Source organism: Halomonas sp. AOP7-B1-5 (assembly GCF_052353045.1).
GTDB classification, from domain to species: domain Bacteria; phylum Pseudomonadota; class Gammaproteobacteria; order Pseudomonadales; family Halomonadaceae; genus Vreelandella; species Vreelandella colorata.
In genome coordinates, this window is sequence record NZ_JBQTDC010000004.1 from 113,714 (window position 1) to 171,384 (window position 57,671).

50 protein-coding genes, 2 pseudogenes and 1 riboswitch (1 of these 53 cut by a window edge) are annotated in these 57,671 nt (G+C 55.9%); of the genes and pseudogenes, 20 read left to right on the forward strand and 32 right to left on the reverse strand.

Annotated features, from left to right (window positions below):
* Positions 1-274, forward strand: partial view of a 3-oxo-tetronate 4-phosphate decarboxylase gene (otnC, locus tag ACT3XD_RS03780; protein ID WP_192536658.1) — the final stretch only. 374 nt of this gene lie to the left of the window's left edge; only the last 274 of its 648 coding nucleotides appear in the window; the start codon falls outside the window, past its left edge; it ends in the stop codon at positions 272-274.
* Between the two features lie 125 nt (positions 275-399).
* Here the strand turns inward: otnC and ACT3XD_RS03785 are convergent, their stop codons facing one another.
* The 9 genes and pseudogenes from ACT3XD_RS03785 to ltnD form a co-directional block, all read right to left on the reverse strand.
* Entirely contained in the window at positions 400-1,293 is an 894-nt protein-coding gene (locus ACT3XD_RS03785) for an NAD(P)-dependent oxidoreductase (RefSeq protein WP_192536659.1), read from the reverse strand.
* Between the two features lie 37 nt (positions 1,294-1,330).
* Positions 1,331-2,791 carry an aldehyde dehydrogenase family protein gene (locus ACT3XD_RS03790; protein ID WP_192536660.1) on the reverse strand — a complete coding sequence of 487 codons (1,461 nt, stop codon included), beginning with the start codon at positions 2,789-2,791 and terminating at the stop codon, positions 1,331-1,333.
* A gap of 10 nt (positions 2,792-2,801) precedes the next feature.
* Positions 2,802-4,084: pseudogene (locus ACT3XD_RS03795) on the reverse strand (TRAP transporter large permease).
* Positions 4,081-4,677 carry a TRAP transporter small permease gene (locus tag ACT3XD_RS03800; RefSeq protein WP_225735998.1) on the reverse strand — a complete coding sequence of 199 codons (597 nt, stop codon included), beginning with the start codon at positions 4,675-4,677 and terminating at the stop codon, positions 4,081-4,083. Before ACT3XD_RS03800 ends, ACT3XD_RS03795 begins: the two are co-directional and overlap by 4 nt.
* Positions 4,678-4,737: 60 nt before the next feature.
* A complete protein-coding gene (locus ACT3XD_RS03805) occupies positions 4,738-5,739 on the reverse strand; it encodes a TRAP transporter substrate-binding protein (protein WP_192536661.1) in 1,002 nt (333 codons plus the stop codon).
* Positions 5,740-5,825: 86 nt separating this feature from the next.
* On the reverse strand, positions 5,826-6,788 hold the full coding sequence (denD, locus tag ACT3XD_RS03810; protein WP_192536662.1) for a D-erythronate dehydrogenase: 963 nt from the start codon (positions 6,786-6,788) through the stop codon (positions 5,826-5,828).
* A gap of 63 nt (positions 6,789-6,851) precedes the next feature.
* Positions 6,852-7,646 (reverse strand): 2-oxo-tetronate isomerase, encoded by a 795-nt coding sequence (gene otnI, locus ACT3XD_RS03815; RefSeq protein ID WP_192536663.1) that lies wholly within the window; start codon positions 7,644-7,646, stop codon positions 6,852-6,854.
* 112 nt (positions 7,647-7,758) lie between these two features.
* A pseudogene (locus ACT3XD_RS03820) lies at positions 7,759-7,873 on the reverse strand (four-carbon acid sugar kinase family protein); the annotation flags it as partial.
* A gap of 30 nt (positions 7,874-7,903) precedes the next feature.
* Positions 7,904-8,836 (reverse strand): L-threonate dehydrogenase, encoded by a 933-nt coding sequence (gene ltnD / locus ACT3XD_RS03825; RefSeq protein ID WP_192536664.1) that lies wholly within the window; start codon positions 8,834-8,836, stop codon positions 7,904-7,906.
* A gap of 181 nt (positions 8,837-9,017) precedes the next feature.
* Here ltnD and ACT3XD_RS03830 point away from each other — a divergent pair, with 181 nt between their 5' ends.
* From ACT3XD_RS03830 to ACT3XD_RS03845, 4 genes are all read left to right on the forward strand, one after another.
* On the forward strand, positions 9,018-10,052 hold the full coding sequence (locus tag ACT3XD_RS03830) for a LacI family DNA-binding transcriptional regulator (protein ID WP_192536665.1): 1,035 nt from the start codon (positions 9,018-9,020) through the stop codon (positions 10,050-10,052).
* 183 nt (positions 10,053-10,235) lie between these two features.
* Positions 10,236-11,591, forward strand: coding sequence for a magnesium transporter (gene mgtE, locus ACT3XD_RS03835; RefSeq protein WP_192536666.1), 1,356 nt, complete (start codon positions 10,236-10,238; stop codon positions 11,589-11,591).
* Between the two features lie 150 nt (positions 11,592-11,741).
* Entirely contained in the window at positions 11,742-12,485 is a 744-nt protein-coding gene (locus ACT3XD_RS03840; RefSeq protein ID WP_192536667.1) for a sulfite exporter TauE/SafE family protein, read from the forward strand.
* Between the two features lie 200 nt (positions 12,486-12,685).
* Entirely contained in the window at positions 12,686-13,780 is a 1,095-nt protein-coding gene (locus ACT3XD_RS03845; protein WP_192536668.1) for an HDOD domain-containing protein, read from the forward strand.
* Between the two features lie 54 nt (positions 13,781-13,834).
* Here the strand turns inward: ACT3XD_RS03845 and ACT3XD_RS03850 are convergent, their stop codons facing one another.
* The 4 genes from ACT3XD_RS03850 to ACT3XD_RS03865 form a co-directional block, all read right to left on the reverse strand.
* A complete protein-coding gene (locus tag ACT3XD_RS03850; RefSeq protein ID WP_192536669.1) occupies positions 13,835-15,139 on the reverse strand; it encodes a TRAP transporter large permease in 1,305 nt (434 codons plus the stop codon).
* A gap of 45 nt (positions 15,140-15,184) precedes the next feature.
* Positions 15,185-15,748 (reverse strand): TRAP transporter small permease, encoded by a 564-nt coding sequence (locus ACT3XD_RS03855; protein WP_192536670.1) that lies wholly within the window; start codon positions 15,746-15,748, stop codon positions 15,185-15,187.
* A gap of 71 nt (positions 15,749-15,819) precedes the next feature.
* Positions 15,820-16,809, reverse strand: coding sequence for a TRAP transporter substrate-binding protein (locus tag ACT3XD_RS03860; RefSeq protein WP_192536671.1), 990 nt, complete (start codon positions 16,807-16,809; stop codon positions 15,820-15,822).
* A gap of 17 nt (positions 16,810-16,826) precedes the next feature.
* The gene (locus ACT3XD_RS03865; protein WP_192536672.1) at positions 16,827-17,816 is read right to left on the reverse strand and encodes a LysR family transcriptional regulator; all 990 of its coding nucleotides are present in this window, start codon (positions 17,814-17,816) and stop codon (positions 16,827-16,829) included.
* A gap of 452 nt (positions 17,817-18,268) precedes the next feature.
* Between ACT3XD_RS03865 and ACT3XD_RS03870 the strand changes: the two genes are divergently transcribed.
* Genes ACT3XD_RS03870 through ACT3XD_RS03880 form a run of 3 tightly spaced genes read left to right on the forward strand, consistent with a single transcriptional unit; the run spans position 18,269 to position 20,648 of the window.
* Positions 18,269-19,021, forward strand: coding sequence for a 5-oxoprolinase subunit PxpA (locus tag ACT3XD_RS03870; protein ID WP_192536673.1), 753 nt, complete (start codon positions 18,269-18,271; stop codon positions 19,019-19,021).
* On the forward strand, positions 19,018-19,722 hold the full coding sequence (locus tag ACT3XD_RS03875) for a 5-oxoprolinase subunit B family protein (RefSeq protein ID WP_192536674.1): 705 nt from the start codon (positions 19,018-19,020) through the stop codon (positions 19,720-19,722). Before ACT3XD_RS03870 ends, ACT3XD_RS03875 begins: the two co-directional genes overlap by 4 nt.
* Entirely contained in the window at positions 19,719-20,648 is a 930-nt protein-coding gene (locus tag ACT3XD_RS03880) for a 5-oxoprolinase subunit C family protein (protein WP_192536675.1), read from the forward strand. Before ACT3XD_RS03875 ends, ACT3XD_RS03880 begins: the two co-directional genes overlap by 4 nt.
* A gap of 79 nt (positions 20,649-20,727) precedes the next feature.
* Here the strand turns inward: ACT3XD_RS03880 and ACT3XD_RS03885 are convergent, their stop codons facing one another.
* A complete protein-coding gene (locus tag ACT3XD_RS03885; RefSeq protein WP_192536676.1) occupies positions 20,728-22,239 on the reverse strand; it encodes a sodium:solute symporter family protein in 1,512 nt (503 codons plus the stop codon).
* Entirely contained in the window at positions 22,232-22,399 is a 168-nt protein-coding gene (locus ACT3XD_RS03890) for a hypothetical protein (protein WP_225735999.1), read from the reverse strand. The genes ACT3XD_RS03885 and ACT3XD_RS03890 overlap by 8 nt, the downstream gene beginning before the upstream one ends.
* Before the next feature lie 262 nt (positions 22,400-22,661).
* Between ACT3XD_RS03890 and ACT3XD_RS03895 the strand changes: the two genes are divergently transcribed.
* Positions 22,662-24,644 carry a methyl-accepting chemotaxis protein gene (locus ACT3XD_RS03895; protein ID WP_192536678.1) on the forward strand — a complete coding sequence of 661 codons (1,983 nt, stop codon included), beginning with the start codon at positions 22,662-22,664 and terminating at the stop codon, positions 24,642-24,644.
* 102 nt (positions 24,645-24,746) lie between these two features.
* On the opposite strand, the gene katG is transcribed toward ACT3XD_RS03895, so the two are convergent.
* The 4 genes from katG to ACT3XD_RS03915 form a co-directional block, all read right to left on the reverse strand.
* A complete protein-coding gene (gene katG, locus ACT3XD_RS03900) occupies positions 24,747-26,912 on the reverse strand; it encodes a catalase/peroxidase HPI (RefSeq protein WP_192536679.1) in 2,166 nt (721 codons plus the stop codon).
* A gap of 298 nt (positions 26,913-27,210) precedes the next feature.
* Positions 27,211-28,653: an NAD(P)(+) transhydrogenase (Re/Si-specific) subunit beta gene (locus ACT3XD_RS03905; RefSeq protein ID WP_192536680.1), complete on the reverse strand. Its 1,443-nt coding sequence runs from the start codon at positions 28,651-28,653 to the stop codon at positions 27,211-27,213.
* A gap of 16 nt (positions 28,654-28,669) precedes the next feature.
* Entirely contained in the window at positions 28,670-30,241 is a 1,572-nt protein-coding gene (locus tag ACT3XD_RS03910; protein WP_192536681.1) for a Re/Si-specific NAD(P)(+) transhydrogenase subunit alpha, read from the reverse strand.
* Between the two features lie 210 nt (positions 30,242-30,451).
* Complete coding sequence (locus ACT3XD_RS03915) at positions 30,452-30,724, reverse strand: DUF2798 domain-containing protein (RefSeq protein ID WP_192536682.1); 273 nt, start codon at positions 30,722-30,724, stop codon at positions 30,452-30,454.
* Between the two features lie 130 nt (positions 30,725-30,854).
* On the opposite strand from ACT3XD_RS03915, the gene ACT3XD_RS03920 reads away from it, so the two are divergent.
* Entirely contained in the window at positions 30,855-31,808 is a 954-nt protein-coding gene (locus ACT3XD_RS03920; RefSeq protein WP_192536683.1) for a LysR family transcriptional regulator, read from the forward strand.
* A gap of 32 nt (positions 31,809-31,840) precedes the next feature.
* On the opposite strand, the gene ACT3XD_RS03925 is transcribed toward ACT3XD_RS03920, so the two are convergent.
* Positions 31,841-32,491, reverse strand: coding sequence for a TetR/AcrR family transcriptional regulator (locus ACT3XD_RS03925; RefSeq protein WP_192536684.1), 651 nt, complete (start codon positions 32,489-32,491; stop codon positions 31,841-31,843).
* Positions 32,492-32,598: 107 nt separating this feature from the next.
* On the opposite strand from ACT3XD_RS03925, the gene fabF reads away from it, so the two are divergent.
* Together fabF and mapR are read left to right on the forward strand one after the other, a co-directional pair.
* The gene (gene fabF, locus ACT3XD_RS03930; protein WP_192536685.1) at positions 32,599-33,864 is read left to right on the forward strand and encodes a beta-ketoacyl-ACP synthase II; all 1,266 of its coding nucleotides are present in this window, start codon (positions 32,599-32,601) and stop codon (positions 33,862-33,864) included.
* A gap of 66 nt (positions 33,865-33,930) precedes the next feature.
* Complete coding sequence (gene mapR, locus ACT3XD_RS03935) at positions 33,931-35,340, forward strand: GntR family transcriptional regulator MpaR (protein ID WP_192536686.1); 1,410 nt, start codon at positions 33,931-33,933, stop codon at positions 35,338-35,340.
* Between the two features lie 3 nt (positions 35,341-35,343).
* Here the strand turns inward: mapR and ACT3XD_RS03940 are convergent, their stop codons facing one another.
* Positions 35,344-35,970, reverse strand: a complete 627-nt coding sequence (locus ACT3XD_RS03940; RefSeq protein WP_192536687.1) for a hypothetical protein — start codon at positions 35,968-35,970, stop codon at positions 35,344-35,346.
* Between the two features lie 333 nt (positions 35,971-36,303).
* On the opposite strand from ACT3XD_RS03940, the gene ACT3XD_RS03945 reads away from it, so the two are divergent.
* Complete coding sequence (locus ACT3XD_RS03945; RefSeq protein WP_192536688.1) at positions 36,304-37,617, forward strand: NRAMP family divalent metal transporter; 1,314 nt, start codon at positions 36,304-36,306, stop codon at positions 37,615-37,617.
* A 151-nt stretch (positions 37,618-37,768) separates the two neighbouring features.
* On the opposite strand, the gene hpxO is transcribed toward ACT3XD_RS03945, so the two are convergent.
* Entirely contained in the window at positions 37,769-38,971 is a 1,203-nt protein-coding gene (hpxO, locus tag ACT3XD_RS03950; protein WP_192536689.1) for an FAD-dependent urate hydroxylase HpxO, read from the reverse strand.
* Between the two features lie 176 nt (positions 38,972-39,147).
* Positions 39,148-40,077, reverse strand: a complete 930-nt coding sequence (locus ACT3XD_RS03955; RefSeq protein WP_192536690.1) for a LysR family transcriptional regulator — start codon at positions 40,075-40,077, stop codon at positions 39,148-39,150.
* Positions 40,078-40,234: 157 nt separating this feature from the next.
* Here ACT3XD_RS03955 and speB point away from each other — a divergent pair, with 157 nt between their 5' ends.
* Positions 40,235-41,137 (forward strand): agmatinase, encoded by a 903-nt coding sequence (gene speB, locus ACT3XD_RS03960; RefSeq protein ID WP_192536718.1) that lies wholly within the window; start codon positions 40,235-40,237, stop codon positions 41,135-41,137.
* Between the two features lie 14 nt (positions 41,138-41,151).
* Here the strand turns inward: speB and ACT3XD_RS03965 are convergent, their stop codons facing one another.
* Positions 41,152-41,991, reverse strand: coding sequence for a cytochrome c oxidase assembly protein (locus ACT3XD_RS03965; RefSeq protein WP_192536691.1), 840 nt, complete (start codon positions 41,989-41,991; stop codon positions 41,152-41,154).
* A 2-nt stretch (positions 41,992-41,993) separates the two neighbouring features.
* On the reverse strand, positions 41,994-42,458 hold the full coding sequence (locus ACT3XD_RS03970) for a DUF2243 domain-containing protein (RefSeq protein WP_192536692.1): 465 nt from the start codon (positions 42,456-42,458) through the stop codon (positions 41,994-41,996).
* A 112-nt stretch (positions 42,459-42,570) separates the two neighbouring features.
* A riboswitch (cobalamin riboswitch) is annotated at positions 42,571-42,762 on the forward strand.
* Positions 42,763-42,824: 62 nt separating this feature from the next.
* On the opposite strand from ACT3XD_RS03970, the gene ACT3XD_RS03975 reads away from it, so the two are divergent.
* Positions 42,825-43,838, forward strand: a complete 1,014-nt coding sequence (locus ACT3XD_RS03975; protein ID WP_192536693.1) for an ABC transporter substrate-binding protein — start codon at positions 42,825-42,827, stop codon at positions 43,836-43,838.
* 66 nt (positions 43,839-43,904) lie between these two features.
* Positions 43,905-44,336: a pseudoazurin gene (locus ACT3XD_RS03980; RefSeq protein ID WP_192536694.1), complete on the forward strand. Its 432-nt coding sequence runs from the start codon at positions 43,905-43,907 to the stop codon at positions 44,334-44,336.
* 49 nt (positions 44,337-44,385) lie between these two features.
* On the opposite strand, the gene ACT3XD_RS03985 is transcribed toward ACT3XD_RS03980, so the two are convergent.
* Together ACT3XD_RS03985 and ACT3XD_RS03990 are read right to left on the reverse strand one after the other, a co-directional pair.
* Positions 44,386-45,174: an alpha/beta fold hydrolase gene (locus ACT3XD_RS03985; protein WP_225736000.1), complete on the reverse strand. Its 789-nt coding sequence runs from the start codon at positions 45,172-45,174 to the stop codon at positions 44,386-44,388.
* A 26-nt stretch (positions 45,175-45,200) separates the two neighbouring features.
* Entirely contained in the window at positions 45,201-46,955 is a 1,755-nt protein-coding gene (locus tag ACT3XD_RS03990; RefSeq protein ID WP_192536696.1) for a sensor domain-containing protein, read from the reverse strand.
* Positions 46,956-47,258: 303 nt separating this feature from the next.
* Between ACT3XD_RS03990 and ACT3XD_RS03995 the strand changes: the two genes are divergently transcribed.
* Positions 47,259-48,413 (forward strand): M20 metallopeptidase family protein, encoded by a 1,155-nt coding sequence (locus ACT3XD_RS03995; protein ID WP_192536697.1) that lies wholly within the window; start codon positions 47,259-47,261, stop codon positions 48,411-48,413.
* A 44-nt stretch (positions 48,414-48,457) separates the two neighbouring features.
* Positions 48,458-49,963 (forward strand): AbgT family transporter, encoded by a 1,506-nt coding sequence (locus tag ACT3XD_RS04000; protein WP_192536698.1) that lies wholly within the window; start codon positions 48,458-48,460, stop codon positions 49,961-49,963.
* Here ACT3XD_RS04000 and ACT3XD_RS04005 read toward each other — a convergent pair whose 3' ends face one another.
* Positions 49,964-50,860 carry a LysR family transcriptional regulator gene (locus ACT3XD_RS04005; protein WP_192536699.1) on the reverse strand — a complete coding sequence of 299 codons (897 nt, stop codon included), beginning with the start codon at positions 50,858-50,860 and terminating at the stop codon, positions 49,964-49,966. It abuts the gene before it with no gap.
* Between the two features lie 230 nt (positions 50,861-51,090).
* Here ACT3XD_RS04005 and ACT3XD_RS04010 point away from each other — a divergent pair, with 230 nt between their 5' ends.
* The gene (locus ACT3XD_RS04010; protein WP_192536700.1) at positions 51,091-51,567 is read left to right on the forward strand and encodes an NYN domain-containing protein; all 477 of its coding nucleotides are present in this window, start codon (positions 51,091-51,093) and stop codon (positions 51,565-51,567) included.
* A 27-nt stretch (positions 51,568-51,594) separates the two neighbouring features.
* On the opposite strand, the gene ACT3XD_RS04015 is transcribed toward ACT3XD_RS04010, so the two are convergent.
* Together ACT3XD_RS04015 and ACT3XD_RS04020 are read right to left on the reverse strand one after the other, a co-directional pair.
* Positions 51,595-53,040 (reverse strand): ATP-binding protein, encoded by a 1,446-nt coding sequence (locus ACT3XD_RS04015; RefSeq protein ID WP_192536701.1) that lies wholly within the window; start codon positions 53,038-53,040, stop codon positions 51,595-51,597.
* A 5-nt stretch (positions 53,041-53,045) separates the two neighbouring features.
* Complete coding sequence (locus ACT3XD_RS04020) at positions 53,046-53,816, reverse strand: response regulator (protein WP_192536702.1); 771 nt, start codon at positions 53,814-53,816, stop codon at positions 53,046-53,048.
* Between the two features lie 150 nt (positions 53,817-53,966).
* Here ACT3XD_RS04020 and ACT3XD_RS04025 point away from each other — a divergent pair, with 150 nt between their 5' ends.
* Complete coding sequence (locus ACT3XD_RS04025) at positions 53,967-56,237, forward strand: TonB-dependent siderophore receptor (RefSeq protein ID WP_192536703.1); 2,271 nt, start codon at positions 53,967-53,969, stop codon at positions 56,235-56,237.
* A gap of 304 nt (positions 56,238-56,541) precedes the next feature.
* Here the strand turns inward: ACT3XD_RS04025 and ACT3XD_RS04030 are convergent, their stop codons facing one another.
* Together ACT3XD_RS04030 and ACT3XD_RS04035 are read right to left on the reverse strand one after the other, a co-directional pair.
* Positions 56,542-57,009, reverse strand: a complete 468-nt coding sequence (locus ACT3XD_RS04030) for a nuclear transport factor 2 family protein (RefSeq protein ID WP_192536704.1) — start codon at positions 57,007-57,009, stop codon at positions 56,542-56,544.
* Positions 57,010-57,037: 28 nt separating this feature from the next.
* Positions 57,038-57,649, reverse strand: coding sequence for an NAD(P)-dependent oxidoreductase (locus ACT3XD_RS04035; protein WP_192536705.1), 612 nt, complete (start codon positions 57,647-57,649; stop codon positions 57,038-57,040).
* Between the last annotated feature and the right edge of the window lie 22 nt (positions 57,650-57,671).

A 57,671-nucleotide genomic window follows, 5' to 3' on the forward strand; every position in this document is an offset into this window, starting at 1 on the left:
GATGCGCGTGGGCAAGCTTCCCCTGGTGCCTTACCACATCCCGGGCGACCAGCAGTTGGGCGAAGCGGTACGCGGCCTGGCAGGCAAGCACAGCGCCGTTCTGCTTGCCAACCACGGCCCGGTCGTCGCTGGTAAAAATCTCGAAGCAGCGGTGTATGCCACCGAAGAGCTTGAGGAAACAGCGAAGCTGTTTCTGCTGTTGCGCGGTGAAAACCCACATGCGCTGACGCCTGAACAGGTTGCTGAATTGGAAGCCCGGTTTCCAAGGGATTAAGCTATTCAGTAAGAGCATTTAAAACATAAGGGCAAAGCTCATTGAGCTTTGCCCTTATCGATTACCACTGACGATAGCTGATACCCATTCAGCCACGCTATGCGCCTGGCGAATTTGTACCGCCATCAGGATTCGTTGCGCGTCTCAAGCAGGCGAATCAACTCCGGCACCGCCATGGTCTGATCCTCCACACCGGCATACAGTGCCGCCACCGCGCCAGCCACGCCTCTTGTCGTATTAAGTTCATCGGTCATGGTGTGGTAGTAGCCCAGGTCTTTATGCGCGTTCGCCACGCTAAACCGAAACCCCGAAGCATCGCCTGATTCAATAAAGGGGCGTAACCGTTCCAGCACCACGCCGCCCCCGCCGCCCTTGGTCAAGACCTCCAGAAAAGCGTGGTCATCGATACCCGCCCGCCGGGAAGCCGCAGTCGCCTCGGCCAATACGGCTGAAAAGCCCAACGACACGTAGTTATGCAGCAGCTTAAGGGTATGCCCTGAGCCTACATCTCCTGCGTGGGTGATGACCTCAGCGAAGCTTGCGAGTAGCGGGTGCAACGCTTCAAATAGCGTCTCATGGGCACCAACGATAAGGTTTAAGCGCCCCTCCTCGGCTTCTTTGGGAGTACGCGTCATCGCCGCGTCGACCAGATGGCCACCCGCTTTATCTACCCTGGCGGCGACGTTAGCTGTGGAGCTTGGCAACGAGGTAGAGCAATCCACCACAATGGCGCCCTGAGCGAGTCCCTCCAGCACGCCATTTGGCTCAAACAGCACGGCCTCCACCTGGGGCGACCCCGTTACGCACAGCAATACCACGTCGGCTTTTTCGGCCACTTCCCGGGCGCTTGAGCACGGCACGGCGCCCGCTGACAGCAGGTCGTCCACGGGCTGGTTGCCAGGGTGGTCCAGAAAGGCCAGGGAATACCCCGCGTTAAGAATGTTCTTGGCAATGCCGTGGCCCATTAAACCCACACCTACCATGCCGATGCGGTGCTCTGTACGAACGGATTGATTCATAAATAAGCTCCTAACCTGATTTAATTATGATTTTTTTCTAGCCATGGCGAATGGCGACCGTTTTTATACGGGTATAGCTGCGCAGCCCCTCGAAGCCTTTTTCCCGCCCGAATCCTGAGCGCCCGACACCGCCGAAAGGCAGTTCAATACCGCCGCCCGCACCGTAGTTATTGATAAAAACCTGGCCACTGCGAATGCCTCTTGCCAAGCGTAATTGGCGGCCACCGTCGCGCGTCCAGACGCCGGCACACAGCCCGAAATCGGTTGCATTGGCCAGGCGCAGCGCTTGTGCTTCATCGTCGAATATCTGGACAGCCAGCACGGGGCCAAACAGCTCTTCGCGCAGCACATCATGATCATCGGGAATATCGGTAAGTAGATGCGGAACCACAAAATGCCCGGCCGGGGAGGTGTTTTTAGCGAGCTGCCCTCTTGCCGCAACGTGAATACCGTCTGCTTCAGCCGCGGCTAGCCGTTGATCGAGCTGTGATTTTTGGCGGGCATTGATCAACGGGCCGCAGTCAGCGTCTTCCTCGCCCGATGCACACTGCAGTGTCGAGAAGCGCTCTATCAGACGATCCGTAAACGCTTGCGATATGTCGCGCTGTATCAACAGACGACTTCCCGCCGAGCAGGTTTGCCCGGCATTCTGGATAATCCCACGCACCACCGCTTCGAAAGCCGCATCAAGGTCAGCATCTGCAAAAACAATCTGCGGCGACTTGCCGCCCAGCTCTAACGTGACGGGCACGTGGTGCTTTGCCGCCGCCTGGGTTACCTGGGTGCCGGTCTCAGGCGAGCCGGTGAACGAGAGATGATCAATACCCGAGTGTGCGGCCAGGGCGGCACCAGCTTCACGCCCAAGCCCCGGTACCACATTGAGCACTCCGGCTGGCAAGCCGCTATCTATTGCCAGTTTTGCCAGGCTCAAGACGCTCAAACAGGCATCTTCGGCAGGCTTGAGAACCACGGTATTGCCAACAGCCAAGGCGGCGGCCACGCAGCGGCCAAATATCTGTGACGGGTAATTCCAGGGAATAATCTGGGCGCAAACACCATACGGCTCACGCAGCGTCATGACGGTGTAGCCCTCTTCATAAGGCAGGGTCTCGCCATGTAATTTATCGGCGCCACCAGCGTAAAAGCGAAAGTAGTGGGCGCAGGCTTTAATATCCGCGCGCGCCTGGGTTAAGGGTTTTCCCGTGTCCAGGCACTCTAACGCCGATAGATGCTCATGGTTGGCCTCAATGGCATCAGCAAAGCTAAATAGCCAGGTACTGCGCTGGCGGGCACTCCAGTGAGCCCACTCCCCCAGTTCACCAGAAAAGGCGCGCCGCGCCGCGGTGACGGCATCATCAATGTGCTCGGGCGTGCAGCGGGCAATGTGCGCAACGACGTCGCCACGGGCGGGCGCCTCTACCGGTAGTGTCGCGCCGGTATCAATCCAGGTATTGCCTATCAGCGCCGTCTGGGGTGGAAATTCGGGAAAATCAATCATCAACAAACTCCTAGCCATACAATAGGTTAACCAGGCCCATGGAGATCCAGGGCATATAGGTAATTGCCATCAGACACGTCAGCACCACCAGCACAAAGCGCACCAGCCAGGGCAGCATCTGATCAATGGAAATCTTCGCCACTGCACAGGCGGCAAACAGGTTTACGCCCAGCGGCGGAGTAATCATTCCCAGGGCCAGATTGACCACCATGATTAGCCCGAAATGCACTGGGTGAACGCCAAACTGCATGGCAATCGGGGTTAGGATCGGGGCCAGTACCAGGATGGCTGCACCGGTCTCAATAAACATTCCCACCACAAGCAACAGGGCGTTAACGGCCAGCAAAAAAGCCCAGGGGCTTTCGAACATGGCGGTGACCCCAGCGGCGACTTGGGCGGGAAGACCGGAGCGGCTGATCAGAAAGCTAAACAGAGCGGCCGCTGAGATAATCAGCATTACCGCGGCGGTAGACACAACACTTTGACGCAGCACGGGCATCAGGTCGGCAAGCTTAAGCTCACGGTAACAAGCGCCGACGACCAAGGCATAAAACACCGCCACTGCCGAGGCCTCAGTAGGGGTAAAAATCCCGCCATAGATGCCGCCGATGACCACCACCGGCATCAGCATCGCCGCCCAGGCACGCTGGAAGGCCGTCGTGAAGCGGGTACGGTCATACGGTCATTGCGATCTTGAAGACCAAAACCGCGCAGCTTGCAGAAAATATACACAAACACCAGCAGCGCACCGCCGACCAACAACCCTGGACCAATGCCTGCAATGAACAGCTGACCAATCGAGGTATTGGTACTTACCCCAAATAGAATCAAGGGAATAGAGGGCGGAATCAGCACCCCCAGCTCTGCCGATGAAGCCTGGATGGAGGCGGCCAAGGGTTTGGGGTAACCGTGCTTGACCATTGCTGGAATAAGGATCGCACCGATAGCAAAGGTCGTCGCCACACTGGAGCCTGACACTGCCGCAAACATCATGCAGGTCAGCACGCAGGTCATCGCCAACCCGCCCTGAACACCGCCCACGATTGACTTGGCCAGATCAACCAGTCGGCTAGAGATACCACCGGCTGCCATCAGGTTGCCCGCCAAGATGAAAAAAGGAATCGCCATCAGCGGGAAGTTATCCAGCCCTACAAACAGCTGTTGGGGCACCATCATCAAAGGAAAACGCGAGAAAAACTCGATACCAATTATCGATGCCAGCAGAATAGAGATCGCGATCGGCACGCCGGTGGCGAACAAAATCAATAGCGACAGACCAATGGCAAGGTTCATAAGCGAGACTCTTTATGCGTAGTAACGGAAATCGCAGATGAACTCCCGTCGGGCTGGGCAGCGGACGTGGCGATCTCCTCTGGCTCCGCTGCCTCGTCGTGCATCGGCCCCAGAGGCTCAAGACCACAGCTTTGGGCCAGCAGCCGCGCAATAACGGCCAGCATCGCGAAGGCGCTGCCTACGGGAATAGCTGCATATGCCCAGGACATCGAGACCTCGAGTGCGGACAGCGTCTGATTGCTAACCCGCTGGGTCATCTGGATGCCGTAGAACACCAATACAAAGAGCACCAGAAGACAGCACAGGCCGATAAACCATTCAAGCGCCAGCAGGGTGGGCTTGGGCACAAGCTTGTAGATAACCTCTACGGCCATCATAAAGCCGCCGCGGAACGTGGCGGCTGCGGCCATAAACACGCACCAGATCATCGTCGCCCGTGACAGCGTCTCCGACCACGTCGAGGGCGCATTGAAGATAAATCGTGTAAGCACTTGATAGAACCCCAACGACACTGAAACGATCAACATCAAAATAGCGATCGCCAGCGCCAGCCGAGTCAACACATGCTCGACACGCAGAAACCAGGACACCATAAATCACCTCATCCCGTCAGGTTATGGGAAAGTGGCGCCCAAAGGCGCCACGGGATGGGCTCAGCAGCTACTGTTACGAATGCGCTCTAACATCTCATCGCCATACTGCTCAATAAAATCAGCATGCACGGCTTCTACCGCTTCTTGGAACGGTGCTGGATCAATATTATCCGTGACCGTCATACCCTGCTCTTGTAGGAAAGCCACGCCCTCCTCTTCCAAACGTGACACCTCAGCGCGGGTAGCTTCAGTAGCGGCTTGAGCGGCCTCATTAAACCATTCACGCTCCTCCTCGCTCAGCCCATCAATTAGCACCGGTGAGCCGAGCACAATGGCAGGTGAATAAACGTGCCCGGTCAGCGATAGCTGATCCTGCACCTCATAGAGGTTCGCAGCCACAATCACCGTAATGGGGTTTTCTTGGCCATCCACCGTGCCTTGTTGCAAGGCAGTAAACAGCTCCGGCATCGCCATAGGCGTTGGGCTTGCCCCTAACCCTTCAAAGGCCTGCTGGTGAATACGGTTTTCCATAGTACGAATTTTCAGGCCACGTACATCTTCAGGCGTGTCGATAGCTTTTTGGCTATTGGTAATGTGGCGAAAGCCATTTTCCGACCAGGACAGGCCGACCAGGTCATGGTCACCCATCTTATCGAGCAGTTCCTGGCCAATCTCGCCATCAAGTACGCAGCGGGCTTGTTCGTAACTGGTGAACAAAAACGGTAGGTCGAGAACATACGTCTCTGGGACAAAGTTACCCAATGGCCCGGAGGAAGTAATCACTATATCGACGGTGCCTATTTGCAGCCCCTCGATCATGGCCCGCTCCCCACCGAGCGAGCCGCTAGGGTGATCCGTTACGGTAAAAGCCCCATCAGAGAGATCTTCGAGGGTTTCTTTAAATGCCCGCGAACCGGCGCCATAGTGAGAGTCACTGGAGATAGCGTAGCCCACACTTACCTCTGTGGCGGCCTGAGCCTGAAATGCCAGGCCCGCCAGGGCAAGCGTAGTAGCGGTGCCGATGGCGGTCGCAAGCGTACGCCGAGCGAAACGAATGGTCATGGTAATACTCCTAATTGTATTTATTGGTAAGAACGATGGGGAGTAGTAGCCCCTTATTGCTCGCCCGCTAGGCAGGCGAAGATCCATTAACGATGCTCTGCTACATAGGCATCGATAATCTGTTTGAAGTCCCGGTCCCCGACAAAACCCAGTTGGTTCGCTTTAGCCGTTTCAAAGCGCGCGGGCCAGCTTGCCACCAAGGGTTCGATGCGTGGGTCTGGTTCATGCCGTACACGCGCCACCGCTTCATCGCCCGCCACCTCGCGCAATGCCTCAAGCATTTCGGAAACATCGGTCGTGATACCCGGCAAAATAAAAGCGCGAAACTTACCCAACGCTTCTTCCTGCACTTCGGCGCCATGTATCAACGCGTCGATCACCTTATCCGGCGACATCACGAAAAGCGCCTGATCCAACGGTACGGGGCAAATGGCTTCCTCACCGTTTAAGGGCTCGCGCAGAATACTGGACGCAAAGCTCGACGCCGCGGCGTTAGGTCGCCCAGGGCGAATCACAATAGTCGGCAAACGCAGCACCCTGCCGTCAATCAGACCGCGTCGGCTGTAGTCATTGATGAGAAGCTCACACATCGCTTTTTGCGTGCCATAGGATGTTTGCGGCTGTGAAGCCGTCATGTCATCCAGCACATCGGGTAGATCCCCGCCGTAAGCTGCCACGGAGCTTGCCATGACCAGGCGCGTCTTATTCAACTGCCGGGCACGGCAACCTTCCAGCAGGACGCGAGTGGCATCAAAATTGACCGCCATCCCCAAATCCAGATCGGCCTCCGCTGCGGAGCTTACGACCGCAGCCAGGTGGAAGATGACATCGGGCTTTCGATCAAGCGCACTACCCAGCGCATCTGGAGCAGTAATATCTACAGCATCGTTACGGATTGTTATATCAGGCGCGTCGGGTACGGCAGCCTGGGTTTGATCGACCAGGGTCAAGTGGGTGATCGGCTGACCGCACAGCTCTTTACGGTTGATCAGACGATGTAAAAGGCGCTGTCCCAGAAAACCGGCGGCGCCCGTGATTAAGATATGCATGATTCAGGTGTCCTCGCTTTAATTGTTGGTTGTTAGCGTTTAAGACCATGTTTGGCTACTCACTCATGTGCGAAGCCCGTAATGTCGCCCCCAGCCCAAACCTTGGCGCGTATCGCCAGCCGGCCTGTATTCGCAGCCAACCCAACCGCTATAGCCCAGCGCTTCAAGCCTGGTAAATAACGCCGGATAGTTGACCTCGCCAACATCGGGCTCGTGCCGTTCCGGCGCTCCCGCCACCTGAATATGGCCGATAGCGCTAAACTGGTGCTCAAGGTGGCGGATGAGATCCCCTTCCATAATCTGGCAATGATAGAGATCAAACTGCAGCTTCAGATTACTCGCCCCCAGCGCTTTCAATACCGCCATGGCTTGCGCCTGTCTTGATAAGAAGTAATGGGGCATATCGCGGGTATTGATAGGCTCGATCAATATGTCCTTGCCCAGTTTGGCGGCCTCAGTAGTGGCGTAGCGCAGGTTACGCAGATAGGTAGCCTGATGATCGGCCTGGGTCGTCGCATCGCTACCTTCAGGCAGCAAGCCCGCCATGGCGTGAACGTGTGGGCAGTTGAGCATCTCGGCATAACGTAGCGCCTCGATGACCGAATCACGAAACTCAGCTTCGCGCCCAGGCAGGCTGGCAAGGCCTCGCTCACCGGCGTCCCAATCCCCCGGCGGCAAGTTGAAGAGCACTTGCGTTAAGTGTGTTTCATCAAGTGCCTGGCGCAGCTCTCGAGCGCTATAGGCGTAGGGAAACAGGTATTCGACCCCTTTAAACCCCGCATCAGCCGCCGCCGAAAAACGGTCCATAAAATCGTGCTCGTTAAACAGCATGCTAAGGTTGGCGGCTAATCGAATCATGGTGTATCGATACCTCTTTGTTTTTATCTTTAGCTGTAATGGTCTCGCCAATCGGACAGGAGTGCGATGTCAAGGCTACCCTACCGCATCAGCCTCTTGGCGCCTCCTATGACACGCCGATCATCTGAAGACAGCGCATACCGCCACGTACAAGGTTATTGGCAAGATCCGTTGCCCCGGGTAAAGTCGTCGGCGATAGCTCCAAGGGCTATCGTTTCAAGGGCTATCGTTTCAAGGGCTCTGCTCCGTGCTCATGCTTAGGTTCCCTGAGCATCGTTAGCCGCTTCAGGCAACGTAATACCTGATAGCCGCTGATAGACTTTGATAACCGCAGAATCATCCTCTCGACCGAAGCCTGCCCCACTGGCCGAGGTAAACTGCTGCAACGCGCTGGCGGCAACCGGCGTTGCCATCGAAAGCTCGCGCCCGGTCTGGTGCACAATATTGAGATCTTTGATAAAGATATCTACGGCCGAAAGCGGCGTGTAGTCACCTTTAAGAATGTGGGGCACGCGATTTTCGAACATCCAGGAATTGCCCGCCGAGTGAGTAATCACCTCAAAGATAACCTCGGGATCAAGCCCCATCCGAATACCCAACGCCATGGCTTCAGCGGCGGTCGCGATATGTACGCCTGCCAACAGCTGATTGACCAGCTTCATACTGGAGCCCACGCCGGGGTCATCGCCCAGGCGATAAACCTTGGCGGCCATGCCATCAAGCACGTCACTTGCGTAGCTAAATGCCTCCGCGGCGCCCGATGCCATCACTGATAGCTCACCGCTTTTGGCTTTTGCAGCACCGCCGCTAATCGGTGCGTCCAGCATCATCAATCCCTCTGCCGCCAAGCGCTCGCCCAGCTGTTTCGCCTGACTGGGCGCCACCGTGGCGCACTGCAAGATCAGGCTGCCTGGCGCTAGATGCTCAACGACGCCCTGCTCACCAAACAGCACCTGCTCAACCTGGCTACCGTTGACGACCACTACCAGCACAATATGACAGTGAGCGAGCTCCAAAGGGGTTGCCACACTCTTGCCCCCTGCCGCGACAAAAGCATCGCGTGACCCAGCAGCAATATCACATCCAGTCACGTTAAATCCCTGGTGATGTAAGGTAGTAGCGGTGCCCATCCCCATCGCACCCAAGCCAATAACGCCTACTTGAAGTGATTGCTTATCGTGTTGACTCACCGGTCGACACCTCGCTTTTGTTGTATGAATTGCTGGCGTTGCGATGCCTTACTTTTCCCTTGAATCTGTTCTGATCGTTGACCTTAACAAGGAAAATGGTAGCGCTGTCATGATAGCGCTACCATTACTTCTAGATTACTCTCAGCTTATCGACAAGTTGAACATCAAGGACGTGTGACTAATGTCTAAAGACCTCCCGGCCGCTAACAAGTCACGCCGTCGCTCCGATCAAATCACGCTCAGCCAGGTGGCGCAGGCCGCAGGGGTTTCCCCGATTACGGCATCTCGAGCACTGAACCACCCTGACAAAGTAAGCAACAGTACCCGTCAAAGCGTTTTGGAAAGCGTAGAGCGCCTGGGCTATGTGCCCAACCTGATAGCGGGAAGCCTGGCGTCTTCACGCTCTCGGCTGATTGCCGTCATCGTGCCATCGCTGATCAACAGCGTATTTGTGGAAGTCATCAAAGGCCTGCAGGAAACGCTGGAAGCGCAGGGATATCAGATCCTGCTCGGCAATACTGATTACGATCTGGACCGTGAGTATCAGTTGGTGCGTACGTTTTTAGGCTGGTCATGTTCGGCCCTGGTCACCGCCGGGCTACGCCATAACGATGCATGTCATACGCTCTTAGCCAACTGGGGCCATCCGATCATGGAAGTGATGGAGCTTGGTAACGGCATAGATCTTAACGTTGGGCTGGATCATGTGGCTGCCGGTCGCTGCATGGCCAGCCACCTTGTCGATAGAGGCTACCAGCGAATGGTGTATGTTGGCGCGCGGCTCTCCCATGATTATCGCGCGGGAATGCGCTATGAGGGGCACAAAGCGGTGCTGAAGGCCAAGGGACTGGAGGCCCTCTTGTTAGAAATGGACACGCTGGGCACCCTACAGGCGGGGGCAGAAAGTCTGGCCCAAGTGTTGCAGCACTATCCTGCTACTCAGGCCATCCATTTTGCCAACGACGACCTTGCCGCAGGTGCCCTGCTGGCCGCCCAGCGCCAGGGCCTCCAGGTGCCTGGCGATATCGCCATTGCGGGCTTCAACGGCTTACCGCTAGGTCAACATATCACCCCAAAACTTACTACTATCCTCTCTCCACGCGAAGACATGGGCCGCCTGGCCGCGCAAGAACTCATTCGCAGGTTAAGCGGCAAAAGCGTTTACCGCCGCCAGCACGACGTGAACTTTACGCTTCAGGTGGGCGAGAGTACGTAGGCTGGCCCCTTGCTGGCCTGGGCCGATGTTACCGCTGCAATGATAGGTAGCGATGTGTCATCCGTGTCCGCTCAGCAGCGCGTGGCGTTCAATCCAACCAGCCTATAAACTCAACAGAGCGAGCCGCCGAGAGTTTGCAATTTTATTGCCTTCAACACCTAGTTTCCAAAAAGGACGGACGCTATGCGCGATGACGAAAAATATACCAATAACGAAGAGCTCCTGCTTCACCTTCAAAAGCTTTTAGACATCCCAGAAACAGCAGCTCTACACGAGTTTTTCACTGAACTCGATACGTTAGACATTGCGCGAACACTTGAATCCTTCCCGGCCAAAACACGCGATTTTCTTTGGGAGTTTATTCCAGACGAGGTGATCGGCGAGGTTCTCGCGGAAGTTGACGAAGATATTCGTGCCGACTATATCGAAGATTTATCGGCCAGTGACGTTGAGCAAATTGTTAAAGGCCTGGATGCTCAAGAGGTTGCAGAAGTACTGGACGTTGCTGATGAGTCCATAAAAACCAGCGTCTACGCAAGCCTCGATCAAGAGATTCGCGCCCAGGTCGAAAATCTTCATGCCTATGAGGATGATGTAGTGGGTCGTTATATGGACCCAGAAACCGTTAACGTAAAACAAGGCGTGTCGTTGGAAGCTGTGCAACGCTATATCCGAATTCATCATTTGCTTGACGATGAGTCGCAGCAGATCATGATCACCGATAAGGATAAGCGGTTACTAGGCACCTTAACCCTCATTGATTTAATCAAGCAGCCGCAGGATGCCGTGGTTGATGATTACATAAATGATTTTTTTACCCTTAATGACCAAATGAAAGTCAGCGATGCGGCGGCGCTGCTGCGCTCCAAAGAACTTCACTTTGTACCCGTATGCGATAGCGACGGCTTACTGGTCGGACAGCTAAACGCCGCTGACGTATTAGAAATCACCCAGGATGATGCCGACCTAACGCTCAAGCATATGTCAGGCGTCAGTGATGAAGAGGAAGTGTTTACCCCGATTATGCGCAGTGCTAAAAGCCGAGGCATTTGGCTGGGTATTAATTTATTGACCGCTTTTTTAGCAGCGTTTGTTATCGGGCAATTTGAAGCTGTGCTGGAACAAATTGTGGCCCTGGCCATTTTGATGCCGGTAGTCGCAAGCATGGGAGGTATTGCTGGTAGTCAGACGCTTACCGTTGTTATACGCGGTTTAGCGCTGGGCCAGCTCGCAGGTAACAATAAACGCTGGCTCTACAATAAAGAGCTATGGGTAGGCATGTGTAATGGCCTGGTTTGGGCATTAGTGGTCGGGCTAATTGCCTATGTTTGGTTTAGCGACCCTCTGATCACGCTGGTGATAACCCTGGCAATTTTTATCAACATGAGTCTGGCTAACATCGCAGGCGTACTGGTCCCCCTAGTCTTGAAAAGACTTCAGATTGACCCCGCTTTATCGGGTGCAGTGATCTTGACGACCGTAACCGATGTGGTTGGTTTTCTATCCTTTTTGGGGCTCGCCACGTTGATTATACTGTGAGAGTAGCTTACCAAGAAGGTAGGTGGGATACAGACCTATTCGCCTGCTAGTATTTATCTCGCACATACCTCAACGTGATTGAAAACCCTGCATAATGCAGGGTTTTTCACATTAAATGCTGTACTTTTCCGCGACTGCCAAGGAATTGCCGTGCTCCCTGATTACTCCACTATCGCTTGGCTGTTAATCGTATTTTCCGTTTACTTAACAGGTGTTTCCAAAGGGGGCTTTGCCGGTGGTTTCGGCACACTCTCGGTACCGCTGATGGCACTGGCGATCAGCCCCACCCAGGCGGCTGGCCTTCTGCTGCCATTGCTGCTAGTAATGGATGTGTTTGCGGTAAAGGCGTGGTGGGGCAAGCATGATATGGCCGAAGTATGGCGATTTTTGCCGGGCCTACTGGTTGGCGTAGCGGTGGGCACGCTGCTATTTGACCGTCTGAGCGAACAGGGAATACGCCTGGTGCTTGGGGGGATATCGCTGTTGTTTGCCACCTATATGCTGTTCAAGCCAGTGGCCAAAAAGCCCATTTCCACCCGCTGGGCGCTGCCTGCCGCCAGCGTATGTGGTTTTACCAGCTTTATTGCTCATGCCGGTGCCCCACCGTTGAATCTTTACCTGCTGCCACGCAAGCTCCCCAAAGAGACGTTTATTGCCACCTGCGCCGTCTCATTTGCGGTAGTTAATGCGATCAAACTAGGTCCGTATCTGTGGCTGGGAGAGGTAAACGTCACCAGCGCCTGGGCCTCACTACTGCTGGTACCTATCGCCTGGATCGGCGTACGTAACGGCTTTTGGCTGCAAAGCCGCGTTAATGAAAAGCTGTTTTATCGGCTGGTCATTCTTGCGATGTTTTTGGTGGGAGGCAACTTGGTTTGGCAGGCCATATTTTAATGAGCCGGTACAATACTAGTTATCGTTTTTAGCGTAAAACGAACATGCTCGCCGTTAACCACGGAGTTTCAATCTTCCTTAACGTTAACTATTATCTCGGTATTCTTTGCCTTTACAGAAGACGTTAACGCTTAGGAAGTATATGATATTGGATCAATATTATTACCGCCCGCTACGCTGACAGCGAATGAGGAGACCACATGACGGGCCTATCATCCCCAAGCGATTCGCTTTATATGGCACTCACCAACGAGCTGCCAGCTTTTTTGAGTAAGTCGCTTTTGCAATGTAAAAGCCTGCCTGCTTTACCGTCTGTTGCGCTTCGGGTACTTGATATAGCCCGCTCCTCTCGAGCAACTTTAAATGATTACGCCAAGGCAATTGAGCACGACCCTGCGCTTACTATGCGCCTGGTTGCACTGGCGAACAGCGCCTATTACGCGCGCGCCTCAACTTCCATCCATACCTGTATAGAAGCCATGCAACGCTTGGGTTTAAATGCCACGTTGGCAGTGGTGCTGGGCTTTACCCTGTTTCAATATGCCCAAGGAGGCACTTATCGTAACCGGACGTGGCAGCGGGCTATCACTTCAGCCCTGGTAGCCCGTTATCTAGCTGAGCAGCTATGTCCTGACAAAAGTGGCAGTACATTTACCCTGGCGTTATTACAAGATATTGGCATATTGGCGCTGCAAGCCGCTTACCCTGAGGAAGCGGAAGCGTTATACGCAGATACTGCGCTATCGCATGGTGAAATAACATTGTCAGAGCAGGCATATTTTGGCTGTGACCATACGCTGGTTGGCGCATGGCTGGCAGCCAAGTGGGGGATGCCCGACCATACTGTTATGACCATACGCCAAAGCCATGAAAGCTTTCTATTGAACGACAAAGCGTTACTCTGTATTCGCTTGTCGGGGCCAATTGCTGATGCCTGGTTATCAAGAAGCCCAGCGTCGCAGCTAGCTGCAGTGCTTTATCAGTTAAAGACGGTTAGCTATATCAGTGCATTGAAAATTGATGAAGTGTTGCATAATGTTCAACAGCAAACTGACATACTTGCCAATGCGTTGAATATGACTACGTCCGTCGAGGTCGATAGCATGACCCTGTTGGCGGAAGCTCACCAGTTGCTCTTCCAACATACGCTAATGCTGAGTTCCCAACTAGAAGATCAAAAACAAGCCCTAGCCTCTTTACGCTACCCTGATGAAAATCAAAAAGAGCATAGTCGGTGGGATGCCTCTCTCAAGGGCCAGCGTTCAGGCTTAATCCGAAGGCCGAAAAACAAATAGCCGTATCCCCTTAAGCTTATTCACCAACAGACCGCGCGATCGCGGCCTGTCAGGTTAACTATTCATCGCATAAGGCAGATAAAGCGCTATCGCGGGGAAAGCATGCATCAAGGCAATCGCCAACAGCATCAGTAGGAAAAAAGGCAGCGTCGCGCGCGTAATGGTTAAAATATCCTTGCCGGTCAGGCCCTGAATAACAAACAGGTTAAAGCCCACAGGCGGGGTGATTTGCGACATTTCCACCACAACCACCAGATAAATACCAAACCAGATAAGGTCGAACCCCGCAGCGCTGACCACCGGCATGATAATCGCGGTCACCAGCAAAATAAGTGAAATGCCGTCTAAAAAGCAGCCCATAATCAGCAAGAGCACGGTCAGGGCGATGAGCAGCATGGTGGGTGATAATCCCATTTCACCAATCGCGCGGGCCAACTGCATGGGCACTTGGGTAAAGCCCATCGCGGAGGTAAGAAACGAGGCGCCGGCAATAATAAACGCGATCATGCACGCCGTGCGAATAGCCGCGAATAGTGAGCTTTTAAATATCTGGCTCGTAAAGTGACCGTTCCAGCGGGCAATCGCCATGGATAGTACGACCCCGACCGCCGCGGCTTCGGTGGGTGATGCAAGCCCGCCGTAGATCGAGATGATGATACCGCCAATCAACAGTAGAATTGGCATTAACGCCCATGTGTTACGCAGCTTCTCAGCGAAGCTCATGTCAGACTCATCTTCGCCGGTAAGGCCTTCTCGATTACCTTTAATCAATGCCCAGAGTATGAGGTAGGCCATAAACATCGCCAGAATCATCAGGCCTGGGCCCACGCCCGCCATAAATAGTCGTGAAATCGATTGCTCGGTCACGACACCGTAAACAATCAGCATGATGGAGGGCGGGATCAGCAGGCCTAACGTCGAGGCACTCGCCAACGTACCAATAGCCATATTGCTGTCATAGCCGCGGCGTTCAAGCTCCGGCAGAGTCATTTTACCCACGGTGGCGCAAGTAGCGGCAGATGAGCCACACACCGCTGCAAACATACCGCTACCGATAATATTAGTATGCAGCAAACGCCCAGGTAAGCGGTTAAGCCAGGGCGAAAGCCCGCGAAACATATTATCCGCAAGCCCAGAGCGGAACAGGATCTCGCCCATCCAGATAAACATCGGCAGCGCCGTTAAATCCCATCCATAGCTCGCCCCCCAAAAATCAGATGCAAGAATCGGCCCTGGGTCAAACGAGCTAAAAAATGCCAGCGCTACCCACGCGGTACCGATTAGGGCAAAAGCGATCCACACGCCCCCGCCCAGCAAAAGCAATAACGTAAAAATCGTTGCCAAACTGAGTGTTAACACAAGGTCTTCTCCAACATAACGTGGCCAAGCAGTGCTGGCAGAGAGTTAGTGCATTTCGCTGTCATCGGTGGACATCGCTTCGCGAAAACTAGATGGGTCACGCGTTGCTATCCGCAGTGCAATAATCAGCGCCTCGATAAGAGCCAGGCTAAGTAGTCCTACGCTGATGACCAGGACGCCTTGAGGTATCCATAACGGTATGGATAAAAAACCCGATGAGACATCGTTGTATTGAAGGCTTTCTCTTGCCAACCCAATCAGGCCATAACCGAGTATCAAGCTAATCGCTAAAGCAATCAGCAGACCGGCCACTTCAAACCACACCCGAATGGCGGAAGGCAGCCGTGAAATCAAAAGCGTCACGCGAATATGAGCGTGATGCACAAAGGTATATGCCAAGCCCAGGAAGGTGGCGCCCACCAATAAATAGGCCGCCATCTCGGAAACACCGGTAATACTGATGCCGAGGCGGTTTAGCCCTACCAGTATCAACAGCGCATCGATGGCTCGAAAAGCTACCTGCAGTGCAATGAGGGCACAAATCGCGATCATACACACCGCGGCACCCCAAGCACCTAGACGGTAGAGTCTGTCGAATTTAAACGTCATGTTCGTTATCTCACCGAGCGCGTGGGTAAAAAGAGGCGGCCAATGCCGCCTCCGTAAAGGGCTTATGCCGTTTAGTTGCCTTGCTGCTCCCGGTAACCTTCCAAGGCAGCTTCTGCTTCGTCATCAGCACGGCTCAGCCAATCCTGAAAGAGCTTGTCGCCCGCATCCTGAAGAGCCGCGGCGACTTCTTCATTCGGGGTCGATACGGCGATGCCGTTCTCTTCAAGTGCAGCGAGGCTCGCATCGTTATCGTCACGACTCATCTGCCAGCCGCGCTCTTCAGCGCGTTCAGCCGCTTCCATCAAGGCGTCCTGAGTCGCCTCATCCAGACGATCAAAACTGCGCTGGCTGATAAACACGATGTTTTTCGGAAGCCATAAGTTGGCGTCGGTGTAATAGGACACATAGTCCCACGCCGTCATGGAATTACCCGTAGAGCTTGACGTGATCATGGCGTCTACACGGCCGGTACTGAACGCAGTGGGGATGTCTGACTCTTCGGTTTCGGTGGGGCTACCGCCGAGGTTATCCACAAACCGTTGGGTATTGATATTAGGCGCCCGCACTCGTAAACCTTCAAACTGCGCAGGGTCTGTCAGCTCATTGGCGGTATAAATTCCCTGCGCTGGCCAAGCAACGGCGTAAAGCGGAATCAAGCCTTCGTAGGCAAATAGTTCCGTAATCATAGGCTTAGTGGCTTGCCATAGCGCGTAAGCATCATCGTAACTGCCGGCCACGCCGGGCAGCGTATCCACCTCAAAAATCGGGTCGTCGTTGGATAGCACCGACATGAAAACTTCACCAGCATCAATCGTGCCACGGCGTACCGACGGCTTGATTTCGCCGTGGGAGACGAGCGAGCCACCGCTATGCACGGTGATGGTCAGTTCGCCATCGGTTGCTTCAGCAACATCTTCAGCAAACTGCTTAGTATTTTTGGTGTGAAAGCTGGCATCACCGTAGGGTGTTGCCATGTTCCATTCAGCCGCTTGGGCAGAAGCTGTCGCTGCCAAGCCATAGGCGGTGGCAAACAGTAGGGGGGTCGCAATGCGCATACGCATGGAATAAGTCCTCTTATTCATATTAGTGGAGTGGTTACGTTGGGAGTGGTTACGGGGGCACCCGGTTGAATCCAGTGCCCAGAAAATAACGCATTGGTCATCTCGACACGGCGTTCCTGCGCGTAGGCACAGGCCGTTTTTTGGGCTAAACGGCCAACGCCTCGACAAAAGCGGGGATGATTGGCACGACGCCATATCACATCATAGTTCATCGCCGGTAGCGGCACCGGTAACGCCAGACGCAAAAGCTCGCCACGCCGCCACTCATCAAGCACCGTGGCTACCGGCAGCGCACCAATGCCCAAGCCTTCCATCGTCATGCGCGCAATGGTCATCAGGGTGCTAACGCTATGAATACGCGGGCTGGTAACGCCCTGCTCGGCCAGATACTGGACCAGCTCTTCGTAGGGTCGAGCCAACTTGCCAAACGAAATAAACGGCAGCTTTTTGCACCAAGTCTCAGCGTTCTCACTGAGCATCTCTGCATGGCGTGGAGATACGAACATGCCCATTTCGTACGGGCTTAACGCTTCGTATTCGATCTGCTTGGACGGTAGGTAGCCATTCATTGCCAGTAAAATATCCAGCTCGTTATTCATCAGCCGCTCGTTGAGCGCCGGCGAGTAATCCACCGTAAGCTCGATGGTTAACCGCGGATAACGTTCGGTGAGTTGACGCATGAACTCAGGGAACCAGCTGTGAGCAATAGTTTCGATAGTGCCTAACCGAAGAGGTGCCGAATAATCCTCTTCACTGTCGAAGAGTTTCATGGCTTCATCGCGCTGGCTAAGCATGCGCTCGGCATGCAGGAAAAATTCACGCCCGCGCATTGTAGGTTGCACCGGGCGGGCGGAGCGCTCAAGCAGCAGCTCGCCTACCGTTGCCTCTAGGCGCGAGATACGCTCTGAGACCGATGGTTGGGTCAAATGTAGGCGCACGGCTGCCTTACGAAAAGACCCTAACTTGACGGCCCAAACAAAGGCTTCAAGTTCTTTGAAATCGAGCATAATGTTGCCTAATCCACACATACAATGACCAACAGACACCGACGCTGCCTATCGAAGCGCATCGACTCACAAAGCAGACGTCTGGCCCGCAGAGCGAGCTATCCCTGCAATGTAATTTCAAGTTCAACGCTGACAGTAAACCGCCCCGTTGATGGTGCGTGGCTGGCAAGTGCATGATTCACTCCGGAAAACGCTTTTTTATCGACCTGTTATTGTGGGTAGCTTAGGTCAAACACGCGCTTTTCTTTATTTTATATCGAGTGCTTTTATTTAGTTGATAATAGCATTACTCCCTATCGTCAACTATTTTTCTAAGAAATAACAATACGATAGAAGATGCCGATATTAAGTATCGTGAAAAACGATTGGCAAGTGAAAGAGCCTCTCCCCTATATTAGTTTGGTTTGAATAACGCATCCCAAATAACCCTCGTGATAATAATTGGAGTCGTTATGGTCATCCCCCTACTCAACTGCGACATGGGCGAAAGCTTCGGCAACTGGACACTTGGCCTTGATGCTGAGGTCATGCCTTACGTTGACTGTGCCAATATCGCCTGTGGTTACCACGCCTCCGACCCCCACGTTATGCGTCACACCGTGGCATTAGCGGCCCAGCATGGCGTGCGCATTGGTGCCCACCCAGGCTATCCCGACTTGATGGGTTTTGGGCGGCGCTCCATGGCCTGCTCGGCGGCTGAAGTCGAAGATATGATTCTTTATCAGGCGGGCGCGCTTGCCGGTATTTGTCGCGCCGAGGGTAGCGAACTTAGCTACATCAAGCCGCACGGCGCCATGTATAACGATATGGCTGCCAACCTTGAGCTGCTGGAAGGCGCAATGCGCGCCGTGCGAGCGTTTGACGCACGCCTTCCGCTGGTGGTGATGGCCACCGCCGATCCCGAGCCACACCGTGAACTAGCCGCTAAAATGGGCATCACGCTCTGGTTTGAGACCTTTGCCGACCGCGCCTATGAGGCCAACGGTCACTTGGCATCGCGCCGCTTGGCGGGTGCAGTTCATCACGACCAAGCGACTATCGTGGCCCAGGCCATTGCGCTGGCCAAGGGCGAAGCCTTGACCGCACGTGATGGCACAGCGCTTCATCTGCCCTGCGATACGCTCTGCGTGCATGGCGACAACCCCGAATCAATTGCGGCCGTACGGGCCATCCGTGATGCCTTCAAAGCGTTGGAGTCCGCGTGAAACTGCGTCTTGAAACCGCTGCCATGGATGCGCTGACAGTACGTCTGTTCGATGCGATCGACGAGCGCAACATGGCCTGGGTCATGGCGGCCGACACCGCCCTGCGTCACGCTTTTGGCGATGCGCTAATCGACCTTGTCCCCTCTTACACGACGTTGTTGATTCATTACGATTGTCGGGCCATGGACTTTGTCGAGGCCACGGCCCTTGCCCGCGAAGCGCTGAAAAACTTGCAGCCCGCTGATACCCAAAACGGCCAGTTGCATGAGATTCCGGTGTGGTACGACGAAAGCGTTGGCCCTGAGCTGCCACAGGTGGCCAAGCGCGCGGGGTTAAGCGTTGAACAGTTGATCGAGCGTCACTGCGGCCACGACTACAGCGTGTTCGCCCTTGGTTTTGCTCCTGGCTATGGGTTTATGGGGCTAGTGGATGAAAGCCTGACTACGCCACGCCTAAAGACACCACGACGTCGCGTAGCCGCCGGAAGCGTAGGCATCGCTGACCGGCAGACGGCCATCTACCCGCTGCTCTCACCCGGTGGCTGGAATATTCTGGGCCGCACGGCGGTTCCCCTATTCGAGTACGCCCGGCGCGGTGAGCCGCTATTTCGCCCCGGTGACAAAGTACGCTTCACGTCCATCTCCAGAGCTGAGTTTGAAGCCGCCGGCGGCGATACCACACCACTGGAGGAGCGCGCATGAGCCAGGGCAGCATGATCGTCAAACAGGCTGGACCGCTTGCCCTGATTCAGGACGCGGGGCGCTTCGGCGTGGGCCACCTGGGCGTTACCCAGAGTGGCGCTGCCGACTGGATCTCCTATCACTGGGCGAACTGGCTGCTAGGCAATCCGGCCAATAGTGCAGCGCTGGAAATCGTCATGGGCGGCAACCTGACATTAGAAGCCGACAGCGACGTCTGCCTTGCGCTGGCCGGGGCCGATCTCGATGCCCGCATCAACGGCGAGCCGCTCGCCCCTAACGCGTGCTTTACTCTCAAAGCCGGGCAGTGCCTGACGTTTCGCCAGCCGCGCGTCGGGCTACGCGCTTATCTGGCATTTCCCGGCGGGCTGCAGGCCCCCGAGGTACTCGGTAGCCGTGCCTGTACCGCCCGGGAAATGATCGGTGGCCTGCATGAAGACGGCAAGCCACTGCAAACTGGCGATCAACTAAGCTGGCAAGGCGATGCGCCGTCTCCCCGCCAACTGCCTGACAATGCCGGTTTGCCCATGCCACAAAAGCGCTGCCAGCTTCCTCTGGTGCTGGGCTCCCAAGTAGCCCACTTTGCCGGGCGCAGCCTTTATCAGGCGTTCAACCAACCGTGGACGGTCGACCAACGCGCCGATCGTATGGGCATTCGGCTGACCGGCCAAGCGCTTAAAAGCAAATTGGAAGGCGTGGTTTCAGAAGGCATTCCCTTGGGCGCGGTACAAATCCCCCCCGATGGCCAGCCGATCGTCCTGATGAATGACCGCCAGACGATTGGCGGCTACCCACGTATCGGTGCACTCACCCCTAGTGCCTGCGCGCTGCTCTCCCAATGCCTACCCGGCACACAAGTCTGGCTGTATCCGGTAAGTGCTACCCAGGCTCAGGTTACTCACCGCCGCCAGTTGGCTGTGTGGGAGTAAACAACAATAGGCACCGAGCAGGTGCCTATTGAACAGTATGCTTTTCTAAACCATCCACAATCCGCTCAAACTGGATAACCTACACGGTCGCTTCCTTAGATAAAGGGGCATTAGCCAGAGCCCCCTTTTTACGTTCCAGCACTTCACTAATTGCGCTCAGGAATGCTTCCGCAGAGGCTGTATGCGGCGTGGTCAAAAGACTTACACCAACGAAGAGCACCGTCGCCACCACAATTCCCCAAATGCCGGCCGGCAAACCCAGCAGCGAATTACCCGTGGCATACATCACCAGCACGAACACACTGGTACCCAATACGCTTGCCAACGCACCGGCGGCGGTGCCTTGTTTCCAGTAAAAAGCCCCGATAATCGCCGGCACCATTGCTACCAGACCTGATGAAGCCGCGACAGAGAGCACGGCGATCAAATCCAGCTGTAGTTCGGCGAAGCCCAGTGCCAGCAAGGCAATAACCGGAACGACAATTTTGCCCATTAGCAACTGACGCTTTTCACTCACATTCGGTTTGGCGTTGGCAAAGACATCCCGGGACAGCATTGAGGCAAGGGTTAACATGATCGAATCGATCGTTGAAACAGCAGCGGCCATGATGCCGATCATAACAATGACACCCAACACTGGCGGTACAAAGTCAGAGGCCAAAAGCGTCGGTGTGGCGAGATCGGCACGCGCAAGATCGGGAAACGCCGCCAGTGCCGAGAAACCCCAGAGCACTGACACCAGCGTATAAATAAAGCCAAACACCAAAAATCCAATCAGCATCTGGCGCATAGCGGGCAACGACGCAGGCATGAACAGACGCTGGCTTACCTGCGGGTTGGAAAGGCTGAAAAAGAACCAGGGAATACTTAGCCCCAAAAAGGTAACCAGACTAAAAAGCCCTGGCCCTGGAACGGTCAAGGCAGCCGGATGCTCAGCCTCAAGCGTACCAAACAGACCGCTAAAACCACCCAGCCCTTGAATGACCAAAAAAGCGACCAGCGTTGAGGCGACAATCATCATCAGCGCTTGTAACGAGTCGGTCCACATCACCGAGCGAATACCGGCAATATAGGAAAAGAAAACGGCAATTACCGTCGCCATGACCACCCCAGTGGTGAACGTGATGGCGCCATCCGTCATACCTTCCAGAAGATAGCCCACTCCGGCCAACTGAACGGCAGAGTAAGGGATCAGAAAGATGCAGCTGGCAATCGCAACGGCCATGGCGACAGGCTTACTGTTATAGCGATGCCCAAGCATTTCACTTGGCGTTACAAAGCCAAATTTCTTCCCCACGGCCCAAAAGCGAGGCCCAAAGATAGCTACCAGGGAAACGCCTGCAAAATAAATAATTTCAAAGCCCAGCGCGCCGACGCCACCGGCGTAGGTTAGCCCCGCCAGCCCCACCATCATAAAAGCGCTATAGGTGGTTGCGCTGTAGCTAAGCGCCGAGACAAATCCGTTCATCTGCCGGTTACCCAGGAAATATCCCGACATACTGTTCGCAGCCCCCTGCCGCGAGAGAACCGCAATACCGACCGCTATCAGTAGGTAGAGGGCAATGGCCCCCCAGATCATCGCCTCAGTCACGATCGTGTTCCTTAAAATCCCGGGTAATAAAGATATTGAGTGCAATCACCACGAGCCCAGCGCACGCCCAGAAAAGAAAGCTGCCGTACCAGGCTGCGGTGTTTGTCAGAAGGGTGTAGGGCACTACGCAGCTGAGCAGTACCACTAGCCAAACGGTCATTATCCACTTGCCTCGTTTCACGATTCACCTTGGGTTGTCAAAGCTGGGAGAAGCATGTGCAGTGTCGCTATTAGCGCATGAATAATCATTTGTTTCTGCACGGTATGCACCGGTTAAAAACTAACATTTCATTCAAGTTGGCGCACAAACAGTCGTTATTAAGACGTACGCCAGTAACTAAAGCTGTTTCTGCGCCATAAAAAAAACACGCGCGCATTAGCATTGACCCTGACGGTCATCTTTCTATCTACTGAGGCTCTAAATGAGTAAGTTTTCCCATCTATCATTAACACAAAAATTGCTGAGTGCAGTCGCTCTTCCTTTACTGATTGTTGCCGTCATTCTCGGCGTTATTGTCAATCAGCAGCTCAACCAAGCTATCCCTGACCTGATCGACAATGCCGGTACACGGCAAGTTGAGGCACGTGCCGACGAGATAGGCCGCTGGATCAACGGCTACCGTAACTGGAATGCGGTGCTGGCCAAGGATGAGCGTCTCGCCGAAAACGTTCCTGTCGCCTCACACCTTGATTGGCTCGCCAAACGCTACCCGCCAGGCGGCACCATCGAATCTCTGTTCTTCTCCAATGCCTCGGGTGACACGATAACCCATGCGGGCGTGCCGTTAGATATCTCGGAACGTCCCTACTTCAAGACACTCATTTCTGAAAGCAGCCAGGATAGCCTGCTTGTCGACCCGGTGATCTCCATGGTCAGCGGGCTGCCAACGGCGTTAGTAGTCGATACCGTTTTCGATGGACGCGGCAACCGTGCAGGGCTTTTAGGTATCACCGTGTCCATGGCGGCGGTGTCTGATATTACCTCGGACATCAATGTCGGTGAAGGGAGTTACGGCTGGCTAATTGACAGCCAGGGTCAGGTCATTGCTCACCCGGTCGAAGAGTACCGCATGTCGCTGAACTATACCGACGCCGACCACACCCAGGGGTATCAGGGGCTGGATGCGCTGAGTCAGTCGATGCTCAGCGGCGCCCCCGGTTCCGGTGAAATCACCATGCCCAGTGGCGAACGTACCCGGCTCATGTGGAGTCCTGTGGAGGGTACCTCCTGGGTTGTCGGCGTGACCGTCCCGATGACCGCCTTTACCGCCGTAACCAACAGCTTGCTGAAGTCCTTGTTGTTGGCGGGCGGATTACTGCTGGTATTGTTACTGGTCGTTGTCGCCTATGCGGCACGCCGCTCGCTTGCGCCGATTAAGCATACGGCTAGTGCCATGGCCGATATTGCTCAGGGCAAGGGTGATTTGACCCGCCGTCTGGAGGTTAAATCACAAGATGAGATCGGTGATCTGGCACGCGGTTTCAATGCGTTCGTTGAGCGTATGCAGGGCACCCTTCAGGAAGTGCGCCATAACGCCCAAACGGTACTCGCTGGTGCCAGCGACATGGCGGATGGCACTCATGAGCTTTCCTCACGTACCGATCAGGCTGCGGCCAACATCCAGGAAACCTCCGCCTCTATGGAGGAGATCCACTCAACGGTGGCGCACACGTCGCAAGCGTCTGAGCAGGCCAATGGCCTGGCGATTGAAGCCGCAGGCGCTTCCAAACGCGGCACTGAATCCATGACCCAGATGGAAAGCAAGATGGGCGCGATCAGCGAGTCGTCCAACAAGATCAGCGATATTATCGGCCTGATCGACTCCATCGCCTTCCAAACCAATATCCTGGCGCTTAACGCCTCGGTCGAAGCCGCAAGAGCCGGTGAGCAGGGGCGCGGCTTTGCGGTAGTGGCCAACGAAGTACGTACGCTAGCCAGTCGCTCGGCAACTGCTGCTCAAGATATCCGCGCGCTGATCGATGTGTCGGTTAATCATGCCAAGGAAGGCAACCATATCGTTAAATCTGCCGCCCAGCAGATGCAGGAAATTCATCGCAGCATCACTCAGGTGTCTGACGTGATTGGTGAAATTACCGCTGGCGCCCGCGAGCAAACCGCAGGTATCGAACAGGTCAATACCGCCGTTGCGGAAATGGATACCATGACGCAGCAGAATGCTTCCATGGTTAGCCAGAATGCCTCCCTTGCCGCGCAGATGCGTAACAACGCCGAGCGTCTGGATCAGTTGATGAGCGAGTTTATTTTGGGCGATTCACAGCCGCTAGCTATCTCCACAAGCGCTACTCCTCCAGCAAGCAGCCCTCGCTTACCGGCCGCCTCCCCTGCGCCTTCAACGCTCAAGCCCAGAAAGGCCGTCGCCGAGCCCGAGTGGGAAGCGTTTTAAACCTTTTCTTTTGCCCTAAAAAGCCCGCATCTTTCGATGCGGGCAAGACTGGGTACATCAATAGTCGTTACTGCTCACGCGCCCTTTCTAGGGCGCGTAGCGTTACGCTAAATCAAAGCGGTCGGCGTTCATCACTTTTGTCCACGCGGCGATAAAGTCGCGGGCAAACTTCTCGACGTGATCATCCTGCGCATAAATTTCGGCATAGGCACGCAGAATCGAGTTGGAGCCAAACACCAGGTCAACGCGGCTGGCTGTCCACTTCACTTGACCGGTTTGGCGATCACGAATTTCATAGTGGTCGCCCGCCGGATGCCAGGTATTGGCCATATCCACCAGGTTGACGAAGAAGTCGTTGGTCAATGCGCCTTCGCGCTCGGTGAACACGCCGTGCCTGATGTTTGTGTGATTAGTGCCTACGTGGTTGGTGCCTAATACGCGCATGCCACCTACCAGTACGGTCATTTCCGCTGCGGTCAGGCCGAGCAGTTGAGTGCGGTCCAGCAGCATCTCTTCGGGGCTGACCACGTAGGTGTCTTTCTGCCAGTTGCGAAAGCCGTCGGCCAGAGGCTCAAGCACCTCGAACGACTCGGCGTCGGTCATTTCATCCGTTGCATCACCGCGGCCGGGGGCAAAGGGCACCGTGGCACTTAAGCCTGCGGCTTTTATCGCCTGTTCGATGCCCACATTGCCCGCCAGCACGATGGTATCGGCAAGGCTTGCGCCACTTGCCTGGGCGATGGGCTCAAGCACGGCCAGCACGCGGGCCAAGCGCTCGGGCTCGTTGCCCTCCCACTGGTTTTGCGGTGCCAAGCGGATACGTGCGCCGTTGGCGCCGCCGCGCATGTCAGAGCCACGATAAGTGCGTGCGCTGTCCCAGGCAGTGTTGACCATATCGCTGATGCTCAGGCCGCTGGCGATGATGCGTGCTTTCAGGGCGTCAACGTCGTAGTCGGCCGGCCCTGCGGGCACCGGGTCTTGCCAGATCAGGTCTTCCTGGGGTACGTCCGGGCCTGCGTAGCGCACTTTTGGGCCCATGTCGCGGTGAGTCAGCTTGAACCAGGCGCGGGCGAAGACATCATCAAAGTACGCCGGGTCCGCCATGAAGCGCTGGCAGATGGCGTTGTAAATTGGGTCGACCTTTATGGCCATATCGGCATCGGTCATGATCGGCATGCAGCGGATGGAAGGATCTTCCACGTCTACCGGCATGTCCTCTTCTTTAATGTCGACAGGTTCCCACTGCGAAGCACCGGCGGGGGATTTTCTCAGCGCCCATTCGTGGCCAAACAGCATCTCGAAGTAGCCCATGTCCCACTGTGTCGGGTTCTTGGTCCAGGCGCCTTCAATACCGCTTACCAGAGTGTCACGGCCAATGCCACAGCCTTTGGTTTTCATCCAGCCAAGGCCCTGAAGCTCGGGGCCAGCCGCTTCGGGCTCCGGGCTTAGATCGCCGGGCGTGCCGTTACCGTGGCACTTGCCGATGGTGTGGCCACCAGCAGTCAGAGCTACCGTTTCCTCATCGTTCATCGCCATGCGCTTGAAGGTTTCACGCACTTGAGCGGCGGTCTTGAGCGGGTCGGACTGGCCGTTCACGCCTTCCGGGTTCACGTAGATCAGGCCCATCTGCACGGCGGCAAGCGGGTTATGCATGGTGTCGGGCTTTGCTACGTCGCCGTAGCGGCTGTCGGAAGGCGCCAGCCACTCTTTTTCAGCGCCCCAGTAGGTGTCCTTTTCAGGGTGCCAGATATCCTCGCGACCAAACGCAAAGCCGAAGGTTTTCAAACCCGCGACTTCATAGGCCATGGTGCCGGAAAGAATCATCAAATCGGCCCAGGAAATCTTGTTGCCGTACTTCTTCTTGATCGGCCACAGCAGACGGCGGCCTTTATCGGTATTGGCATTATCCGGCCAGGAGTTGAGCGGCGCAAAGCGCTGATTGCCGGTGCCGCCACCACCACGGCCATCTGCCAGGCGATAAGAACCTGCCGCATGCCAGGCAACCCGGGCAAACATGCCTACGTAGCTTCCCCAGTCGGCTGGCCACCACTCCTGGCTTTGGGTAATCAGCTGGCGAAGGTCCGCTTTCAGTGCCTCGACATCCAGTGTTTCGAGCGCTTCGCGATAGTTAAAATCTTCACCCAGCGGGTTAGTCTTGGTATCGTGCTGGTGCAGGATGTCCAGGTTCAGGGCGTTAGGCCACCAGTCGGTGTTGGACTTGCTGGCGGCTGTGTTACCGCCGTGCATTACCGGGCATTTACCACTCATGCGTTCGTTTCCCCTTATTGCTCTTACCCCTGGCGTAACCAGAGGAACACTCAATGACGTCTCTCAACATGACGCTTTCAAAACGCGCGAGCGGGCGACTCATTGACATGGCACAGTTTTAAAGCACATTAGCCATAGCTACAATTTGCATTTAGCGACTAACTTGATAGTAATTTTTAATTTACAGGTAAAAAGACCATTTCCTGGTAACCATGGCAGTGAGCGAGACGCGCCGATTAAACGCAAACAGGGCGCCCTTGGGCGCCCTGTTCGTTGGGTTGCACTGCGTTGTGGAACGTTAATCGACCAGCGGTAGCAATGCGTTCAGGCTATCGCGGGCATCGCCGTAGAACATCCGACTGTTCTCCTTGAAGAACAGCGGGTTTTCGATGCCCGAGTAGCCGGTACCCTGCCCGCGCTTGCAGATAAACACCTGCTTGGCCTCCCAGACCTTCAATACCGGCATACCGGCAATGGGGCTGTTCGGGTCTTCTTCAGCAGCCGGGTTAACGATATCGTTGGAGCCGATGACGATCACCACGTCAGTGCTGGTGAAATCGTCATTGATTTCATCCATCTCCAATACGATGTCGTAAGGCACCTTGGCTTCTGCCAACAGCACGTTCATGTGCCCCGGCAGGCGCCCCGCCACCGGGTGAATACCAAAGCGCACGTTCTTGCCCGCCGCACGCAGCTTGCGTACCAGATCGCTTACCGCACTCTGCGCTTGCGCAACTGCCATACCGTAACCCGGCACAATCACCACGCTATCGGCATCGTTCAGGGCACTGGCCACACCGCCGGCATCAATCGCTACCTGCTCGCCTTCGATTTCCGCGGCAGGCCCCGTGCTTCCACCAAAGCCGCCCAGGATCACGTTAACGAAGTTGCGGTTCATCGCCTTGCACATGATGTAGGAAAGAATGGCCCCTGAGGAGCCCACCAGCGCACCCGTCACGATCAACAAGTCGTTTCCGAGCGTAAAACCGATAGCCGCCGCCGCCCAGCCCGAATAGCTGTTGAGCATCGAGACCACCACCGGCATATCAGCACCGCCAATCCCCATGATCAGGTGATAGCCGATGAAGAAAGCCAGTGCAGCCAGCACAATCAACGTCCAGAAACCTGCGCCGTTGAGATAAAGCACCGCCAACAACAGTGAAAGCACTGCAGCACCAGCATTGAGTAAATGCCCGCCAGGCAGCTGGCGCGGTTTGCCGTCGACTTTACCCGCCAGCTTGCCAAAGGCAATCACCGAGCCTGTAAAGGTGACCGCGCCGATAAAGATGCCCAGCACCACTTCGATCTGCAAAAACGTTAGCTCGTCCGGTGCCTTGGTGGCCACCAGCGCGGCAAACGCCGAGAACTCTTGCATCACGCCGTCGGCAGCGCGCGCGGCCAGCACCCGGCGGCGCTCCAGATCCGCACTCCAGGCTACAAATACCGCCGCCAAACCCACAAAGCTATGCAGGGCGGCCACCAGCTGGGGCATTTCGGTCATTTCGACCTTGCCCGCCATATAGGTACCGATGCCTGCGCCGATAATCATCATCGGGATCAGCCACCAATAGCCGCCAATGCCCGGCCCTAAGGCGGTGAAAAATACCGCGACGGCCATGCCCACAATGCCGTACCACACGGCGCGCTTGGCTTTTTCCTGATTACTAAGCCCGCCCAGCGATAAAATAAACAAAACGCTTGCCGCAATCGCCGCGGCAGATACGAATCCTTGACCTAACATATCGTTTCTCCGCCGCTCAGGATTTTTGGAACATGGCTAGCATCCGGCGTGTCACCAGGAAGCCACCCACAATATTGATCGTTGCAATGAGTACCGAAATAGCCGCCAGCACGCTAACCACCGCGCTGCCTGAGCCAATCTGTAAAATCGCCCCCAAAATAATGATGCCGGAGATCGCATTGGTCACCGCCATCAGCGGCGTATGCAGCGAGTGGCTGACTTTCCAGATCACCTGGAAGCCGATAAAGCACGCCAACACGAAGACAATAAAGTGCTGCATAAAAGACGCGGGCGCGACTTGACCGAGCAGCAGCATCAATGCACCGCCGATCGCCAATATGCCGACCTGGCGCTTGGTCTGGGCCTTGAACGCAGCGGCCTCGGTGGTTTTTTTCTCTTCGGGCGTCGGCTCTTTTTCTTTCTTCTTCGGTTTGGCTGCGGCAATCGCTTTTACTTTGGGCGGGGGCGGCGGAAAGGTCACTTCGTTCTGGTGAGTGACCGTCGCGCCACGAATCACGTCATCATCCATATTGTGATCGATCACGCCATCCTTCTCAGGCGTTAAATCGGTCAACATATGGCGAATATTGGTGGCATACAGCAAGGATGACTGGGTCGCCATGCGCGAGGGGAAGTCGGTATAGCCGACCACAATCACGCCGTTATCGGAGACGACGCGCTCATCGGGCTGGGTTAAATCGCAGTTACCGCCTTTTTCAGCGGCAAGATCGATAATCACCGAGCCTGGTTTCATGGACTCGACCATATCCTCAAGCCACAGCTTGGGCGCCGGGCGGCCGGGGATCAGGGCGGTGGTGATGACAATATCCACGTCGGGCGCCTGTTCGCGGAAACAAGCCAGCTGCTTTTCGCGAAACTCAGGGCTTGAAGGCGAGGCATAACCGCCGCTTTCCGAACCATCCTGACTGTCTTCGAAATCGAGGAATAGAAATTCAGCACCCATCGACTCGATCTGTTCAGAGACTTCCGGGCGTACATCAAAGGCGCGCACCACAGCACCCAGGCTGGTGGCGGTACCAATGGCCGCAAGCCCGGCCACGCCTGCGCCAATCACCAGCACTTTAGCCGGCGGCACTTTACCCGCAGCGGTTACCTGGCCGGTAAAGAAACGGCCAAAATTATTGCCCGCCTCGATCACCGCGCGGTAACCGGCGATATTGGCCATGGAAGACAGCGCGTCCATCTTCTGGGCACGGGAGATACGCGGTACCATATCTATGGCGATCACGCTGGCGCCCTGGGCCTTGCATTTTTCCAGCAGCGCTTCGTTTTGCGCGGGCCAGAAAAACGCAATCAGCGTTTGGCCTTTGCGCAGTCGCGCAGCCTCACTATCAGAGGGCTCACGGACCTTAATGACCACCTCAGCGTCTTGCCAGAGTGCGTCCGCGCTATCCACCACGGTCACGCCAGCATCACGGTAAGTGTCGTCGTTAAAGCCCGCCGCCAGACCTGCGCCTGTCTCAATCAGGCACTCATGGCCCAGCTTTTGGATCTGCTTGGCACTTTCCGGGGTGAGCGCCACACGCGCTTCGCCCCGGCTCGTTTCCTTAGGTGCGCCTATTCTCACACGGGTACTCCCTACTGTTTAAAAAGTGGGCTATTGGCTTTAGTTGTTGGCGGCTGATCTCGGTGCCCCGCCCTCACTCAAACGTTATAGATTCTCACGCAGCCTTGGATAAAAGCTATTCAACCTTTGATGCAGGTAGGTCATGAGCTTTCTCAATACGTCATTGCAGGGAAGCACCAGTATGAGCAAAAAGTACCCTGGATAATTATCTCAATGCGACCTAATGGTTAGCTGAACAAGGCGAGCCACTAGCGGGCGCACCATCAAAATACAAATAAAGGCACTGGGCATGGCCACGCGGTAGGCGTGCCACACCTGACTGAAATAATCGTCACTCATCCCCGCATTAACCGCGGTAATAATTAGCGTCATTAAAAACGCCATCACCGTCGACATATATAAAGCAAAGACGACCGGCGTAAAACGAGGATGCAGCTTGCGCGCGGCCAGAATACGCTGTTCGGGGAACTGTCGTTGTGTCATTGAAGCCTACCTGTTCGTTGAAAAGCAGGTAGGCACTTTACAGCGCTCTTAAGGGAGGCAGAAGCCTATGCCTTATGAACAGAGCAATAAGCTAAACTTACGAATTATTTTTAACAACATGGTTTAACTTATGGTTGCCCTGCGCGGTATTGAAAGCTTCGTAAAAGCTGTTGAAGCGGGCTCTATTGCTGGTGGCGCCCGCCTGCTGGGGATTTCCCCCGCCGCTGCCAGTCAAAATATCAGCCGATTAGAAAACCACCTTGGCGTGCGTTTACTCACTCGCACCACGCGCAGCCTGGCGTTAACGGAAAACGGCTCGGCTTATTACGCCAAAGTGCGCGAACTGGTACAGGAGCTGGAGCTTGCCAGCCAAGCGGTCAATGCGCTCAATTCGGCGCCTAAAGGCCGCTTGCGTATTGCTTCCACCGGCGCATTTGCCCGGCATATTCTGGCGCCCATGATTCCGGCATTTAACCGGCGCTATCCGGATCTTACGGTTGAACTCAATATCGCGGACAGAAATGTGGACCATATTGCGGAGTCGGTAGATGCCAGCATTAGAATCCGCCACGCCCTGGAAGATGGGCTGGTAGCGCGCCCGATTGCTCGCGTACCATCACTGTTTTGCGCAGCCCCCAGCTATCTAAAGCGCGCCGGCTACCCGCGTACTTTGGAGCAGCTAAAAGAGCATGACTGCCTGGTGTTCCGCTTTCCGCTGGACGGGCGTTATCTCGGCTGGGGATTTGTGCGTAACGGAATACGCTTTGATGCACCGGTAAACGCACGCATGATCAGCGATGACATTGATGCACTCGCGCAGATGGCGGTTGAAGGTGGTGGGATCACTCGATTAGCAGCGTTTATCGCAGAGCCGCTTATTGCGAATGGCAAGCTGGTGGCGCTCTTTACCCAAAAACCGGTGACGTCAGAAACGATTACCTCTGCGCTTGAGGCCGACGCGCAGGTTGAGATCGAACCATTGGAGTTTTATCTCTGCGTGAGGCATCGTCGGGAATTAACCCCCAAAGTGCGCGCATTTAGCCAGTTCTTGACGGAAACGCTGCCTGAGCGCTGGCGAGCGTAACGCGGGGGGAACGGCTTTACACATACCCATAGCTATTGGGCCATCACGCGTTGCAGCATCCCTTCGGCGTCGCCTTCACTTACGCCAAGCATTAAAAGGATCTGGCGCTGGGTGGCCATCAATACGTGCTGGCGTTCTTCCTCGCCCGGCAAGCTCTTGGCAATGGCGACGGCGCCTACCAACGAGGCCAAAATAACCCGCGACTTATCGGCAATAACAGTGCGGTCATTGGCAAAGGGCAGCTGTTTAAGCTTACTCAGCGCGAGCAGGCGCGTTTCGAGCATTTTCTTCATGCTTAAATACGAGGCTTCAAACATGGTGCGGATTTCGGCTTTTTCGCTGCCTATCTCGTTAAACAGCACCGCTTCAGGCCCCGGCTGCTGCTTACGCTCAAGTTCCTGCAGATTCCAGTAGTTGGACACAAGCTCGGTGAGATGCTGCAGGGAGAGCGGCCCTTTGACCAGCCGTGCTGCGCGACTGCCGTCCAGGGTCTTACGCACAGAGGCATCATAGAGCGCTTCTTTAGAGGCAAAATGGGCATAAAAAGCGCCGTGGGTCATTTTAGCCAGCGTCATTACCTGACCAATAGACACTTTGTTGAACCCATACCGACTAAACAGCTCTGTCGCTGAAGACAGAATCCGCTCTCGGGTTTTTGCCTTGTGGCTTTTGGGATAAGGCATGTTTACCTCGTCATGGCACTGCTAGCTAAATGGTGCCGCTAAATATTATCTTGATCATATAATGCGTAATGCTAGCGTTAGCTTATTTAAAGCACTGAGGAGTCGCTATGCATTCACCTATTGTTATCACTGGCATGGGTATGGTCAGCCCCTTAGGGTGCGACGTCAAGACAACATGGCAGCGCCTGATCGAAGGCCGCTCGGGTATTAGCCAGATCACGCGCTTTGATACCGACGCCATTCCGATCAAAATTGCCGGGGCCGTTGCCCATTCAACTGATGATCCCGAAGCGGGCCTGCGTCTGGATGATATCGCAGACGTTAAAGAGCGCCGCAAGCTGGATCTGTTCAGCCTTTACGCCATGGCGGCAGCAAAAGAGGCTCTTGAACAGGCTGGCTGGCAGCCTACGGATGAAGCTCAACGACGCGCTACGGCAACCATCATCGGCTCAGGCATTGGCGGCTTCCCAACGATCACCGAAGCGCAGCAAACGTTACAGCAGAAAGGTTATCGCCGGGTATCACCCTTTACCGTACCGGCGTTTCTGGCCAATATGGCCGCGGGCAATCTGTCGATTCGCTACGGCTTTCAGGGCCCACTGGGCTGCCCGGTGACGGCGTGTGCGGCGGGCCTTCAGGCGATTGGCGACGGCATGCGCTTAATTCGTAGCGGTGAAGCTGACGTTGCCTTGGTGGGCGGCGCCGAGGCGTGTATCGACCCACTGTCTTTAGCAAGCTTTAACGCGCTTAAAGCGCTTTCCACCGAGCACGAACGGCCAGAAAGCGCGTCGCGCCCCTTCGACAGCACCCGTAACGGCTTTGTGATGGGCGAAGGTGCGGGCCTACTGGTGATCGAAACCCTGGCCCACGCCGAGGCCCGTGGCGCCACGCCCCTGGCGGTGATCAGCGGCTACGGCACCAGTGCCGACGCCTACCATATTACCGCCGGGCCGGATGATGGTAACGGCGCCGCTGCGGCGATTCATTCAGCGCTTAAAATGGCGGGGCTTGGCGCGGATGAGATCGGCTATATCAATGCCCATGCCACCTCGACTCCGGTAGGCGACCGCGCCGAAATTGCGGCCCTACGCCGCGTGTTTGGTAGCACTCTAGCGAACATTCCTATCTCTTCCACCAAGTCGGCAACGGGCCACCTGTTGGGCGCCGCGGGCGGTGTCGAGAGTATCTTTTCAGCGCTGGCCGCCACCACCGGCCATCTGCCGCCCACGCTCAACCTGACCCACTGCGATGAAGACATGCAGGATCTGGACTTTATCCCGCTGACAACGCGTACCCAGCCCACTCAGCATGTGCTGTGCAACGGGTTTGGGTTTGGCGGCGTCAATGCGGCGCTGATTATCAGCCAGCTATAGCGCTGGAAGTCGGTTTTCGGCCGCCGTTAGCGTATCCTCAAGGCCTGTTTTAGGCGGCTGACAACCATGAAACGCTACGAACGCTTTGCCGACGAGATTTCCGAACTGATTCGCAGCGGCGTGCTGGCACCGGGGGAGCGCGTGCCCTCGGTGCGCCAGGCCAGCCGCCACTACGCCATCAGCCCTTCGACCGTTTTTCAGGCGTACTACCTGCTGGAGAACCAGGGGCTGATCGTGGCGCGGCCGCGCTCGGGCTATTTCGTGCGCGAACAGGCCCCGCGGCTGCTCACCGAGCCCGAGATGAATCCGTGCGTTCAGGAAACCGCGGACATTGCGGTCAGCGAGCTGGTCTTTTCGGTGCTGGGCTCGCTCCAGGATAGCGACACGGTGCCCTTTGGCTCCGCATTTCCAAGCCCTGAACTGTTTCCGCTGCCGCGCCTGGCACGCAGCATGACCAAGGGGCTGCGGGCGCTGCCGGCCGACGCCATCATTGCCGACATGACCGCCGGCGACCCGGACCTGCGCCGCCAGATCGCCCTGCGCTATCGCTTGACCGGCGTGCATCTGCCGCCGCAGGAGCTGGTGATTACCAACGGCGCCATGGAAGCGCTGAACCTGGGTTTTCAGTGCGTCACGTCTCCGGGGGATCTTGTCGCCATCGAGTCGCCCGCCTTCTACGCAAGCCTTCAGGTGCTTGAACGCCTGAAGCTCAAGGCGGTGGAGATTCCCGTGCATCCTCGTGAGGGGATCGACCTGGACGCCCTGGCGGAAAGCCTGGCCCGCTATCCCATCAAGGCCTGCTGGTTCATGAGCCACCTGCAGAACCCGCTAGGTGCGAGCCTGAGCGATGCCAAGAAGCAGGCGCTCTACACCCTGCTCAAGCAGCATCAGGTGCCGTTGATCGAAGATGATGTCTACGCCGAACTCTACTTTGGCACCACGCCGCCCGCGCCGGTGAAGCACTACGATGACGAGGGACTGGTGATTCACTGCGGGTCGTTTTCCAAGTGCCTGGCGCCGGGTTACCGGGTGGGCTGGGTGGCGGGTGGGCGCTACGCGGAGGCCATTTCGCGACTGAAACTGATGACCACCATCTCGCCCTCGGTGCCCGCCCAGGTGGCCATTGCCGACTACCTGCAGCACGGTGGCTATGATCGCCACCTGCGCCGGCTGCGCTACGCCCTGGAAGCTCAGCAGGGGCACATGCTGGATGCAGCGGCCCGCTACTTCCCTGCGGGTACGCGGGCCACGCGCCCGGCGGGTGGCTACTTTCTATGGTTTGAATTTCCCAGGCAGGTCGATTCGCTGCGTCTTTTTCACATGGCCCGCGAGCAGGGCATCAGCATTGCGCCGGGACCCATCTTTTCCGCAACGCAGGGGTATCGCCACTGCGCACGCTTGAGCTACGGCCACCCCTGGACGCCGCGCAGCGAAGAGGCCATGGCGCTGCTCGGCCAGATGCTCGCCTCGTTCTAGCGTTTAAGCAGTTTGGCCTTGCAGGTGGTGGCCTTCCGGGGTCTGGCGCATCAGCTCGCCGATTTGATACAGGTCGTGCCGATACATATCAAACCGTGAAATGCCGTGGGAGGCCGCGATCAGCACAAAGGTCAGCAGCATCAGGATGGCCGGCGAATTCAGCCAGGTAAACGCGGGCGATGTAGCCGGGTAAAGCAGCGTAAAGATACTCATCCCGCCCAGAAACTGCGCCAGCATGCTGTTCACGATCACCAGCGAAATCATCAGCACGCGAATATTGTGCCTGGGCAGGTGGCGAAGGCTCGCTTCGCGGCCTTTTTCGAGCCGCTTGCGGCGGCGTACTAGCGGAATGGCGTAGGTGCTCAACTTCTCCTCGGAAAACGCCCGCAGTACGAGGTGCGGATCAAGGTTCGGGCCAAAGATGCGTGCGACCGCCTGGTTGAAGGCACTGGCGTCACCGCCCGCTTTCGCCCCCTCGGCCTTTTGCGCCAGCTCGTCCAGATGCGCCTTCTCGGCGCCTGAAAGCTTCAGGTCATTGGCGAAGTTGATGTTGTAGTTGACCTCGTAGACCTGATACAGCGCGGCGGTCACGCCCACGAAAATCATCAAATAGATAAAAACAGTTAACATGGTTGGCCTCTTGAGCGTTTTATCATCCTGCACTTGGCCCGGCTGGCAATCGCCAGTCTGGCCGGTACGACTATGCCTTGCCAAGCCTTTCCAGTACAGACTCAGAAAGGCGCAATAAATACATATCAGCTGCGCGCCTGACCTGGGGCAAGCAATGTGGGTTGTCATGTAGACGTGACATGCAGGCGCCACCGTCAGCGGTTTTAGTTACTCAGGATAACCCTGCGCAATAGGAAAGCAGCCCCCGACTGAGCTAACATAGCGCCCCCAAAACGCTGTTCACGCGAAAATAATAACCAGAATCAACCGAATCCCGCTCACAAGGAACCTGCCATGCCCCCTCAAGAATCCAGTACGCTGACGGCGCCGGCCAAATCAGTGTATGCCAAATACCTCGCGGCTCTCGGGCCCGGTTTTCTGTTTGCCGGGGCGGCCATCGGCACCTCGCACGTCGTTCAGTCGACGCGTGCCGGGGCGGAATACGGCATCGGCCTACTGGGGTTTATCCTGCTTGCCGTGCTGCTCAAATATCCGTCGTTCTTCTTCGGCCCGTTCTACGTCAGCGTAACCGGCAAGTCGTTGATCGAAGGGTATCGCCAGACGTTCGGCAAATCCGTGGTAGCGCTGTTCGCGCTGGTGCAGATCCCGGTGACCGCGATCATCATCGCCGCCATTGCGATTACCACCGCAGGCCTTGCCGGCAGTATCGTGCCGCTGAGCCTGAGCCCGCCCACCGTGGCGGTGATATTGATTGCGCTGTGCTGCGCGCTCACCTTTGTCGGCGGCTACAAGCTGCTGGATTGGGTCAACAAGGTGTTTATCGTCATCCTGAGCGTGACCACCGTGTTCGCAGCGCTTGCCGCCGTGCCGCTGGTCGACTGGACGCTCTATCCGGCAACGGCAGTATCGCCACTGTGGAGCACGGCGACCTTCATTACCCTGGTGGCGGTGCTCGGCCTGATGCCGTCGGATATAACGCTCGCGATCATGAACTCGCTGTGGTCCGAGGCGCGCAACAAGAACCAGGGCGTGCGCAGCGATACCGCCGCTGAAAAAATCGATTTCAACATTGGCTATATCGGTGCCGCCGTACTCGCCGCCTGTTTCGTGATCATGGGCGCGGGCGTCATGCACAGCCAGGGCATCACTCCTGCCGATGGCGCCGTGGGTTTTGCCAGCCAGGTCATCAGTTTGTACACCAGCACGTTGGGTGAGTGGAGCGGCGTGGTAGTAGGTATTTCCGCGTTTACCGTGATGCTGACGACGCTCTTGACCGTGCTGGACGGTTTTCCGCGCATGATCACCGCCTCGTACTACACCTTTACCCGAGCGGAAAACGATGGCGAAGAGACACGCCGCATAGAAGGCAGCCGGGCGTTTCTGGCCTGCATGATCGGCCTTTCGCTGCTGGCCATCGTGATTCTCTACACCCTGATGGGCAGCTTCCGGCTGTTCATGGATTTCGTGATGGTAGTGGCATTTCTGATCAGCCCCATTCTTGCCACGCTCAATCACCTGACGGCCAATGGCTCGACGGTGCCGCTGACGCTGCGCCCCTCCAAGCTGATCAACGCCTGGAGTTGGCTGGCAATTGCCACGTTGGCACTGCTATCGCTGGGCTATATTTACGTGCGTTTTATTTACTGATCGTTAGGCGTTAGGCGTTAGGCGTTAGGCGTTAGGCGTTAGGCGTTAGGCGTTCATATTAATGGCGTGCTGGATAACAGCACGCCATTTTTTTAGGCGCCTTTATTGTCTTTACCCGCGCTTTTATCTCGGCCGCCATTACCCTGGCGCTTTAGCCTAAAGGGCCGCCTAGAATGGTCTTTTTGATTCCCTCACGAACGCCCTGGCCATCCTCCTGGCCCAGTTCGGCATACCACGCCTGGGTTAGCGCCGAGGTGTGGCCGTGAATCATTTCCGCACGCTGGCGCGCTCTTGCCACGATCTCCCCAACCCGCTTAACGCGCGCCGTATTGTAATTATCCAGCGCCTGGCGCAGCGCCTCATTTGGCGTTGGCACATCCTCAAGAGCCTTTTGAACCACCTGGGCCAGTACCCAGGCGTCTTCCATGGCCTGGCAGCCACCCTGGCCTAAATCAGGCGCCATGCCGTGGGCGGCATCGCCCAGCAAAGCCACGCGGGTATCGGTCAGGGTTTCCAGCGGCTCAATGTCATGAATCTCGACCCGCGCCATGCGCGCCGGGTCAACGTGCTCGATCAGCGCCTGCACGGGACGGGCCCAACCCGTGAAGTGCTCGCGCAGCTCCTCTTTGTAACGGGCGGGGTCGTTGGGGGTGTCCGCGGGCAGCGGCACATCAAAGAAGCAGTAGAACTCCTCTTGCCCTTCGCTGTTGCCCCCGGTGCCCATGGGCATGAGGGACACGCGCTTGCCTTCGCCCACGTACTGATCCCAGCTGTCCAGCGGGGCGAGCGCATCCTTTGCGGGTACGCGTACGTTCCAGTTCACATAGCCCACGTACTGGCGCTCGACGGCGCGGCCCACGATCTTGTTGCGCAGCCGGGAGTGGGTGCCGTCCGCCACCACCAGCAGGTCTGTTTCGACCTTGCGGCCGTCGGCAAAGGTCACCGTCACGCCGCGAGCGTCGCTCGTGTAATCCACACAGTGCTGCCCAAGCTCGATGTGCTCGGCACCGACCGCGTCAAACAGCGTTTGCTGCAAGGCGGCGCGGGCGATGGGGCAGGCGCGCTGCTTGACGTCTTCATAAAGCGGCGCCAGCGAGAAATCGCTCAGCAGATGGCCATCATGGCTCAGGTAGCGCATGCGCTGCATATCGCCGCTCAAGCGCTCGATGGCCGTACCCAGGCCTAGTTGGTGCATCACCTTGACGCCGTTGGACCACAGCGAAATAGCCGCCCCTACTGGGCGCATCTCCTCCACCCGCTCCATGACGGTGACGCGGTGGCCCTGCTGCTGGAGTGCCAGCGCAGCGCTCAAACCGCCCATTCCTGCCCCAATGACCAGAACCTTCAGCGACATCGGTAACTCCTTGATGGTGTTTGGCGTTGTTATGAAAAGTAGTTTTTATGAAGACTAGTGGTTATGAAAAGCCGTCGTTATAAAGCAATAGGCATATCTTCAGTGTAAGCCGGTTGCCCGACCAAGACGATTCGCGGCCGCCCATTTTATCAAGCAATAGGGATGCCACTTTTCGATCAGGCCTGCCCGTTGAAATCCCGGGCAAAATCGATCAACTGCTGATTGAGCCAGGCGATGGAGGGCTCATTGGCATACAGGGCATGCTGAATCAGCGTCATGTTGAGCGCGGGAAGCTCCTTGGGCGGCTCTACCAGCCGCACCGGCAGCATGGCGATAAACCGCTCGGCCATCTGCCGCGGCAGGGTCATGATGGCGTCTGTCAGTGCGACCACGCGCGCGGCGGCAATGTAGTTGAGGTTCTTCGAGATCACCCGGCGCGCGAGCCCGTGCTGGGTCAGGCAGCTGTCGATATTGCTGGGCCGCAGCCCGCTGATATCGGCAAGCTCCACGTGCAACATCCGGGCAAACTGCTGAATGTCGAGCGCCTCGCCCACGCCTTGATTGTGCGTGGCCGCCAGGCATACCAGCTCTTCGTGCATCCAGGGTGCCTGCAGCACGCCGCCGGGCAGCTCCTCCTGGCTATCCAGCCCTACCACCATATCGATCTGGCGGCTCTCGAGCCCTTCGCTCAACGCCTCCGGGGTAATCAGTTCAATGGAAAAACTGATGCCCGGCGCATAAGTCAAAAGTTGGCTTAAAAAGCCGGGGTACATGACTTCCTCAAAGTAGTCCGTGGTGGCCAGGGTAAAGCGACGCGAACTGCTGGCAGGCGCGAATGAAGCCGGCGGGGCCAGCCCCTCCTGCAGCATGGCCAGCGCCTGCTGTACCACCGGCAAAAGCGCCAGCGCCCTGGGGGTCGGCTGCATGCCGTTTTCGGTACGCACCAGCAACGGGTCATCCAGCGACTCACGCAGCCGCTTCAGCGCATGGCTCAAGGCCGGCTGGCTCAAGTGCAGCTTTTCGGCGGCCCGCGTAACGTGGCGCTCGCGCATCAGCATCTCGAAAACGCGCAGCAGGTTTAAATCAAAGTGGCGCAACGCGCTCATAAATGTCCGTAGTTAGCCATTATTTATATAGCGAATGATTTAATTCTAAACATTCATTTAATTTATTGCTGGAAATTATTTATGGTCGCTTCCTCATCGCGTGGCTTACGCGATCTTGTGCTCAAGGAGACGTCCGCCGGTGACCCAGACACCCATCATGCCCAGCCTGTTTGGTGATGTTATTTCGACTTTCATGAACGTGGCCAAGGCCACCGATCCTAAAGCGACCGATGCAGATGTCGTGATCAGCGGCGTGCCCTTTGACCTGGCATGTTCAGGCCGGGCGGGCACTCGCATGGGGCCGAACGCCATTCGCCAGGCCACGGCCAACCTGATCTGGGAAGGCAAACGCTGGCCGTGGGATTTTGCGCTCGAAGAACGTCTTGGCGTGTGCGATGCAGGTAACCTGGACTACGCCTACGGCGAGCCAGAAAGCCTGGTGGATAACCTGGAAAACCATGCCGGACGCTGGCTGAAGGCGGGCAAGAAAATGCTGACGCTCGGCGGCGACCACTATATCAGCCTGCCGCTTCTGCGCGCCCACGCACGCGAACACGGCCCGCTGGCACTGATTCACTTCGATGCCCACACCGATACATACGAGCAGGGCACTCGCTTTGATCACGGCACCATTTTCCACCACGCCCTTAAAGAAGGCTTGGTTGTGCCCGAGCATTCGCTGCAGATCGGTATTCGCACCAGTTACGACCGTCACAATCACCCCTATGAAGTGCTGGATGCCGACTGGGTGAACGACAACGGCCCCAACGCGGTGCTCGAAAAAATTCGCGCCCGCGTGGGCCATCACCCGGCCTACGTCAGCCTGGATATCGATGGCCTCGACCCGGCCTTCGCCCCGGGTACCGGCACGCCGGTATGCGGCGGCATGTCCACCGACCTGCTGCTCAAGGTGGTTCGCGGCCTGGTGGGTATGGATCTGGTGGGCATGGATGTTGTCGAGGTTAACCCAGCCTACGATCACGGCGACATTACCTCGCTTGCCGCGGCAACGCTGGGGCTTGAGTTCTTGTATGTGCTGGCGGCGTCCAAGGGCGCTTAATAGCCTTTACGCATCTATGTATTGACTCCGACGCGACTTATGTCGCGTTCGGCACTTTTGAACAACCCCTCACGCCGTTCGACCGGCTTGCGCAACCAAAGCGTTAGCAGTACAACCGCCAACAGCACTTCCGCCAGGTCGCCGCCGTAATACATCAATTGGGCGGCGGCCTGTATTTCCTCAAGCGAATGGTCGGTGCCACGTGGCCAAGCGTAGCCGTACATAAGTTTGCCCAGCAGGCTGTGGGTGGCGATAGACGCAAACAGTACGCCTAGCCGAAAGCGCAGGCTTAGCCGATGGGGCGACACATCGGGCTCAGCCAGAATCGCCCAGCAGAAAAGATACCCCGCCACCAGAAAATGCACATGTATCCAATAGTGAAGTGTCTGATTATCTAGCGATGCGCTATACAGCGGCGTGAGATAAAGCACATACATACCGCCGATATTGAGTATAAGCGCGCTGACGGGGTGGGAGACGAAGCGCACGAACCGGCTCTGCAGTAAGGCGGCTACACGCCTGCCACCTGCCTGCGGCAACGTGCGTAATAGTAAAGTGATGGGCGCGGCCAAGACCCAGGCAAGCGGCGCCAACATGCCGATCAACAAATGCAGGGTCATATGGCCCACCAGATCATGGTGCGCCCAGGCCATTAAAGGGGGTGCTACGGCGATGGCAAGCAACAGGCTGCCTAAGGTAAAAAAGCTACTCCGCCAACCGCTCCAACCAGCCGCTTTATGACGCTGGGCATAAGCCGCCGCTAGATACGCCAGCGTGATTAAAGCAATCAGCGCCAACGGCAGCCAATCAAGCAACGCCACTTGCGCGGCATGGGTATGGTCGTGAACGTGCATGTCTAGCGATGCCCAAGACGCTTGGCACGGCGATAAAACCCGATGCCCACAAGCAAAAGCACTATTGCCGCACCATTCCACACCACGTCATAGAGCAGTGGATCGACCCCATAGCGAATCTGATGCAGGCGCAAAATTTTGTGGTTGATCAGGCCATCAAAAAGCTGGAAACCGCCCATACCTAAAAAGAAGCCCGTCTTGGCCCAGGGAATTGTCAGGCGCTTGCGCTGGGAAAGGTCAAGCAGCATGAACACGCCTATCACAATGGCGAGTAGCTCGAAGGCATGCAGTAGCCCATCCGAAATAATCCCAAACGTTGGCGTACCAAAATCAAAGAAATGATGCCATTGAAGCAACTGGTGAAAGACTATTTCATCGACGGCCGCCATTACGCCAGCACCCAACAGCACGGCTGCCCATAGCGAGCGTTTCGTATCAATATTGGAAGAGGGGAAATGATTCGCCATGGCATCCTTGCTCCTAGCAGTTTTCCTCAAGTTAGGCACTACACCCTTTTCTCGCAACCAGGAAGCGGTGAGCCAAGGCTATTTTTAACAATGTTAAGTGCCATCGTTACACCCTAGAATACCCCGCGTCGGTGTTCTTTCGAGAACCTAACAGAGAATCCGCCGCGCCTGGCCGCGAAACGGAACTGCCCCCGCAACTGTAGGCGGCGAGCGATGCTCGACAATGCCACTGGACACTATGTCTGGGAAGGTGAGCTAGCGACGACCCGTCAGTCAGGAGACCTGCCGACACCCTAACCTTCATCGAGCGGGTCGGCTCAGTTTTTTGCTGTTCCAACGGCCTGCTCATCATGCACGGGAGTGTACATGATGTTGAAATTGACCACGGCGGCTGTCGCCAGCCTTGTGCTGGGAAACGCAGCTTACGCCGCTACCGATTACCCCTTGACGCTTGAAAGCTGCGGCCACGAGATCACGCTGGAAAAGCCCCCTGAACGGGTCGTAAGCATCGGCCAGGCACCCAGCGAAATCCTGTATATGCTGGGCCTTGCCGATAAGCTGGAGGGCACAGCGCTGTGGATCAACCCGGTGCTGGATGAGTTTGCAGACGTTGACGCCACCGTTGAGCGTCTTTCCAACGATGCGCCCAGTTACGAGAGTGTGGTGGCCAAAAAGCCTGATCTGGTCGTCTCGGCCTATGAGTGGATGATTGGCCCGGCAGGCGTGGTTGGCACACCAGAGATGTTTGAGGATTTGGGGATCCCCAGCTGGATCATGCCCACAGACTGCATCGGCAAAAGCAATCAACAAAGCATGGATGGCGCCCGCTCGACGCTCTTCGATACCGAGTTGATTTACGAAAGCATTGACACGCTAGCCCAGCTCTTTGACGTGACCGAACGTAGCGATCAAGTGATTGCTGAGCTAAAGGCGCGCGAAGCTGCGGCCGTAGAGAAAGCCGAAGCGCTGGATCTGCCCGATGATATCACCGGTGTTTTTTGGTACTCCTCCGCCGACATGGCCATCGATCCTTATGTAGCAGGTGTCAACAGTGTGCCCGACTGGCTGATGAACAGGCTGGGGATCACCAACGTCGTGACTGCAGAAGAAGAGTGGCCGACCGTTGGCTGGGAAACCATTGCCAGGAGCAACCCTACCTTTATTGCCGCCGCGCGCATGGACCGGCGCCGCTTCCCGGCCGATGATATTGCCGCCAAGCGTGAGTTTCTGGCATCCGACCCCGTTACCCGCGAGACCGAAGCCGTTCAGCAGGAGCGTATTATCGCGATTGATGCGCACGCACTGGATCCCTCGGTCAGGTCAATCTTTGCCTTGGAAGTGCTCGCTGACCAGCTTGCCGATTTTGATCTAACCCACTGATACAGTGGCTATTCCATACTGCGCCCCGTCTACGGGGCGCTTTGTCTTTTATAAAAGGATTTTGTGATGAAGATACTGCTTCGAATCATGGTTCTGCTTGCCCTTTTCCCATTGGCTGCGCAGGCCGAGACACATATTGTCGAGATGCTCAATCGCAACGACACCGGGCCCATGCCCTACGCACCGGATTACTTGGCGATACAGCCCGGCGATACCGTTCGCTTTGTACCCTCTGCGCCAGGCCATAACGTGGCATCGATCGAGGGCATGATGCCGGAAGGCGGCGAAGCGTTCGTCAGTAATATCGGCAAAGAGGTAGACGTCACTTTCGATGCCGAGGGCATCTGGGGCATCAAATGCTCGCCACACTACACCATGGGCATGGTTATGCTGATTCAGGTCGGCGATACCGCCGCTACGCAAGCAGACCTACCTGAATCATTGCCGCCCGCGGCCCAAACGCGCTTTCTAGAGATACTTGAGCGACATAACGGCTGACCAGTGAATAGCGCCTGGTAAAGCGCGGCGACGTTGCCTCGATAGCGCGTTAAGAACGCAGCCAGGCGTTGATTTCTTGAAGAACAAGTTCAGGGTGCGTCATATGCAGGCAGTGACCATGGCTTGCCAGCAGGCGCAGTGTACTATCCGGCATATGGTCACGCATATAATCACCAACCTTAGGATTGGCCAGCGTATCCTGCTCACTCTGCAGAATAACAGCAGGATGTTTTACCTGAGGCAACAGGTGGCGGTAATCCGAAAAGAACGTCGCTTTAGCGAATATCTTGGCGACTACCGGGTCGGTCGAGCAGAAGCTGCTGGAAAGCTCGCCCACTAATAATTCAGAGCTTTCAGGCCCCATTACCAGGGGCGCCAGATAATTAGCCCAGCCAATATAATTTCGATCCATCAAATCGATCAGTTCTTCCAAGTCCGCATGTTCAAACCCGCCATGATAGTCAGGTGGCATGTTCAAAAAGCAGGGTGAAGGGCAAATCATGATCTGACTGGCAAAGCGTTCAGGCTGGGCAATGCTTGCTAGCAAACCAATCGTACCGCTTACCGAATGCCCGACAAAATGCACCTGTTTTAAATCCAGCGCTTCGCAGATATCGGTGACATCCTGGGCATAGCCTTCAAGCGAGTGGTAGCGCGCCTCACTAAAGGCCGATAGCTGCGACTGGCCTGAGCCCACATAATCAAATAGCACCAACCGATAACGGTCTTTTAATGTAGGAACTAGATAGTGCCACACCTGCTGGTCACAGCCGAACCCATGAGCAAGCATTAGTGTTTTTTCGCCAGCCCCGACAATAGTCACATTGTTACGTGCCATGACCTGCTCTTTAGTTAACACGCCGTTTACTCCTTCGTTTTAAATGAGTGAGTTTTATACTTCGCTTGAAACTCCGTTTGATACCACTCATCAATCCATGCGAAAAAAGCGCGAGCGGGCATTGGCTTGGCTATGTAGTAACCCTGACCACATTCACAGCCAAGTTCCATCAGCAGTTGGCTATGCTCTAGTGTCTCAACCCCTTCTGCGACCAGACCACACTCGAATGCGCGAGCAAAGCCGATGACGCCCTTCAAAATGGCTAAATCACTGCTACTGGTCAGCATATTTTTGACAAAACTACGGTCAATTTTGAGGGTATCTACCGATAGATCCCGGAGATGGCTCAACGAGGAGTAACCGGTTCCGAAGTCATCCAGAGAGATACGAATTCCCATTAACCGGCAGGCATTGAGCACTGAATAAACATGGCTCACATCTTCAATGGTACTGGTTTCAAGTACTTCAATCTCAAACCGCTGTTTAGGCAGGCGGGGGAAGTCCGAAAGAATGACGCTTAAATCGCGCAGAAATTGCGGGTGCTGTAAGTGGTAACCATCAATGTTGACGCTGATCTGCAGGTCCAGCCCCTTCTGTAGCCATATTTGTAGCTGGCAGAGCGCTTTCGTAATCACCCACCGGCCTAGCGCCAAACCGGTAGCGGTATTGCTAAGTACAGGCAGGAAAGTATCCGGCCCTTTCAGGCCTTCTACCGGATGATTCCAGCGTATTAATGCTTCAACGCCAAACACCTCACCTGTGCGCATATTGATTTTAGGCTGGTAATAAAGCTCAAACTGATCGGCCTCCATAGCGCTGCTAATCGCAAGCAGCTCTGAATACTTCTCCTTTTGAACGACTTCATTATCGATATTAAAAAGGCAAACCTGACTCTTTCCGGCAAGTTTTGCTTGATACATTGCCTGATCAGCCTGGCGAATCAGCTGGTCCGGCTGTACTTCTTTCGCCTGCGGATAAAGCGTAACGCCAATACTGGCAGAGAGCTTTAAGTGCATTGAGCCGATGCTGATGGTCTCTGAAAGTTTGCTGATAAGCCGCGTTAGCGACTCTTCTACCAAACCTGCGCTAAAGCGGCCATTTAAAAAAATAACGAACTCATCGCCTCCAAAACGGGCAATTAAATCATCACTTCTAAGATTATTGGCCAGCCGCTCGGCTACGAACTGAAGGACCTTATCACCTACATGATGCCCATAGCGGTCGTTAATTTCCTTAAATCCGTCAAGATCAACAAATGCCAAAGCGAATGCCATAACGCTACGCTTTCGATCTAACATTTTGTGGTCAAGGTATTTAGTCAAGGCCGCCCGATTAGGTAGCCCGGTTAACGGATCCGTGTCGGATAATGTACGCAGTACGGATACTTTCTGCTCAAGCAGTTTTTTGGTTTCCGTTAGCTCTTCAAATAATTGATCTGAACGGCTGGCACTACTGATACTCCAATAAACATTTCCATCAGAACTGCCATCAAAAAAAGCACTTACCGACACTGGCACCTTGCCTTTTGAGGGTGTCACCAGCGTTAGACGGATTTCATCACAGCAGGTTTCCTGAAGCAGCAAGGGAACAATGTATGCTTCATAAATAATCTGTGACGCTTGGCTTAACAAGGTAAACAGGTCAGCGCCCACTAGCCCGCTGACTGAATAACCGTAATACTTTTCAATATAGCGATTGCTGTACAGAATACGCCGCTTATTGTCGGTAACCATGCATCCCACGGGGAAATCATCAAGCGAAAATAGGGTAGATGTGGACATGACTTACCTTGAATAATGACAAAATGACTCACCCTCAACGGTTTTTACACCCTCATATGTTCTCTGATAATCACCTAGGTTTCTATTTTTATAACGTAACGGATTGATACCACTAAACGTAAAATAACAAACCTAAAATACTATTCGTGTGAAATTAACATACTCAACAGGGCCTAGAATCTAAGGTTTCTTCTTACTGTTGCTCAAAAAGCAACAAACTCAACATACAAGCCTCTCCTTTAAGCCCATCAAGTCACTTAGCTTTAGGGCACATAATGACATCAATAACGGCAAGGACAGGCAATGTTTACCGAAAAGCAAGTACAAGATGCGATCACCCTGCGTCACACCCTCCATCAGCACCCTGAGCTTAAATATCAAGAAGCTCAAACCGCAAAGCTCGCCGCAGAGCGGTTACGTGCGCTTGGCTATAAGGTAACAGAGGGTATTGCGACCACAGGTATTCTGGCGGAGCTGGATACCGGCCGCGAAGGCTCGGTGATCGCGTTTCGTGCCGATATGGATGCCCTGCCCATTCACGAAGCCAATACGTTTGGCCACCGTTCACAGCATGAAGGCCTTATGCACGCCTGCGGACACGACGGACATACTGCCACGCTGCTGCTCGCCGCCGAAGCCATCATGGAAAAGCGGGATGAGCTATGCGGGCACCTCAAGCTGATTTTTCAGCCGGCGGAGGAAGGCGGCAACGGTGCGGATGCGATGGTTAAGGCGGGTGTGCTTGAAAACCCCCGGGTGGAGGCCATGTTTGGCTACCACAACCGCCCCGGCTTTCCTGAAGGCCAGCTCTTCGTGAAACCCGGTCCGGCCATGGGTGGCAATGACACGTTCAAGGTGACCATCAATGGTGTCTCCGGCCATGCGGCCATGCCCCATCTGGCCATTGACCCTATTTATGTAGGAGCCTCGCTTGTTCAACAACTACAAGGCTTGGTGGCCCGCCACAAATCGCCCCTTGAATCCGGCGTGATTACCGTAGCTTCCTTTCATGCAGGCGATGCCGCCAACGTCATTCCCGGAAGCGCTGAGCTGATGGTTAACATCAGAAGCGACCGCCCCTCCTCCCGCGAGGCGCTGGCCGGCAAGCTTGAACAGGTAATAAAAGGCGTGTGCGATGCCCATGGTGCCCGCTTCAAGCTTGAGCACATTCATCAGATCCCACCGCTGGCCAATGACCCCGAATGGTCCGAGCGCGTGCTGGAACTCGCTTCCGAGTACGCGGTGAGCAACGATATTCAGAAGCTGGATTACATGCCCACCATGGGAGCCGAGGATTTTGCGTTCTACCTACAAGAAGTGCCCGGCTGCTTCTTCTTCGTCGGTAACGGTGACAGCGCTTATCTTCACAACGAACACTACGACTTTAACGACAACATATTGCCGGTGGCCGGCGGCATGTTTGTGGCTTTAGCAAAAGGGCTGCTATCACGCAGCTAACAACCTTTTACAACCAATAGCTTCTAAAAATAAGGGTTAACACTATGCAGTCCGTACTCGCTTCTATTGAACGCGTGGGTAACAAACTCCCTCATCCGTTCATTCTGTTTACCATTCTCGCCGTGGTGGTCGTGGTTATTTCCGCTCTGCTTGCCGCCTTTGGCGTCTCGGCGGTCAATCCGCAAACCGGCGATACTGTCTACGTTCAAAGCCTGCTTTCCGGCGATGGCGTGGAGTTCATGCTGACCAGCGTAGTCAGTAACTTCGTCAATTTCCCGCCGCTTGGGCTTATTTTGGTGGTGATGTTCGGCATCGGTCTGGCTGATAAGGTCGGCCTGATGTCCACATTGATGCAGGTTAGCGTGGCCAAGGCACCACCGTCACTTTTGACCTTCTGTGTTTTCATGGCAGGTATTTGCGGCAGCATCGCTTCCGATGCCAACTACTTGATCCTGATTCCGCTAGCCGCCATGGTCTATCACTCGGTGGGCCGCCATCCGATTGCTGGTGCCGCCGCCGCCTACGCCGCCGCCGGGGCGGGTTTTGATGCCAGCCTGTTTATTACCGTTGGGGACGCGCTATTTGCCGGTATCACTACCGAAGCGGCGCGCTTGGTTGATCCCGACGCCTATGTTTCTCCGGTGGATAACTACTATTTTGTGGCCTGCTCGGTGTTCGTGCTTGCCATTGCAGGTACGCTGATTATCGATAAGGTGGTTGAACCGCGGCTCACACGCACGCTGCCGATGAGTAAGGACTTCAAGACAGATATCATCAAGCCGGAGTTAACGCCTGCAGAAAAGCGAGGGCTTAAGCGGGTCGGCTTTGCTACCTTGATCTATCTAGCGTTGATCCTGATTGCCGTTCTTCCCGAAGCATCACCGCTACGTAACGAAGAGGGAGGGTTGATCCCATCACCTTTCCTACGCTCGCTGGTGCCACTCATGTTTGGCTATTTCGTGACCATCGGCCTGGTTTATGGCATCACTACCGGTAAGATCAAAACCAGCCGCGATGTGCCTCAACGCATGGCAGAGTCGGCAAGCGATTTAGCACCTACTCTGGTATTGTTCTTCGCGATTGCGCAGTTTATCGCCTACTTCCGCTGGTCAGAGCTTGGCCAGTACATCGCCATAGAAGGTTCGAACATTCTGCAGAGCACCGGCTTTACCGGCCTGCCGTTGGTGGGCGCGTTTATTGCCATGAGTGCTGTGCTTAACGTGTTCATGACCAGCGGCTCAGCCCAGTGGGCGCTGATGGCTCCAGTATTTGTGCCCATGCTCATGATGATCGACTTTGACCCCGCCTTTGTACTCGCCATGTTCCGTATAGGTGACTCCAGCACCAATATCATTTCACCTATGAGTCCGTACTTCTCGGTCGCACTGGTGTATATGCAGCGTTACAAGCCGGATATGGGGTTAGGCACGCTGATAGCCACCATGCTTCCACTCGCGGTTACCTTTCTGCTCGCCTGGTCCACCTTTTTGATGTTCTGGCTGGCCATGGGCTGGCCGATTGGGCCTGGCGTTTACATGATGGCGAACTGATTACTGCATCGTCAGCATCAACTTCCACAGATAGTCGGCAGCGGGCGAAAGCCTTCTGCCGGCTCTTCTTACCAAGTTGCCCTGACTGCTGGCTGCCAGTGGATGCGCTACGGGAATCGCCATAAGCTGTCCTGCTTGTATCTCGTTACTTGCAGCGGCTGCGGTCATGAACGATACGCCGATACCGGCACTCGCCATACGCCGTGAAACAGAATGCAGGTTGCAGCGATAGGCGGGCGTGGCGGGTTGCCCGGCGGCGCTAAATAACGCATTTACAAACTGCTGCGACCCCGATACATCGGGCAGAAAAATCAGTTTGTGCTGCAAAAGCTCTGCTACCGTAACACTCTCCTGCCGGGCCAGCAGATGAAAAGGGGCCACCAAGGCGCATAGCGGGCCGCGCTCAAAAGAGTGCACCACCAGCCGCGGGTCCGAAATTGGTCCATAGGTAATCGCGATATCCACCTCGTCGTTGGCTACCATCTCGTGAGGCTCACGGGGGTAGTAGATACCCGTCTTGATCTCGATCAGCACGTCAGGGTAGTGCTCGGAGACACGCTTCATCACATAGTTGATAAAACTATCCACAAACCCGTCGCCCACTGATACCACGACCTTGCCCGCCTGCAGATTGCGCAGCCGGGAAAGCGTATCCCCAAGCTCCGAGTTGAGCCGCCGCTGGGCAAGAAAGCTATCTACTACCAGTAAGCCCGCCTCGGTTAACATCATATGGCGCCCCTGGCGCTCTAAAAGTGCCATCCCCAGCTCTCGCTCAAGACTGCGCACCTGCCGACTCACCACGGAAGGGTTAATATGCAAATGCTCAGCCGCCGCGCGAATACCGCCGCAGCTGCTTACTTCCAGCAAATAGAAAGCACGTTTATCGAGTATATTCATGGATGGCTCGTAATAGGCTGGAGATACATAAAGCATGCTAACCAACTAGCGCATGCCATTGTATTGCGCTGAATCCGCCAGAGCGAGACCAGCGATGTTAGTACACGACAAAGGAATTTATTACTTGCCCTTTTCCCTTTTTAGCGCACCCGACGTGCTGTGCTGTAAAACCTTACATTCACCTGACCATGCTGGCATGCTTTAACGCCTTCCAAGGAGCCTTACCGCATATGACCAGTGTCGCCATCTTTGTTGATACCCAAAACGTCTACTACACCACGCGGGACGCATATCGAAAAAACTTTGATTACAACACGTTTTGGGCGCAAGCCACCGCTAACCGAGAGGTGACGGGCGCGTTTTGCTATGCCATCGATAAAGGCGACCAGAAACAGCGTGAGTTTCAGAACATACTTAGAGCGATCGGTTTTGAGGTGAAGCTCAAACCGTTCATTCAACGCTCTGACGGTTCCGCCAAGGGTGACTGGGACGTCGGTATCACTCTCGATGCTATCGAGTACGCGGAAAAGGCCGATGTTATCGTTTTGGTCTCGGGCGATGGCGACTTTGACCTACTCGCCCATAAAATCCGCACCGTACATGGCAAGAAAGTGGAAGTGTATGGCGTTCCCCAGCTGACCGCCGCTTCGCTTATTAATGCGGCGAGCGAGTTCATCCCTATCAAGCGCGACCTGCTGCTTGGCTAATGGGCTTCAAGTGCATAAACGCCGTGTTTAACCGTCTTGCCAGCGAATCACGCATGACTCATTTTTCGCGCCAGCGTGGGTGGGCAGCGCCATTACAACGCGCAACCCGCCGCCGGTTCGGTTATCAAGCGCCAGCCTGCCGCGATGGGCCATCACGATGCTCCGGGCAATGCTCAGCCCCAGGCCGTACCCGATGCCGCTTGATGGCGCTGAGGCCTCACCCTGCACGTAAGGCTGCATGACGGCAGGCAGATGCTGGTCATGAATACCGGGGCCGTCATCCTGAATCTCAACCTCGACCCAGCGCTCTGTCAGCCGCAGCGTTAGCTGAGCGCTACCCGCATAGTGCAGGGCATTGTCGATCAGGTTGTGCAGCACCCGCCGAATGCTGGCGGCGTGGCCGGAGATAATCACGGCCGGTGCGCCGTGCCAGCGGACATCGCCTCCCGTATCGACGAACTCATCCACCACTTCATTGATCAATCCGGCCAAGTCAAACGCGGCGTGACCATCCGGCGTTGCGCCACTGCTGGCGGAATCCAGAAGCGAGCGAATCAGCTCTTCCATCTGGCCGATATTGGTAACCAGCTTTTCCCGAAGCCGTGCATCATTGATGCCTTCCACCCGAATGCGCATGCGCGTAAGCGGCGTGCGCAAGTCATGGGAAACGGCGGCAAGCAGCTGAGTTCGCTCGCCCATCAGATCAATCAGCTGTTGCTGCATGGCATTGAAGGTCTCGGCGGCCTGGCGCATTTCCTTCGGCCCTTCGACCGGTAAAGGCGGCTGCTCGATGTTCTGACCCAGCGCCGAGGCAGCGCGAACCAGGCGCCGTAACGGGCGAGTGCTGATACGCACCACGATGAGCGCGATAGCCACCAGGGCCAAGGCGCGGAGCAGATAAACGCGCAGGGCATAATCGCCCAGCACGCGCCAGGCAGGCTCAGCGTTCCAACCCTGTTCCTGAACCGCCTGGATGTGCAGCCACTGCCCCGACGCAAGGCGCATCTGGAAGTCGAAATGCCCAACCACGTGAGAAAGACCAAACAAGCCAGCCCACGTTCTGGCGTGGCCGTTCTCATCCCGGATAGTCACGTCGAGCAGCGACAGCTCTACGGCTTCGCCGACCTCCTGACTGAGCGCGGCCTGCAGCATGCTTTCCACGTTTTGCTGGCCACTGTCCAGCCGTGGCGGTGTGGCAAGTGGCGATACCAGAAGCTCAGGGTGAAAGGTTTCCGACGCCAGGTGGGTCATCGCCTCGCCATTGGCCAGTTTATGCAGCGTTTCCACGGTACGAAACGCCACCAAGCGAGCGGGCACTTCGAGTACCTGACTATAGCGCACGTCATACCAGATGCTGCTGAACAGCAGCTGGATCGCCAGGCCACCGGCCACCACAATCACGCTCAACTGCCCGAACAACGAACCAGGCCATAATCGGCACCACCATCCCGGCGTACGCGTCATTCTGAACATGCGCGTCATTGAGAAATAGAGGGTTGTTCGAGCAGATACCCCTCGTTGCGCACGGTACGAATAAAACGCGGACGACGCGCGTCATCCTCAAGATAATGACGCAAGCGGCTGATGCAGACATCAATGGAGCGGTCGTTAACGTAATACTCCCGCCCAAACGCGCGGCGACTCAACTCGTCCCGGCTGACGATGCGGTTAGGAATCTCGCTCAAGGTCTTAAGCACCATGAAATCGGAGCGGGCGAGATCGCAGGCGTGGCCGGCGGGTGATTTCAGCCGACGGGTTTGTAGATCCAGACGCCACCCGGCAAAACACAGCACGGCTTCATCGGCCGCAGCTTGCGGCGGGGTGTCCGGCTTGTCTCTGGCATGCGGTTCTCGGCGCATGACGGCGCGGATACGTGCCAGCAGTTCGCGCGGGTCGAAGGGCTTACACAGGTAGTCATCGGCACCAATCTCAAGGCCGATAATACGCTCCGCCGAAGCGCCGCGGGCGCTGATCATGATCACTGGCAGGCTGCTCTGCTGACGCAGGACACGACACAGGCTCAAGCCGTCTTCGCCTGGCAACATCAGATCGAGAATGACCAGATCCACGCTGCCATTCAGTTGGCCCCACATCTCGCGGCCATTGGCCGCGCCGCGCGTGCGGTATCCCATCCCGGCCAGATAGTCGCAGATCAGCTCACGGATTTCATCATCGTCATCCACCACCAGAACGAGGGCAGATTCATCGTGTTGTTCAGCGCTTGACGCCAACGGCGCTACATCACCCATACAATTCATTACATATGCCCCATAGAGCAAAAGTTTCTTAGCCAAAGACGCCAATATAATCGTGGCCTGGGAAATGGTAAATGCCAATCATTATTATTTTAAGGGACATTCATGATGTATCGCGCCTCGCACACCTTCAGGAACTCGTCTGTGTGTTCAAAAACCCCACTCGCCAAGGCAATTGCGGCCGCCTGTGGTGGCTGCCTGTTAAGTACCAGCGCACTGGCCCAGACAGCAGTTGATGAACCTCAACGTATATCCGACGTCCAGATGAGTACTGTGCAGGTCGAGGCGGCCTATCAAGGCGACCCTGCCCGAAGCTATACAGTGCCCGAAACCAGCAGCTCCACCGGTTTGGATCTCTCCCCTCGCGAGACGCCGCAATCCGTTACGAGTGTTACCCGGCAGCAGTTAGACGATCAGCAAGCGGTCAGCCTGGAAGACGCGCTGGAGCTCACTCCCGGTATCGCCGCCAGCAAAGCGGAAGTGGGCGTACGTACGTCTTACCGTGCCAGAGGCTACAACATCAGCAACTGGAAGATCGACGGCTTGCAGTTCCCTGGCGATTCCGGTTTCAGTGGCGGCGGCAACGCTGTGAACCTGGACCTGTACGAGCGTGTGGATATCGTGCGTGGCGCCAATGGCCTGCTGGGCGGCACCGGTGACCCCTCGGCCACCGTCAACCTGATTCGCAAACGCCCAGAGCGGGAGTTTGGCGGCAGTGCCTACGCCTCTTATGGCCGCTGGGACAACGCGCGCGGCGGGGTGGATATCAATACGCCACTTACCGAGGATGGCAGTATCCGTTCGCGTTTCGTGGTGACCCAGGGCGAAGGCGACGGCTTCCGCGACCATGAATCCACCCGCAGCCGGGCGGCACTGGCCAACTTCGAATTTGACGTAAGCGACGCAACTACGCTGGGAGTGGGTTACCAGTACGAATACAACAAGACCTCGGGCGCTGGCTGGGGTGCCAACATACCTATCTGGTTCGCCAGCGGCCGAAAGACAGATCTTTCACGCAGTACCAATCTGGTCCCTGAATGGAGCTACGCAGAGCAAGAGACCAACACTGCCTTCGCCTCGCTGAATCATCGTTTCAACAGCGACTGGAGCCTTGAGGTACAGGCTGCCCAGAGTAATACCGATGCGTTCAGCAACCTCGCCCTGGGCAAGGTGAACCGCGGGCCAGGAGGCACCTACACAGGCTATTGGGAAGAAGATGGCGGCGGTGCCATTCTGAACGGCATGCGCAATGATAACGAGACGCGCCAGCGCTCCGCCCGGATCGACCTGAACGGCGCCTATGGTCTGCTCGGTCGTCGTCACGAGATCGCGCTTGGCTATAGCGACAGCCGCACGCGTTCACGCACCCATGACCACGACTGCACGCTGAGCAGCGCCACCACGTCCGAGTTTGCCGAAGGCTGCATGTACCGCAACAACAACGGCTTGCCGATCACCGATTGGCGCAACGGCGTCGATGCCGACATCCACCTGAGTGGCGCCCGAAACGGCCAGTCCAGCCTCACCGAGACCGACCTGCGCGGTGTTTATGCGGCTACGCGTCTAAGCATCACCGAGCCGCTTTCCCTTATTGTGGGTGGCCGTACCAGCTACTATAAAACCGAGAATGAAACGGCTTCAGGTGATACTACCAGCCAGCGTGAAACTGGCGTATTCACACCCTATGCGGGCCTGGTCTATGACCTTACGGACAACCACTCGCTCTACGCCAGCTATACCAACATCTTCACCCCGCAAAGTCGGCAAACCACCAGCGGCGACACGGTCAAGCCCATCGCAGGCGACAGCTATGAAGCTGGCGTAAAGGGCGAATGGTTTAATGGCCGATTGAATGCGTCTGCGGCCTACTTCCGCACCCGCCAGGAGAACAGCGCCGTATTGGATGGCAGCAACCTGACCCCCGACGGCAACCAGGCCTACCGCGCGGGTACCGGCAATGAAACCGATGGTATCGATCTTGAGATCGCGGGTGCTATCACCCCAAACTGGAATGTCTACGGCGGCTATACCTACCTGCACTTCCGGCGCATTGATTCGGACGGCCGCAGCGACCCCTCGCACCTGTTCAAGCTGCATACCACCTACGAGCCCGCCGGCCTGTTGAATCGCTGGACCTTCGGTACCGGCGTTTACGCCCAGAGCAATATCGACGCTATCTCAAGCCCCGCCGGCCAACCCACCGACGGCGTCAGTACCGGCTCCACGCCCGCCAACTGGGCAGGCTACGCCACTGTGAACGCCATGGCCCGCTACGATATTACTGACGCCACCAACGTCACGCTCAACGTCGACAACCTGTTCGACAAACACTACTACCAGCGCTACGGCTTCTACGCCGGCGCCATTTACGGCAACCCACGCAGTGCCACGCTAACGCTACGGACCGAGTTCTAAAAGCGTTTAGCACAAGTAAAAAGGCCGCGCAATTTTTGCGCGGCCTTCTCGTTTAAGGGCTGTCGGTTAGCCCGTTTACTCAACGTGCCTCACTATTCGATAGGCAGTCCGCGACCTGTGCTTTATTCGTCATGGAGCCTGCAAGCCGGCAGAGCAATAAAGCGGCCACGCCACACCGGCCTGCGACACTGATACCGGTAGGTAGCTTTTGTGGTTTATAAAAAAAGGCCCTTTCGGGCCAAATAAAATCGACTGCTATCCGATTTAGAACATAGCTATTTAATTTAAAACAAAGCTATCTGTTTTAAAACATAGTGTTATCGTTGGCCGCTTCTTCCGGCACAGACTGGATGACATCCCAGTGCTCGACGATCATTTCATTTTCAACGCGGAAGATATCCACAACGGCTTCACCGCGATCATCATCACCATTGGTAGAGTGAACATGCAGCCAGACCAGGTCGCCATCGGTTGCACTACGCACGATCTCGCTCTGGTAGTCCGGGTTTTCCTGGAAGTAGCCTGCAAAGTAATCCACGAAAGGCGCCTTGCCATCCGGCACGTCCGGATTGTGCTGAATGTAATCTTCCGCCAGCACCAATGAGCTCTGCTCTGTTTCATGCTCGTTGAAGAACTGGTTATAGAACTGGATGACCAATGCCCGGTTTGCTTCCTCGGCCTCAAGATCACGTTCGGCTTGCGCAAACGATACGGCGGGTAAAGATAGCATCAGCACCGACGAGGCAACGCTCAACGATTTCAGTAACGACATGTCAAAACTCCTGTTTCGGGTAGATGGCTCAATAGCCAACGGTAAAACGTTGATTCATGTGGCGAGGCTTCTCCAGCTCATCCACTAATGCCACGGCATAATCTTCAAAGGAAATACTTGAGCCCGCGCCATGGGTCAGCAATTCATCTTGGCCAAGGCGAAAGACGCCGGTACGCTCGCCGGGTACGAACTCTGCCGAAGGCGACAGAAACGTCCACTCAAGATCATTAACGCCGCGTAAAAAATCCAGAAACTCACCACCGGCACTCGCTTCGGGCTTGTAGGCTTCAGGGAAATCCGGCTGATCAATAACTTTCTCGCCAGGAGCAACTTCAAGACTGCCTGCCCCGCCCACCACCAGATAGCGGGCAACGCCACTATCGCGTACCGCGCCCACCAGCTTTTTGACATCACTGGCCGAGAAAGGCACGGCACTGATCACTGCATCATGCCCCTTGAGCAATGCGCCCAACGCCTGTTGGTCGTTGGCATCGCCTTGCTTTGGTGTAACACCCGGCAATGTGGCGATCTTATCGGTATGGCGAGCAATGGCCGTTACCTGGTGCCCTCGGTGTGATAATTCCGCGAGAATACGTGAACCTGCATCACCCGATGCGCCAATAAGTGCAACTTGTGCCATGAGAAACCTCCTGGAGCTTCTA

Excerpts from the sequence above, each read along its gene's own strand:
- hpxO (WP_192536689.1), bottom strand. The coding sequence starts at position 38,971 with ATGTCGCTGAAGGTTCTGGTCATTGGGGCAGGAATGGGCGGTTTGAGC.
- ACT3XD_RS03990 (WP_192536696.1), bottom strand. The coding sequence starts at position 46,955 with ATGTCCACATCTACCCTATTTTCGCTTGATGATTTCCCCGTGGGATGC.
- ACT3XD_RS04010 (WP_192536700.1), top strand. The coding sequence starts at position 51,091 with ATGACCAGTGTCGCCATCTTTGTTGATACCCAAAACGTCTACTACACC.
- ACT3XD_RS03860 (WP_192536671.1), bottom strand. The coding sequence starts at position 16,809 with ATGCGTATGCGCATTGCGACCCCCCTACTGTTTGCCACCGCCTATGGC.
- ACT3XD_RS03980 (WP_192536694.1), top strand. The coding sequence starts at position 43,905 with ATGAAGATACTGCTTCGAATCATGGTTCTGCTTGCCCTTTTCCCATTG.
- mapR (WP_192536686.1), top strand. The coding sequence starts at position 33,931 with ATGAAACGCTACGAACGCTTTGCCGACGAGATTTCCGAACTGATTCGC.
- speB (WP_192536718.1), top strand. The coding sequence starts at position 40,235 with ATGCCCAGCCTGTTTGGTGATGTTATTTCGACTTTCATGAACGTGGCC.
- ACT3XD_RS04000 (WP_192536698.1), top strand. The coding sequence starts at position 48,458 with ATGCAGTCCGTACTCGCTTCTATTGAACGCGTGGGTAACAAACTCCCT.
- ACT3XD_RS03955 (WP_192536690.1), bottom strand. The coding sequence starts at position 40,077 with ATGAGCGCGTTGCGCCACTTTGATTTAAACCTGCTGCGCGTTTTCGAG.
- ACT3XD_RS04030 (WP_192536704.1), bottom strand. The coding sequence starts at position 57,009 with ATGTCGTTACTGAAATCGTTGAGCGTTGCCTCGTCGGTGCTGATGCTA.
- ACT3XD_RS03905 (WP_192536680.1), bottom strand. The coding sequence starts at position 28,653 with ATGTTAGGTCAAGGATTCGTATCTGCCGCGGCGATTGCGGCAAGCGTT.
- ACT3XD_RS03965 (WP_192536691.1), bottom strand. The coding sequence starts at position 41,991 with ATGCACGTTCACGACCATACCCATGCCGCGCAAGTGGCGTTGCTTGAT.
- ACT3XD_RS03855 (WP_192536670.1), bottom strand. The coding sequence starts at position 15,748 with ATGACGTTTAAATTCGACAGACTCTACCGTCTAGGTGCTTGGGGTGCC.
- ACT3XD_RS04015 (WP_192536701.1), bottom strand. The coding sequence starts at position 53,040 with ATGTTCAGAATGACGCGTACGCCGGGATGGTGGTGCCGATTATGGCCT.
- ACT3XD_RS03865 (WP_192536672.1), bottom strand. The coding sequence starts at position 17,816 with ATGCTCGATTTCAAAGAACTTGAAGCCTTTGTTTGGGCCGTCAAGTTA.
- ACT3XD_RS03915 (WP_192536682.1), bottom strand. The coding sequence starts at position 30,724 with ATGACACAACGACAGTTCCCCGAACAGCGTATTCTGGCCGCGCGCAAG.
- katG (WP_192536679.1), bottom strand. The coding sequence starts at position 26,912 with ATGAGTGGTAAATGCCCGGTAATGCACGGCGGTAACACAGCCGCCAGC.
- denD (WP_192536662.1), bottom strand. The coding sequence starts at position 6,788 with ATGCATATCTTAATCACGGGCGCCGCCGGTTTTCTGGGACAGCGCCTT.
- ACT3XD_RS03830 (WP_192536665.1), top strand. The coding sequence starts at position 9,018 with ATGTCTAAAGACCTCCCGGCCGCTAACAAGTCACGCCGTCGCTCCGAT.
- ACT3XD_RS04035 (WP_192536705.1), bottom strand. The coding sequence starts at position 57,649 with ATGGCACAAGTTGCACTTATTGGCGCATCGGGTGATGCAGGTTCACGT.
- ACT3XD_RS03880 (WP_192536675.1), top strand. The coding sequence starts at position 19,719 with ATGAGCCAGGGCAGCATGATCGTCAAACAGGCTGGACCGCTTGCCCTG.
- mgtE (WP_192536666.1), top strand. The coding sequence starts at position 10,236 with ATGCGCGATGACGAAAAATATACCAATAACGAAGAGCTCCTGCTTCAC.
- ACT3XD_RS03985 (WP_225736000.1), bottom strand. The coding sequence starts at position 45,174 with ATGGCACGTAACAATGTGACTATTGTCGGGGCTGGCGAAAAAACACTA.
- ACT3XD_RS03920 (WP_192536683.1), top strand. The coding sequence starts at position 30,855 with ATGGTTGCCCTGCGCGGTATTGAAAGCTTCGTAAAAGCTGTTGAAGCG.
- ACT3XD_RS04005 (WP_192536699.1), bottom strand. The coding sequence starts at position 50,860 with ATGAATATACTCGATAAACGTGCTTTCTATTTGCTGGAAGTAAGCAGC.
- ACT3XD_RS03940 (WP_192536687.1), bottom strand. The coding sequence starts at position 35,970 with ATGTTAACTGTTTTTATCTATTTGATGATTTTCGTGGGCGTGACCGCC.
- ACT3XD_RS03805 (WP_192536661.1), bottom strand. The coding sequence starts at position 5,739 with ATGACCATTCGTTTCGCTCGGCGTACGCTTGCGACCGCCATCGGCACC.
- ACT3XD_RS03895 (WP_192536678.1), top strand. The coding sequence starts at position 22,662 with ATGAGTAAGTTTTCCCATCTATCATTAACACAAAAATTGCTGAGTGCA.
- ACT3XD_RS03800 (WP_225735998.1), bottom strand. The coding sequence starts at position 4,677 with ATGGTGTCCTGGTTTCTGCGTGTCGAGCATGTGTTGACTCGGCTGGCG.
- ACT3XD_RS03995 (WP_192536697.1), top strand. The coding sequence starts at position 47,259 with ATGTTTACCGAAAAGCAAGTACAAGATGCGATCACCCTGCGTCACACC.
- ACT3XD_RS03890 (WP_225735999.1), bottom strand. The coding sequence starts at position 22,399 with ATGACCGTTTGGCTAGTGGTACTGCTCAGCTGCGTAGTGCCCTACACC.
- fabF (WP_192536685.1), top strand. The coding sequence starts at position 32,599 with ATGCATTCACCTATTGTTATCACTGGCATGGGTATGGTCAGCCCCTTA.
- otnI (WP_192536663.1), bottom strand. The coding sequence starts at position 7,646 with ATGATTCGATTAGCCGCCAACCTTAGCATGCTGTTTAACGAGCACGAT.
- ACT3XD_RS03925 (WP_192536684.1), bottom strand. The coding sequence starts at position 32,491 with ATGCCTTATCCCAAAAGCCACAAGGCAAAAACCCGAGAGCGGATTCTG.
- ACT3XD_RS03970 (WP_192536692.1), bottom strand. The coding sequence starts at position 42,458 with ATGGCGAATCATTTCCCCTCTTCCAATATTGATACGAAACGCTCGCTA.
- ACT3XD_RS03975 (WP_192536693.1), top strand. The coding sequence starts at position 42,825 with ATGATGTTGAAATTGACCACGGCGGCTGTCGCCAGCCTTGTGCTGGGA.
- ACT3XD_RS03790 (WP_192536660.1), bottom strand. The coding sequence starts at position 2,791 with ATGATTGATTTTCCCGAATTTCCACCCCAGACGGCGCTGATAGGCAAT.
- ACT3XD_RS03785 (WP_192536659.1), bottom strand. The coding sequence starts at position 1,293 with ATGAATCAATCCGTTCGTACAGAGCACCGCATCGGCATGGTAGGTGTG.
- ACT3XD_RS03870 (WP_192536673.1), top strand. The coding sequence starts at position 18,269 with ATGGTCATCCCCCTACTCAACTGCGACATGGGCGAAAGCTTCGGCAAC.
- ACT3XD_RS03945 (WP_192536688.1), top strand. The coding sequence starts at position 36,304 with ATGCCCCCTCAAGAATCCAGTACGCTGACGGCGCCGGCCAAATCAGTG.
- ACT3XD_RS03845 (WP_192536668.1), top strand. The coding sequence starts at position 12,686 with ATGACGGGCCTATCATCCCCAAGCGATTCGCTTTATATGGCACTCACC.
- ACT3XD_RS04020 (WP_192536702.1), bottom strand. The coding sequence starts at position 53,816 with ATGGGTGATGTAGCGCCGTTGGCGTCAAGCGCTGAACAACACGATGAA.